Here is a 56,637-nt window from a genome sequence, read left to right as displayed (position 1 = left end):
GTCTGGAGTATCTGCCTCGTGCAGCGCGGACTTGACAGGGTCATAGTGGTGTTACCCTCCGGGACACCCAGGCGCTGCTAGAAAGGGTTTCTGTGACCACTCCCACGACGAAGGAAACTGCCGTTCAGGCCGAGTTGACTGACGAGGAGAAGAAGAAGGCTCGCGCCGCCAAGGCTGCTGCCACGCGCGCCGCAAACAAGGCCAAGAAGGAAGCCGAGGCCGCCGGACAAGGCGAGGACTCTGCGACGCCGCGCGCTGCTGCGAAGAAGGGCGCCGAAGCCGGCGCCAAGACGCGGGGGCGGAAGGCTGCCGCGAACAAGGCCGAAGAACTGAACGACGACGCCCGGGACGATGCGGCCTCTGAGGATGCCGAGCCGAATCTCGCCGAGGCGGCGGAAGCCGAAACCGAAGGGGCCGAGACGAAGCCGGCGCCGACCGGCAGTGGCTTCGTATACTCGGATGCCGATGATGACGACGCGCCCGTGCAGCAGGTCATGTCTGCCGGGGCCACCGCAGACCCGGTCAAGGACTACCTGAAGCAGATCGGCAAGGTCGCTCTGCTGAACGCCGAGCAGGAAGTCGATCTCGCACTGCGGATCGAAGCCGGGCTCTTCGCCGAGGAGAAGATCGCTGCCGAGGGGGATGCCATGGATCCCAAGTACCGGCGCGAACTCGACTTCATCATCCATGATGGCAAGCGGGCCAAGAACCACCTGCTTGAGGCCAACCTCCGGCTCGTGGTCTCCTTGGCCAAGCGCTACACAGGCCGCGGCATGCTGTTCCTGGATCTCATCCAGGAAGGCAACCTCGGTCTGATCAGGGCCGTGGAGAAGTTCGATTACACCAAGGGCTTCAAGTTCTCCACCTACGCGACGTGGTGGATCCGTCAGGCGATCACCCGGGCCATGGCCGACCAGGCCCGTACCATCCGTATCCCGGTCCACATGGTGGAAGTCATCAACAAGCTGGCTCGTGTTCAGCGTCAGATGCTCCAGGATCTCGGCCGTGAACCCACGCCTGAAGAACTGGCCAAGGAACTGGACATGACGCCGGAGAAGGTCGTCGAGGTCCAGAAGTACGGCCGCGAGCCGATTTCGCTGCACACCCCCTTGGGTGAGGACGGCGATTCGGAGTTCGGTGACCTCATCGAGGACTCCGAGGCCGTGGTCCCGGCCGACGCCGTGAGCTTCACCTTGCTGCAGGAGCAGCTTCACTCCGTTCTCGACACGCTTTCCGAGCGTGAGGCCGGTGTGGTGGCGATGCGCTTCGGCCTGACGGACGGCCAGCCGAAGACTTTAGACGAAATCGGCAAGGTCTACGGCGTGACACGTGAACGTATCCGCCAGATCGAATCCAAGACGATGTCCAAGCTGCGCCATCCTTCGCGCTCCCAGGTCCTGCGGGACTACCTGGACTGAGGTCCCTGGGAATGCCCGGCCCCTTCTGGGGCCGGGCATTCCCTTTCCGTGCTCGCCGTGGCCGAACCCCGGGTTCCGGCTGCGGCGGCACTCATCTCATGACGGCGCGACCGAAGGGCCGGGCCCCTTCTCTCGTAGGTGACGAGGACAGAGTTCTGCAGGAGGCATCCGGTGATCGGACAGGCGGTTCCACTGCCCAAGACGTACAACTTCAGGGACCTCGGCGCCCTGCCGGCTGGAAGCGGCCTCACACTGAGTGGCGTTCTCTATCGATCCGATGCCCTCCACCTCCTCACGGATGAGGGCCGGGAGCGGCTGCGTGAACTCAAGGTCGCCACAGTGCTCGATCTTCGGGACGACGACGAGGTGCAGAGGTCTCCCAGCGCCTTGGCCGGTCTCGAACTGGAGGTGCTGAGAGGCAATGTCCTGGCGGGGGCGCTCGGTTCCTCGCTCCGGCAGCTCCCCACTCTTCAGGGGCTGTACCGTCTGATCCTCGCCCAGGGCGGGGATGTCGCCGTGCAGCTCGCGCGGCGCGTTCTGCACAACGCCGCGCTGGGACAGGGGACGCTTGTCCATTGCACCGCGGGCAAGGATCGGACAGGAGTCATGATCGCTCTGCTCCTGGATGCGGTGGGCGTCGACCGGGAGGCCGTCGTCCTGGATTATTCGGGCACCGCGGCCAATCTGTCGGGGGAGTGGCTCGACGGCGTCGTCGTTCTGATGGAGTCGATGGGTTTCCCCATCACGGAACAGGTCCTCACGCTGGCCGGGGGAAGTCCTGCGGAGGTCATGCGGGAGACGCTGGGATACCTCGACGACTCCTTCGGGGGGTCCTCGGGTTACCTGCAGCACCATGGTCTGACACTCGACGAGGTCACGGCTCTCCAGAAAGCCCTGCTCGGCGAGCGTTTGTGAGTCGTGGTGAATTCAGTGAACTTTGTGAATATGGAAGCGGTTCTGCCGACGCTCAGGCGGTGGCCGGACGTCGAAGCGGAGAATCTGCAGGCGTTCGACGGCGCTGACAGGCTCCTGTTGGAGCATGCCCGGGATCATCTGAGCGCGGAACCATCGGACCGGGATGGGCTGGTCGTCATCGGAGACCGGTACGGAGCCCTGACGCTGTCCTTGCTGGCGGCCTTGCCGGACGGGTCGCGGACACCGCCGCCAGTCCGGAGCTGGCAGGATCTCGCCACCGGGCAGACTGCGCTGCGGACGAATGCCGAACGGCTGAGCCTCACCGGCGTCCGTTCGTTCCCTGAGGGCGAGCCCGGCGGACACCTTTACGATGAAGAACTCCTGAAGGGTGCCAGGCTCGTGCTGCTGAGGCTCCCCAAGAATCTCGCCGAGCTGGCTGAGATCTCTCAGGCGATCGCCCGGTATGCGGACCCGGGGGTGACAGTCCTCGCCTCCGGAATGGTCAAGCACATGAGCCGTTCCATGAATGACGTCCTGGGGGAGTTCTTCTCTTCCGTCACGGCCAGCCTGGCTCGAGGCAAGGCCCGCGTACTGCGCGCGAGCGGCGCCAGAGAGGTCCTTCCGGGAACGGAGCTCTGGCCGCGTGTGGAACACCACCCGGAACTCAGCCTCGATGTCGTGGCGCACGGTGCGGTGTTCGCCGGCTCCAAGATCGATATCGGAACCCGCTTCCTGGCCACCTTCATCGGCAGGATGCCGCAGGTGAAGAGCATCGTCGATCTCGGCTGCGGCTCCGGGATCCTGACCGCACTGGCTGCCCGGGCCCAGCCTCAGGCCCGAGTGCTGGCCACCGATGTCTCGGCTGCGGCCGTCGCCAGTGCCCGGCTGACAGCGGAGGCGAACGGCGTCGGCCGGCAGGTCGATGTGCTGCATGCCGACGCATTGGAAGGTGTGGAGCCGGGATCGGTGGATCTCGTCCTGTTGAATCCGCCCTTCCACCTCGGGCACAGCGTCCATGCCGGGGCGGCTCTCAAACTCTTCAAGGCCACGGCGCCGGTTCTGTCCCCGGAAGGGGAGGTGTGGACGGTCTGGAACAGTCATCTGGGTTATCTGAGTGGGTTGCGGGAACACCTGGGTCCGACGGAAGTCGTGGGCCGGAACAGCAAGTTCACGGTCACGCGCAGCAGACCCCGCGTCTCAATCAGGTGACGAGCAAGGGGACACAGCGAACCTGCGGTGTCCAGACTGGTAACGCTGGTAGCCTACGAGCAATGGCCAGCTGCCCTGCAGTTATTAAGGAGAATGAGTGACCGAGCTCCGCACGCCCGCCTCGCGGCGCGGAACAAACTTGCCCAAAATGGGTGACTTCAATCTGACGGTTATCCTCGACACCATCCGGCGCTCTCCGGCCGGTCTGAGCAGGGTTGAGCTGGCCGGAATGGTGGGTCTCTCGCCGCAGACCATCTCCAATATCTCGCGACGTCTTCTGGATCAGGGACTCATCGTCGAAGCGGGCAAGACGGGGGTCGGCCCCGGCAAGCCGCGGACCATCCTTCAACTGAATCCCGTCGGAATGTACGCCCTCGGCGTCCATGTCGACCCTGCGGTCATCAGTTTCGCCCTCCTTGATCTGGTGGGCCAGGTGGTCCTGGACTCCAAGATCGACACGCCGGAGGCCGGCGAACCGACCGCGGTCATGGCCTCAATCGTGTTCGAGGTGCAGCGGCTGTTGGAGGAGTCCGGAATAGATCAGGACAAACTCGCGGGCCTGGGTGTCGCGGCTCCCGGGCCGATCGACCTCGAAGCGGGCACCGTGGTCAACCCGCCTCTGCTCCAGGGCTGGAGCCGTGTCCACTTGCGCGATTCGCTGTCCAAGGCCACCGGCCTCGCCGTGGTTCTGGACAAGGACGTCACGGCTGCGGCGGTAGCGGAGACCTGGGTTTCCAAGACGGCGGCGACCGGCAACTTCGCAGTCTTCTACATGGGCACCGGCATCGGCTGTGGCCTGGTCCTCGGCGACGAGGTGTTCCGGGGTTCCAGCGGCAACGCCGGCGAGATGGGGCACATCGTCGTCGACCCTGACGGTCCACCGTGCGACTGCGGACTGAACGGCTGCGTGAAGTCGACAGTCATCCCGCGTGTGCTGGTGGAGTCGGCGGCCGCCGTCGGCCTCGTCGAACCCCTGGCGGACGGCGACTCGAGCGTCGTCGTGCAAGAACGCTTCAAGCAGCTGTGCGATGCGGCCGACGACGGCAGCGAGGCCGCCGTCGCGATCCTCGAGCGTTCGGCGCTGCATCTGTCGCGAGCGGTCTCGGTGATCGCCAATGTGATGGACCTGGACCGCGTGGTCTTCGGCGGACCCTTCTGGACCCGCCTCGCTCCGTACTACCTCAAGCGCATCCCGGAACTGGTGGCTCATGGCGCGGACGCGCGGGCCATTCACGTGCCTTCGGTGGTCAGCAGCACGGTAGGAGCGGACGTCGGCGCCATCGGGGCTGCCTGCCTGGTCCTCGAGCACACGCTGGCCCCCCGCTCTGAACGGCTTCTGCTGGGTTCCTGACACCGTTCCGGCTCTGAGGCGAAGGATCTTCGGAGCCGGCGGGGTCGTCCCCGTAAGATTGCGTCTTAATTCGGTCCGGCGTTTGCCCGACCCTTTCTAGGCCCCTAGGCTTGAGGTCATCAGTTACCGAGGTAACGTGTCAGCGACCCTCCTCAGAGAGGGTGTGGGTGCCCCCATGTGGGCCTGACATTTGCACACGGCGATGGATCCCGGCGTTTTCGCATGCGCGCCGGTCCGCCGTGCCCATCCATAACGTCGCACGTCGAGGATTGCAGATGTCCCCACCCAGCCTTATCGACCATCCGACGCAGCCGAGCACCGCTCCCGTGGCACTGTCCTACGAGCTGTTCCCGCCGCGTTCACAAGCCGCAGAGGAAGTCCTCTGGGCCACCATCAAGGAACTCGAAAGCACCGCGCCGGACTACGTGTCCGTGACCTACGGCGCCAGTGGTTCCAATCACGACACCGCTCTGGATCTGGTGGCCAGATTGCAGGAGGAGACCCTCCTGCGGCCTCTCGCCCACCTGACCTGCGTCGGCAACACGGCCGCCGAACTGGCGGAGATCGTCGCAGAACTCCTGGATCACGGTGTGCGGGGCATCCTCGCCTTGCGCGGTGATCTGCCCAAGGACGGATCGACTCTGCCAGAGGGCTCGCTGCACTATGCACAGGACCTCGTGGAGCTCATCCGCCGCGTCGAGCAGAGCCGCACCGCCCTGCTGTGCGCCGGGAAGGTCGCGATCGGGGTCGCCGCCTATCCGACCCGTCACCCGGAGTCACCGAGTGAGGCACACGATGTCGAGGTGCTGCTGGCCAAACAGCGGTCAGGCGCCGACTTCGCGATCACTCAGGTGTTCTTCCACCCCGGTCAGTATGAGGATCTGCTGTTCCGTGCCCGCCGGGCCGGCGTGACCATCCCGATCATCCCGGGGGTCATGCCCCTGACGAGCCTGCGGAGGGTGACGCGCCTCGCCGAACTCAGCGGGGTCACCCCGGACCGGGGACTGCTGCACGCCCTGGAAACGGCATCCTCGGACGCGGAGGCCCAGCGGATCGGCGTCGATGCGACGGTCGCCCTGGCAACCGCCGCCCTGAACTCCGGCGCTCCCGGTCTGCACCTCTACACCTTCAACGAACACCGCCACGCCCTGGACGTCCTGGACCGCTTGCAGCTGTCCCGTCCCAGTCGTCCGCTGCACGAACGCGCCGCGCTGGCTTCCTGAAAGCAAACTCCCGGACCGGACCCGGAGGACGTGTCATCGTTCCCGGCCGGCCCGCTGAAGACCTGTACCCAGAAAAGGATTCATCATGACCACACAGACCCCTTTCCCCTCCGCCAGTCTCCTCGGCTACCCGCGCATCGGACGTCGCCGCGAGCTCAAGAAGGCCGTGGAGGCCTACTGGGCCGGGAAGATCGACGCCGCCGCCCTTGACGTCGCCGCCAAGGAGATACAGCTGAGCAGCGCCAAGCGCCTCGTGGAACTCGGCCTCGACGAAGCAGCCGCCGTTCCGGGCACCTTCTCCTACTACGATCAGGTGCTCGACGCCGCGGCCCACCTCGGCGCGATCCCGGCCCGTTTCGGCCGTCTCCTCAATGCCGAGGGACAGCTGGACATCGACGGGTACTTCACGCTCGCCCGTGGCTCCAAGGAGCAGCAGCCGCTTGAGATGACCAAGTGGTTCGACACCAATTACCATTACCTGGTCCCGGAGATCGGCCCGGAGACGGACTTCCGTCTGACCTCGGAGCGCGTGGTCGAGGAGTTCCAGTACGCCCTGGCCAATGGCATCGAGACCCGTCCGTACCTGGTCGGCCCGGTGACCTTCCTTCTGCTCTCCAAGGCCTCCGATGATGCTCCGGCCGGCTTCGAGCCGCTCTCCCGCCTGGAGGACATCCTGCCGGTCTACGCCGAACTGCTCGGCAAGCTGGCTGCGGCCGGTGCGAGCTGGGTTCAGCTGGACGAGCCGGCCCTGGTGGTCGACCAGGACATCCCTGCAGAGAAGCTCGATGCTGCGGTCACCCGCGCTTACGAGGTGCTCACCGCCGTCGCCGATCGCCCCCAGATCCTCGTCTCCACGCCGTACGGCGCGCTGGACGGCCAGCTGGGCGCCCTCGCGGCCAGCAACATCGATGCCCTGCACCTGGACGTGTTCAAGGGTGCGGCACCGTCCGAGGCGGCCTTGGCAGGTCTCGGCTCCAAGACCCTCGTGGCCGGTGTCGTGGACGGCCACAACATCTGGCGCAATGATCTCGCGGCCTCGGCTGCCACGCTGGACGCTCTCCAGGCCGCGGCTGCGCGTGTGGCCGTCTCCACCTCCACCTCCACCCAGCACGTCCCGCACGACGTGGCCGAGGAGGGCAAGCTCTCGGACCAGCTGAAGTCCTGGCTCGCTTTCGCTGATCAGAAGGCCGTGGAGGTCAAGACCCTGGCGTCCTACCTGGCGGACCCGGCGTCAGCACGGGCTGCGATCGATGAGGCTTCGGCCGTCATCGCCTCCCGTGCCGCCGCGGAGGGTGTTCGTCGTGAGGAGGTCCGGGCCCGCACGGCGGCCCTGAGCGAAGCCGACTTCGCCCGCTCCGAATACTCCGTCCGTGAGGCGGCCCAGGAAGCGGCCCTGCAGCTTCCTCCGCTGCCGACCACGACCATCGGATCCTTCCCGCAGACGTCCGAGATCCGCTCCGCCCGTGCCCGTAACATCAAGGGCGAGCTGAACGCGGCCCAGTATGAGCAGCTCATGAAGGACGAGATCAAGCGCGTCGTCGACCTTCAGGAGGAGCTCGGCTACGACGTCCTGGTGCACGGTGAACCAGAGCGCAACGACATGGTCCAGTACTTCGCGGAGAACCTCGAGGGCTTCGACGTGACGGTGCACGGCTGGGTCCAGTCCTATGGCTCCCGCTGCACCCGTCCGTCCATTCTCTGGGGCGACGTCACCCGTTCGGCCCCCATCACGGTCGCCTGGGCCGAGTACGCCCAGTCGCTGACCGAGAAGCCGATGAAGGGCATGCTGACCGGTCCGGTGACGATCCTCGCGTGGTCTTTCGTCCGCGACGATCAGTCGCTGGGGGAGACCGCCAATCAGGTGGCCCTCGCCCTGCGTGACGAGATCACCGATCTGGAAGCAGCGGGCATCAAGGTCGTTCAGGTGGACGAGCCTGCCCTGCGTGAGCTTCTGCCGCTGCGCAAGGCCGATCAGCAGGCCTACCTGAAGTGGAGTGTGGACTCCTTCCGCCTCGCCACGGCCGGTGCGCAGGACGCCACGCAGATCCACACCCACCTCTGCTACTCGGAGTTCGGCGTCATCATCGACGCCATCGATGGTCTCGACGCTGATGTGACCTCCATTGAGGCTGCCCGCTCCCGTATGGAGGTCGTCCACGATCTGGAGTCCCACGGCTTCGGGCGCGGCGTCGGACCGGGCGTGTACGACATCCACTCGCCGCGCGTCCCGGGCGAGGCCGAGGTCACCGAGCTGCTCGCCACCGCGGTGAAGCACGTTCCCAGCCGCCAGCTCTGGGTCAATCCGGACTGCGGTCTGAAGACCCGGGGCTACGCCGAGACCGAGGAGTCGCTGCGCAATCTCGTCACCGCCGCCAAGACGGTCCGTGAGGAACTCGGCGCGCGCGTCTGAGTTTGAGCCGCATGACGACGGCGGCGGGTCACCCTGGCTGGGTGGCCCGCCGCCGTCGTACTGTCTCCGTGCTCAGGACCAGATGATCTCGTCGTCCACCACGCCGTCGGCGTCGGCGGTGGCGACCAGCACTTCGTCGCTGAAGTGTTCACCGAGGCTGAAGTCGAGGACGAAGTACCGTTCAGGCTGGTCGGGGAAGATCCCGACGTGACCCAGCTTGAGCGCCTGGGTGAAGGCCGTGGTGTCCACGTCGCCACTGACGCCGAACGTCTCCCATTGCTTCTCCGGGTCCAGACCTTTGCAGTGGAAGTGCCGGAACTCCTGGACCTGGCTGCCGTCCTGGTCGAGCTCATTCGCGATCAGTTCCCGGACCTGATCCACCAGTTCGGGGAGGTAGTGCAGCCGGTAGTCGGCTTTGTGGACGGAGGCTTGATCGGGCCGCTCGTGGGCGGCGAAGTTGAGCTCGATCTCCACGGGGATCCCATGCACCGTGTGCCTCGCCGCGAAGCAATGCGCCACCCCGTGATTGAGTTCGAGCTGTCCGAAATGCTCGCTGATGACCGTGCTCATGCCATCAACATAGACCCCTGGGCTGTTCCATTTCCAGACTTGCCGGTCCGGCGTTTCGGGGCTACGCGGGCGCACCCGTGAGGCACGAGGCGGTGAAGGGACTGGGATCCGCCCGTCCGAGGGGGCTCAGTGTGAAAGGGCCTCGGTGAGACCGTCTCCGAGCAGCTCGAGGAACAGATCCACCCGGGCGCTGCCCGAGCCGGACGGCAGGAGGGCGAAGACGTTGCGGGCCAGACGGATATCGGGGACGTTGAGCACGACGACGCCGGCCGGCTTCTTTTCGAGGGTGAGCTCGGGGACCAGCGCGGCGCCGAGCCCGGCTGCGGTCATCTCGACGCTGGCCGTGAAGTCGTCGCTGTGCGCCACGACGCGGGGGTGAAGCCCGCAGGCTGCGAAAAGGCGTTCGATCACCACGGCGTCCGGAGTGCCTGGGTGATGGATGATCCAGGGCATGTCGGAAAGCTGGCCGGCCGAGACGGTGGCCTCGGGGGAGAACCCCCAGGACGCCGGGACGATGACCCGGAAGTCATCGTCGCCGATCCACTGCCGGCGCATGGTGTGCGGCCAGGCCAGGCCGCTCTGGCCCACCTGGTAGACCAGAGCGAGGTCCAGTTCGCCGCCATCCCGCAGCCCTTGGATGGTCTGGGCGGGCTCTGCGACGGAGACTTTGAGCTCGATGCCGAGCCTGGTCCACCGTGGATGCCGCATGATCCGGGGGAGGACGTAGGTCGCGAGGCTGGGGAAGATTCCGAGTCGGAGTTCCTGGCGTGAGTCGTCCTGTGCCCGTGATGCGGCGGCCATGAGGGCCTCGATGTCGGTGAGCACCTTGCTTGCGTGGCGAGCCATGGCCTGTGCGGCGTCGGTGGGCACGATGCTGCGGGCGTTCCGGTGGAAAAGTTCCACTCCCGCGTCCCGTTCCAGTGCTGCGATCTGCTGGCTGACGGCCGACGCCGTGTAGCCCAGGTGTTGTGCCGCGGACGCGAAGGAGCCGTGCCGGATCACCGCGAGAAGGGTGCGCAGATGGACGGGGTTGATCACAGAGGGCCTTTCCAGCAGAGCCGGTTCCCGATGGAACGGTCCTTGACAGTTTAGGCGGACGGACGGCTCCGTGGGGGCGTGGGCCGCGGGGGTGGGACCCCTTCGTGCGTGGTGTTCCGTGGCTGGGATCACCACTAGACGCGACACGCCGCGAAGCGTCGACACGCCGGTCATTTAATTGTGGCCAAGTCATGCACAGCATGTGGATGCAGACCCCCGGAACACCGGAAATCCGGGCAAGATCAACCCCTCGGACTGTGGACAAACGGTGGATAGAATGACATGCTTGTAATACAGCATCTTGGGGTGCGAGACGGGGCGTTGCACTACATGTAGTATCGACATACGCAATCGGGCCGCAGGGCCCACACCGCGGATTCCCGCCGATCGGCAGTTGGAACCGCAAGGCCGGGAGCCTTGTGAAAGCGGTGCGGGTGACGCGGTGAAAGCAAGGACTGAAGGGGAGAGGGACATGACCGTTACGGTGTACACCAAGCCTGCCTGCGTGCAGTGCAACGCGACCTACCGCGCTCTGGACAAGAAGGGCGTCGTCTACCAGACCGTGGACGTCTCTCAGGATGCCGATGCCCTGGAGAAGCTGAAGGACATGGGTTACATGCAGGCTCCCGTCGTGGTGACGGATGACGATCACTGGTCAGGCTTCCGCCCGGACAAGATCGCCGGTCTGGACGCTGCAGCGACCGCCGTCGCCTGAAACGCTGAGGACGAAGATCGCTGAGGACGGAGACCGCCGCACTGATGCGCTGAATGCGCAGGGTGATGGCGGCGCCGTCGTTCTGCAGGGATCACCGGCTACTCCGGCAGGCGGCCGCGGCGGGGTTCCGGCTCCGCCGGACTCGTCGGCGACGTGAACTGACACAGAGAATCGACCTGGCAACAGACTTGATGGGGTGACTTCGAATGGCAACGCTCACGCGTGACTCTCACGGAGCGCGGGACGCGAGCAATGGGCAGGACGCGGAGAGGGGAAGCTTCCGCGTCGCGTCCAGTCACCTCATCTATTTCTCCTCGGCCTCCGGGAACACCCGGCGGTTCGTGGAAAAACTCGGGAGGGACTCCAGCCGGATTCCTCTCTTCCCCACCGAAGTTCCCCTGCTGGCCACCGAACCGTATGTTCTGGTCCTGCCCACCTATGGCGGGACCGGGGGAGACGGTTCGGTTCCCAAGCAGGTCATCAAATTCCTGAATGTCGAACAGAACCGCAAGCTGATCAGGGGCGTGATCGGTGCGGGGAACACCAACTTCGGGGACAACTACTGCATGGCTGGCGACATCATCGCCGTGAAGTGCCATGTCCCGCACCTGTATAGATTCGAATTGATGGGCACGCCGGACGACGTGCGCCGCGTCAACGAGGGATTGGACACGTTTTGGACACGACTGTCGCAGAACCAGAACTGAACGAGGCATCCGTGAAGGCTGACAAGGTCCCGCTGCCGGAGAGCTTCAAGGGCCTGGGTTATCACGAGCTGAACGCCATGCTGAACCTTTACGGTCCGGACGGCAAGATCCAGTTCGAGGCGGACCGTGAGGCCGCTCATCAGTACTTCCTGCAGCACGTTAACAACAACACCGTGTTCTTCCACGACCTGGAAGAGAAGCTCGACTACCTCATCAAGAATCAGTACTACGAGCGGGAGACCCTCGATCAGTACACGATGAACTTCATCCGCGAACTGTACAACCGGGCCTACAAGAAGAAGTTCCGCTTCGAGACCTTCCTGGGCGCCTTCAAGTTCTACACCTCGTACACGCTGAAGACTTTCGACGGCAAGCGTTTCCTGGAGCGCTATGAAGACCGCGTGTGCATGGTGGCCCTCCACCTCGCCCGCGGCGACGAGGAGATGGCGTCCCGTCTGGTCGATGAGATCATCGACGGCCGCTTCCAGCCGGCCACCCCGACGTTCCTCAATGCCGGCAAGGCTCAGCGCGGTGAGCTGGTCTCCTGCTTCCTGCTGCGCATCGAGGACAACATGGAGTCGATCGCCCGTGGCATCAACTCCGCCCTGCAGCTCTCCAAGCGGGGCGGCGGCGTCGCCCTGTCCCTGACCAACATCCGTGAGCACGGTGCGCCGATCAAGCAGATCGAGAACCAGTCCTCCGGTGTCATCCCCGTGATGAAGCTCCTCGAAGACAGCTTCTCCTACGCCAACCAGCTGGGTGCCCGTCAGGGTGCCGGTGCCGTGTACCTGCACGCCCACCACCCGGACATCTACCGCTTCCTCGACACCAAGCGCGAGAACGCCGACGAGAAGATCCGCATCAAGACGCTGTCCCTCGGCGTCGTCGTGCCGGACATCACCTTCGAGCTGGCCAAGAGGAACGAGGACATGTACCTGTTCTCGCCGTACGACGTCGAGCGCGTCTACGGGATCCCCTTCTCCGACGTCTCGGTCACCGAGAAGTACTACGAGATGGTGGACGACTCGCGGATCAAGAAGACCAAGATCAGCGCGCGTGAGTTCTTCCAGACCCTCGCCGAGATCCAGTTCGAATCCGGCTACCCCTACATCATGTTCGAGGACACGGTGAACCGTGCGAACCCGGTCGCGGGCAAGGTCATCATGAGCAACCTCTGCTCGGAGATCCTGCAGGTCTCCACCCCCAGCATCTACAACGATGACCTGTCCTACGAGACCGTGGGCAAGGACATCTCCTGCAACCTGGGCTCCATGAACATCGCCAAGACGATGGACTCCCCGGACTTCGGGGCCTCCATCGAGACCGCGATCCGGGCACTGTCCGCAGTGTCCGACATGTCCTACATCAACTCCGTGCCGTCCGTCGCCGAGGGCAACGCCCAGAGCCACGCGATCGGTCTGGGGCAGATGAACCTGCACGGTTACCTGGCCCGTGAGCGCGTCCACTACGGCTCCGAAGAGGGCCTGGACTTCACGAACATCTACTTCTACACGGTGCTGTTCCACGCCCTGCGTGCCTCGAACAAGCTCTCCATGGAGACCGGTCAGAAGTTCGGCGGCTTCGAGAACTCGAAGTACGCCTCCGGTGAGTTCTTCGACAAGTACACCGAGCAGGAATGGGCGCCGGCCACGGAGCGGGTGCGGGAGCTCTTCGGCGAGCACCACATCCCCACGCAGGCGGACTGGCTGGAGCTGAAGGCCTCCGTGATGGAGCACGGCATCTACAACCAGAACCTGCAGGCGGTGCCGCCCACCGGTTCCATCAGCTACATCAACAACTCGACCTCGTCCATCCACCCGGTGGCGGCCAAGATCGAGATCCGCAAGGAAGGCAAGATCGGCCGCGTCTACTACCCGGCCCCGTACCTGAGCAATGACAACCTGGAGTACTACCAGGACGCGTACGAGATCGGCTACGAGAAGATCATCGACACCTATGCGGCAGCCACGCAGCACGTGGACCAGGGCCTGTCCCTGACCCTGTTCTTCAAGGACACGGCCACCACGCGTGACATCAACAAGGCGCAGATCTACGCGTGGCGGAAGGGCATCAAGACCCTCTACTACATCCGCCTGCGCCAGCTCGCGCTGGAAGGCACCGAAGTCGAGGGCTGCGTCAGCTGTGCCCTGTGATGGTGTTGATGGGGACAGCTAGGTAGCACGATGACGACGGCGACCGGCGGCTTGATCTATGGAATCCGACTAAAGCGGGAATTTGAGTATCGCTATGTCGGCCTCACGACTAAGCCGTCTGGTCGTCGTCTGTCGCAGCACCTGAAAGCTGCGCGAGACGGGCGTAAGACACCGTTCTACGATTGGTTGCGCAATCAAGACCCTGATGCCGTCGTCCTCGATGAGCTTGATTGGGTGGAAGGGCTTGAGGCGCTCGGACAAGCTGAAATCGCCTGGATCGCCTATCTGCGGGAGGAAGGCGATCGATTGCTGAACATCTCAGCGGGTGGAGTGGGTCCCACTGCAGTCGAATGGACACCCGAACAACGTGAAGCTGCCAGGCTGCGATCTCTGGGACGGCCAGGACTGAGCCGGCCGGGACGACTCAACCCGTTCTTTGGAAAGAGTCATTCGGATGCGCAGAAGGCCGAGTGGAGCAGGATTCGAAGAGGCCGAAACCAGGGTGAGAAGAATCCGAATTTCGGGAAGTTCGGAGCCGACCATCCGGGATTCGGACGGACGATGAGTGACGAGGCCAAGGTTAAGTTGAGCAGGGACCGATCCGGGCCAGGCAACCCGAACTTTGGCAAAATTGCCAGTGCCGAGACACGGGCCAAGATGTCTGCGGTCAGGAAAGGCCAACCTCGTCCGGCCAGTCGAAGGAGTGCGCACACGAGGCACCATACGAACAAGGGCGTTCGTAAGGACTCATGTCAGTACTGTGTGGAAGACTTAGAACAACAGAAATATTCGGATGGAGACGACTCATGACCGAGAAGGTCAAGCTGCTGGGCCACGTTGAGGCCATCAACTGGAACCGCATCCAGGACGACAAGGACGTCGAGGTGTGGAACCGCCTCGTGAACAACTTCTGGCTGCCTGAGAAGGTGCCGCTGTCCAACGACGTCCAGTCCTGGAACACCCTGACCCCGGCCGAGCAGCAGCTCACCATGCGGGTGTTCACGGGTCTGACCCTGCTGGACACCATTCAGGGCACCGTCGGCGCCGTGTCGCTCATCCCGGATGCACTGACCCCGCATGAGGAGGCCGTGTACACCAACATCGCCTTCATGGAGAGCGTGCACGCCAAGAGCTACAGCTCCATCTTCTCCACGCTGTGCTCCACCAAGGAGATCGACGACGCTTTCCGCTGGTCGCTGGAGAACGAGCACCTTCAGAAGAAGGCGCAGATCGTCATGGACTACTACCAGGGCGAGGATCCGCTGAAGCGCAAGGTGGCTTCCACACTGCTGGAGAGCTTCCTGTTCTACTCGGGCTTCTACCTGCCGATGTACTGGTCCAGCCACGCCAAGCTGACCAACACGGCCGACCTGATCCGCCTCATCATCCGTGACGAGGCCGTGCACGGCTACTACATCGGTTACAAGTTCCAGAAGGGCCTGGAGCTGGTGTCCGAGGAGAGGCGCCAGGAGATCAAGGACTACACCTTCGAACTGCTCTTCGAGCTGTACGAGAACGAGGTGGCCTACACGCACAGCCTGTACGACACGGTGGGGCTGAGCGAGGATGTCAAGAAGTTCCTGCACTACAACGCCAACAAGGCGCTCATGAACCTGGGCTACGAGGCGATGTTCCCGTCCTCCGTGACGGACGTGAACCCTGCCATCCTGTCTGCGCTGTCCCCGAACGCGGATGAGAACCACGACTTCTTCTCCGGGTCCGGTTCCTCGTATGTCATCGGCAAGGCCGTGAATACTGAGGACGAGGACTGGGACTTCTAATCCCTCACGTCTGATGCACGGCGGCCGGTCACGCGAAGTGACCGGCCGCGGGCATATTTCCAGCAAGGAGCGGCTTAGGCCCGTTCTTGGCGCACCTGAATTAGTCTGGCACGTCGTTGCGGCCAGCCGGAATGCGATTGGAGCCATCGGGCGGCCGTGAGCTGGTAGACAGCTGGCGGCGGCCGCGGGGCCAATGATGTACGGAGCTAGAATGTTTTTGCGCGAGTATCTCTACGTTGACCTTGATAAAGTTTCAGGATTAGCGAGTCAATTATACGACGGCGTTCCCGAGAAAGCTTCAAATGTTGCTGCTCGACAGAGGAAGATTGAGGCAGATTTAAAGATCCTGCGCGGGGGTTCAGGATCGTCTTCTCAAGAATCCATAGAACGAAACTTGGGCGATTCGCTGTTTAAAGACCTGGAGGCAGATCTTGAATCGATGGGGCTGCTTCGGGATGTTTCGGATGAGCTAATGCAAATTGAAACTTGGGCCTCGATTGAGGAATTAGCTGCGCCGGGTCGGATACTTAGAATCACTGCCGCAGGAACGTTATTTCAACCAGCGCAGATGTCCGACGCGATTGTTGGAATCTCTACTGCGGCGCACGGCCTTTCAGAAATGGGAGTAGGGCGGCAGCAAGGGGCGACCATCGTTCCTCCGAAGGCGAAGACAGACGTGCAGAAGCGCTCCGAGCGGGCAGCGCGTGAGTCGGCTGCCGGGCCTCTTTTTCCTGAAGATCTCCTGCCGAGCGGCGAAATTGTTCCAATTATGAACGTTCCGCGCGCGCAATTGTCGGGGATGATCCGAACGGCGCGGGGTGTGTTTGGTGAAGGGGTTCACCTCCACCTCCGTCCTGCAGGACATGATGGCCCGGTGGTATCTGCGAGGCTTGAGGAGGGAAGACGTTTTCTCGATTCGTCTCCCGAGGTGTTGATCTCACGGTATGGGTTGGCGGAACAAGAATGGACTGTGGTCGGAGTCGTGGGGCAGCTTGGGAGTCGGATCGTTCCGAACGAAGTGGACGATGTAACGAACCTCGACGGAAGCCTGAATCGGGCTAAATTTGTCGACTTGGTTGGAAACTTTCTTGGACAAACGGCCGGTCTCGTTGATCTGCCCAGGAGTCCTGGATTTTCGATCATCCCTCTCGCGCTCTATCGGGCTATCGGCGAATCTATCAGCATCGATTAATGCAAAGCGGGCAGTATGCGCATTTTTGATTATTTGGTGTTTGTAGGTTTGGCTACTGCAATGCATCAGGTTTGCGCTAAGCGTGGGTCTTCTGAGCACTATGAACGGGTAGGTGAAGCTGATTCGTTTGTTTTGTTCGGAGGCGCCTTTGAGGAGATTCGAGACGCCTCGGAAGCCTCCTGCCCAACAGCGCGCCGTACATCGGTCTTCGATTCTCTGCTCTCCTGGGCCGAAAAGACCGGTCGGGTCGACCGATTCCGCATGAGTTTGTTCATCTTCGATGAGCTGGCGGCGTGAGTGAGCGGCGTCCGTGACGCTTTGAGGGTTGCCTGGCCTCTGGCCAACGATGAGTACCCCGAGATTTGGGGGTCACCTGCGGTCCAGTGGCTGATCGGCCAGAACCTCCGGCTCTCCATCTCAGGGCCTTGTCTGTTTCCAGTCGTTGCCTAGAGAGCCCGCCGGAAACTCGATGGCGTCCGGCGAGGTGGCATTGCCGATTGTGAATATTCTCCAGCCGAGGTCTGGCAAGAAGATCAGAGTCATCACCTCTCCGGCGATCTCGACAAGCTCTGCCTTATGAGACCTCTTCGCAATCGACTGCTCGTCAACGAATCGAAGATACGCTACCTGAGGGGCAGGGTAGTGAACATGTGATGCGAACCCTAGCCCTCCGATCCTGCCGAGAATCTTGCTGCACTGTTCCTGGTCGATATCGCTCCAGGCTGGAATTGGAGCTAGAAATTCCAGAACTTCTGACACGTCTCCTGTGGCCACTGCGTCACGCAACGCGGCGACGAACGTTATCCCGATGCTGGTTGGATTGGCCACGGAGATGTTGCGCCCGAGCTGCTGCATTCCATCTTCGGTGGACAATTCTGTGAAAAGCGGAGAATCGGCGGTGTCGTCTGAGCAAAGAACTCCGTCTGATCCCCTATGCCACCTAGAGCCGTAGCTGTCACTGAAGTGAACATCAGTGCGAATGTCATCGATGTACGAGAAGTGCTCGTCTGACCATGCCAGCAGCGCAAGTGTTAGATCCCAAGTGCGATGAGTCCGCGGCGCTAACGTCGGAACAACCGGCGGGACTGAAAGCGGTCCCATACGTACCCTCGACTCTGCCCCTGTGTTAGGGCATGTAAATCCCACAGCCACGTTGTGAACCGGAAGATTACCCTCGTTGGCTAGGTGTGCTGACAGTTGGCGAATGTAGTGCGTACCATCATGGGAAGGCAGATAATGGTCTTCGATCCATGCCGAAACCAGATTGGCTTCCCTTCGCTGTCGATCAAGCTCTAGTTTTTCTTCGGTTGCTCTTAGCCGAGTGTCCGCCTTCTTACTCTTTAGCCAGCTTGAAAGTGCAAGGAGCAACGAGACAACTACTGCTGCTGCCGTTCCGATTGCGCTGACCGCGTCGGACCAATCGACGCCCAGTAGCTTTAGCGCGGTATCCGGTCCATCAATCACGGGAGGTTGGCTAGACGCCATCTGGCCCAGCGTGGTCACCTCCCCACCCCCGCATACCGTCCCGCCATCGTCGCCATCATCAACATGATGGCGCCCTGCTGCCTGTCCGGCGGATAACCGTTCTCGACCAGGAGTCGTTTGATGGACGTGCGGAGCTTGGTGCGGACATCCTCCCGGTCCGTCCAGTCTGTCTTGATGTCCTGGCGCATCAGTAGCTCATCGTCCGGATCCAGCTCATCAGTAAGATCAAGGAGTTCCGTGGAGGAGAGGGCACCTAGCGGTTGACCGGCGAGAGCCCTGAGGGCAAGCATCGCGGTCAGGGTGCCGGTGTCCTCCGGGAGGAGAACGCGGGCCGCCGTGTCCAGGGCGGCCTGCGGATTGTTCCCCTTGCCGGTGGCGCTGAACCAGGCGGCCACATCATCCGCGGAGAAATGCTCGGTGCCGTTGATAGTCGCGGCCGGCGCCGGGAACGGGTTGCTTGTGTCGGCGTGGCGCTTGCGCCACATGGAGACGACAGGTCGCTGCACTTGCGCGACGGACGCAACATCAGACAGGGACATCAGCGCGTCCGATGTGCGTAGCACCAGGTCTCCTTCCCGAGTGTTGGTTCGATATGCTCAGAGTGCCATGCAAAAAATGGGTTCAAATGGTCCGATTTGCTGATAAGGGAGCATATCAAGCTCAATTAGATCAAACATCGGGAATCGGGTCTGGCTTACGGTATTTGGAAGAACGATCCGCCACCGAGCACATAGTCGCCATCAGACGGAGACGCCTCAGGATAGATTTCGGTTGGATGGTCCGGATCTGGAAGAAAGTGAGTCTCAAGTGGCGAAGAAGAAGCGCAACGCGGTGCGTACCGGGGCGGCCGCACAGGCCGAGCAGGCGTTGCGCGCCAAGGTGCGCCGTGCTGTCGACGTCGTGATGCCGGCCTTCGTGGAGTGGTTCGAAACGAATGAGGAGCCCGTCGGGCTCTGGAATGCTGCCGCGGTCCTCGACGTGGTTCAGGACCTCGTGTTCACCTCTGCCGAGGCCACCGGGCAGGTCTCGGTGACGGCGTTCGTTCCGGAATCGTTCGTCGCGGCCTACGATGTGCTGGCCACGAGCGTCGACGGCAAACAGGAGCTCACCGACTTCCTGGGCGCCGCCATGCACTGCTATCTGGACTTCCTCGAAAACACCGGGACCTGGGACGGAGATCCGGCCGATCTGGCGGTCCTCCAGGGCTGATGCCGAGCAGTTCCTGACCGTCCCCTGCCACGGAAATTATTGTCAGACCCCCGGAGAAAAATGGGGTCATGGAGGACAGAACGCGGCCCCGGGACATGTCCGCCGCTGATCATGCGGCGGATCCTTTGGATGCACTCGGAGCGCTGACCGACGCGATCGTCGCGACGGACCGGACCATCGCCCAGATGCAGGCAAGCCGCGAGGTCCTCCTTGCCCTGGCCGCAGAGCTGGCTCCGATGCTGATGGACGACGACGGCGCGCCTGCGGGATTCGACGCCGTGCAGTGGGACTCTCGTGCGGCTGAGCTCGCACAGCGCTCGGTGGCAGCCGAGATCGGGGCCGCGACGCGGACGAGCGACCGTTCCGTTCAGCGTCAGATGGGTCAGGCGTGGGATTTGGTGACGCGGTTTCCATCCACGATGAAGGCGTTGGGTGACGGCCGGATCGGCCTGGCCCATGCCCGAGTGATCCGGGAAGCCGGTATCGACCTGGACGAATCAGCGGCGCGGGATGCGTACGAAGCCGTGGTCGTGGCCCGTGCGGAGTACGAGACACCCAATCGGCTGCGGCGGTTCGCGGAGCGGGAAGCCGAGAAATCGCGGCCAGAGCCGCTCGAAGGCCGTTTCGACAAGGCTCGGTGTGAGCGGAGGGTCTGGGTGACGCCGCTGCTCGACGGCATGGCGGAACTGACGGCGCTCCTTCCGATCGCAGTTGCCTACGGAGTCCACCGCCGCCTGAGCGATATGGCCGAGGCTCACGCAGAGAACAGGCCTCGCGGTGGCGATAAGAGTCCTGCGAAGCTGAACGCGCTGGGCAAGCCTGGAGTGGCAGCCCAGCCCAGGATGCCGGCCCAGCCCAGAACGCTGGCCCCGCCCAGAACACCAGCCCAGAACACCAGCCCAGCTCCGCGCCGATCTTCTGGCGGAGCTCTTGCTGCAGGGGACGCCTCACGGCCTGGATGATCCGGACGGCCAATTGGCCGCCATCAAGGCCCGCGTAGACGTGACGATTCCGGCGGGGACACTTCTGCCTGTCCAACCTGCCTTCGGCGGCGGCGAATCTCACGCTCTGCGAGTGGCTCCCGAACTCAACGGTCACCACGTCCTGGATCCGGAATCGGCGCGGCTCCTGGCCGGAGCCGCAAGCGGCTGGAACCGGGTCTTGACCGACCCGGTCTCGGGGGACGTGCTGGCGGTGGACAGATACCGTCCGAGTGCGGCACTCCGCCGTTACCTGTCGGCCAGGGACGGCCGATGCCGTTTCCCTGGATGCTGCATTGGGGCCGCTTGGCTGGATGTCGATCACACCGAGGATGCGATGCATGGTGGCGCGACGACGGTCGGCAACCTCGCCGGGCTCTGCCGACGGCATCATCTGCTGAAACATCACTCGCAATGGACCGTTCAGCAGGTCGGCGGGGGAACCTTGGAATGGAGGAGCCCCACGGGAAAGGCCTACAGTGACAGGCCGCCGGTCCCGGCGACCTGGACCGCCTTGCTGCGTGAGCAGGACGATGGCCCGCTGAGTCTTGGACAGCTTGGAGCTCCGGGACATCGGGCCTGCCACGCCCCAGATCCACCGCCGTTCTGACCCTCGCCTCGCACCCCCTGGACCCGAACGGGCAGCTCACCGAGGCCGCCGTCGACTCCGCAGTGGACGCCGCGCGCTTCATGGCCGAACACCTGGCGCCGTCGTCGGGCGTGGAAATCTAGACGTAAGCGGTCAATCGTCGGCCAGCTGATCACCCCGGCCGTATTCCTCTTTCACCGTGCGCAGATTGATCCAGGTGTGGATTCCGGCGATTTCGGGGCTCGAACGCAGGCGTTCGGTGAGTTCGAGGAGTTCCTCGGCCGTGGCGGCCGTGAGCGTGGCGATCAGCTCATAGGTGCCGATGGTGACTGCCAGGAACTCCGGTTCCAGCTTGCGGACCTCCTCCAGAGCGGCCTTCAACTCACCGCGTACGCGGATGCCGACGCCCAGGGTCAGCAGATCCGGACTGTCACGCCGGACGGGGATTCCGACGACCTTGACGGCGTTGTGCCCCACCAGACGTCCCAGGCGGAGCCGAGCACCGCCCGCCGAAATGCCGGCGGCATCACCCAGCTCACGGTAGGACGCCCGCCCGTTGATCTGAAGCTGACGCACGATGGCCCGGTCGGTGGCGTCGAGCGAAAAGCCGGTGTGGCCCGTGATGAGTGGGGAGTAGAGATTGATCTCGATGCTCTCGTACAGGTGCGTCTGCATGTCCCGCACGCCGGGGAGGCTCCTGATCCGGTCCATGGTCTGCTGCAGATGCGGATCCGCGCCCACCCTGATCTCGGCGTCGATCGGAGACTCGCCGCTGATGTCCGCGACGAAAGTCGTCTCCGGCATCGCGATGAGGGCGCCTCGGACCGGCGCAACCGGCCCATCGAGCCGGAGCTGAAGATACCCGAAACGCTGCAAGGCGAGCAGATCGGGGCTGACAGAGACCGTGAAGATGACCTCCTCGCGGTCCACAGCCCGTTGAACGATCTGGGTCACCCGCTTCCTGGTGACGCCGAGCGAGTCCGCGATTCCCGTGTAGCTGGCGCGCCCATCCTCTCGCAGTGCCCTGAGGACCTGCGGGGTCAACGGGTCGCGCTGGTCCATGGAAGACCTCCAAACTGCTTCAAGGACCTTGGACGATTTGCAAGGAAATCCAGTCCAAATAGACCTTTATCATCATGTTTTGCTCAACTATAGGGCGAATGGGCATTCATCATCAGACTGGCCTCATTTTCTGCTTCTCACCGGCGACTTTTGCTCATAACGTCGTTGTCCAACGGCACGGGTACCCCAGCGGATCCACAGGAACGCACAGTCCCCGGCCGTCGGTTCACCCCTCAACGACGAAAGGGAATCGATATGAGCAAGCCATCACCGTCGCCGGTGGCCGCGCCCCCGGCCGACGAAGACGAACTCGCCGGCTACGGCTACCAGCAGGAGCTGAAACGCTCGCTTTCACTCTGGTCGGTGTTCGCCCTCGGCTTCGCCACCATCTCTCCCGTCGTCGGCATCTACGCGGTGGTCCAGCTCGGTTTCGTCTTCACCGGACCACAGTGGATCTGGGCTGTCCTGGTGGCCTTCATCGGTCAGTTCTTCGTGGCCATCGTCTACGCCCAGCTCTCCTCGCAGTTCCCCATGACGGGTGGCGTATACCAGTGGGTTCGCAGGCTGGCCGGACCGAGGCTCGGCTGGCTGACGGGCTGGGTGTATCTCGTCGCCGCGATCGCCTCCCTCTCGACGGTCGCTTACCTCGGGGGAGGCTGGATGAAGGCTTTGCTGGGAGACGCGTCCGACGGCGCCTGGAGTCTCGTGCTGTACGGTGCGGTGTTCCTGGTGGTCGCCCTGGGCATCAATCTTCTCGGCGTGAACCCGGTCAAACATTTCTTGAGCGCGGGCATCATCGCCGAGGGCGTCGCCTCGATCGCCGTCAGCGTGCTGCTGCTCGTCTTCTTCCTCCACAACGACCTGGGCACCCTGTTCCAGACGCTCGGCGCGCAGGAGAATTCCGGAAGCTCGATGTTCGCAGGGTTCCTGACGTGTCTTGCCGTCGCAGGCTGGGCGTTCCTGGGCTTCGACGCCACCACCCAGGTGGCCGAGGAAGCCCACGAGCCGCGGCGCACCGTACCCCGGGCGATGCTGCGGTCGTTCCTCTTCGTCGGCGTCACCGTCCTCCTGAGCGGAACGGCCGTCACCCTCTCGCTGCACGATCCGGCCCGCGCCGTCACGGGCGAAGTGGCCGACCCGGTGCTGGCCTCCGTCACCGAAGCGTTCGGTTCCTGGAGCGAAAGGCCGTTCATCGCCGTCGTCCTCATCGCCTTCTTCGCGTGCGCCGTCTCGATCCAGACCTACATCGGCCGGATGGTGTTCAGCTTCGCCCGCGACCGTCAGATTCCGTTCTCCGGAGCCTTGTCCAGGATCGGAAAGAAGGAGATCCCGCATGTCTCCCTCGTAGTCACGGCGCTCCTGGCAGCTGCGGGTCTGCTGCTCGGTCTGAACGGCAACGCCGCGGCGACGCTGATCTCTTTCGGATCCGGCGGCTTCTACATCGTCTTCCTGATCGTGGCCGCCGTGGCACTCTGGGCTCGTCTGACCCGGCGCTGGGACCCGCGCCGAGGGTCCTTCGCCCCAGGACGTTTCGGTCTGCTCGTCAACGTGCTGGCCGTGCTCTGGCTGACGTTCGAAGTGATCAACGTGGCCTGGCCGCGCGCCGAACTGGCCCCGGCCGACGGCACCTGGGTCCAGGTGTGGGCCGTCATCCTGGTCTTCAGCGCTCTCATCGTGATCGGCTTGGTCTACCTGGCCATCAGAAAACCTCATCTCAAGACTGCAACGCCGACCCTCCAGAAGGAGACCGAACGATGAACGCCACGACCCCCGCCGTCGTCTTCGAACCGGGGGAGGGGCTGACCCTCCGCGAGGTTTCGGTGCGCGAACCCCGCACCGGGGAACTGGCCGTCGAGATCCGTGCAGCAGGCGTCTGCCATTCGGATCTGCACATCCTCAACGGCGACTGGCCCGAGGACCGTCCGCTCGTGCTCGGCCACGAGGCGGCGGGCATCGTGACGGCGGTCGGCGACGGCGTCGACCTCGAACCGGGCGACCACGTGGTCCTGTCCTGGTTCGCTCCCTGCGGCCGTTGTGACCGCTGCGCCTCCGGCAAGGCGTGGCTGTGCACCGGCACCCGGGCGGTGGAGAACGTCCTGCCCGACGGCGGCACGGCGTTCCGCTCCGACGGCGAGGAACTCTGGCCGTTCCTGGGCCTCGGAGCGTTCACAGGATCGGTGATCGTGCCGCGTTCCGCGGCGGTCAAGGTGGCCTCCGAATTGCCGTTCGAGGTCGGTGCGCTGCTCGGCTGTGCCGTCACCACCGGAGTGGGCGCCGCAGTGAACACCGCGCAGGTGCGGCCGGGGGAGACCGCCGTCGTCATCGGTTGCGGCGGCGTGGGACTGGCGACGGTCATGGGCCTCAGACTCGCCGGGGCGGGCACGGTCGTCGCCGTGGACCTCTCCGCGGAGCGTCGGGCGGCGGCCGAGCGCTTCGGCGCGACCGTCACGCTCGATGGCGCCACGGTGGACGTGCCCGCCTGGTGCCAGGAGCATCTCGGGGGAGCCGACTACGCCTTCGAAGCGGTGGGCAGCCCGCGGCTCATCGAACAGTTGCCGTCCATGATCCGCTCGGGCGGGGCCGCCGTCGTCGTCGGCATGCCGCCCATCGGAGCGAAAGTGCAGCTCGACGCCTTCGAGCTGGCGGACCAAGGCAAAAGGATTCTCGGGTGCAACTACGGCTCCAGCGTCGCTGCGATCGACATCCCACGTCTTGCCGATCTGTTTCTCGCAGGGCGTCTGCCGTTGGACGAACTGGTCGGCACCACGCGCCCACTGGCTGAAGCGCAGCTGGCCTTCGATGAACTCAAGGCGGGCATCGGACTGCGCGGGATCCTCGTGCCGTGAAAGCTACACCTCCAGCAGCACCTTGATGGCGCGCCGCTCATCCATGGCGCGGTAGCCCTCGGCAGCCTCGCTCAGGGGCAGGCTCAGATCGAAGACCTTGCCGGGGTTGATCTTCCGGTCCCAGATGAGGCGGATGAGTTCCGGCAGGAAGCGGCGCACGGGTGCGGGGCCGCCGTGTAGGTGGATGCCGGAGAAGAACAGTTCGCGTCCCGGGAGCGCGACGTCGTGAGAGACGCCGACATAGCCGAGATGGCCGCCCGGCCGGGTGGCCCGGACCGCCTGCATCATCGACTCCTGGGTGCCGACGGCGCCGTCCCCGACCACCGCCACCGTCTTACCTGGTCCTGCCTCGGCGCAGACTTCATTGTTCTCGTGATGCTCTGAGAACGCGCTATGTGGTTCGTCGGCGTTGTGACAAGGGATGCCCTTGAGCCGAGGAGTTCAGTGCTCCTGCTAAAGTCCGGGTATGGATTCGTTGCTTCAGGCACCTCGTCGCAGAGCTGTCGCAGAGATGAAACGGGAACTCGGTGCCATCGAGGTGGGGGATACTTTGCGGGTTCTCTTCGCCAACGAACGACACGGTGTTTTCATGGTCTCGGGGCTGGTGCACATGACTGGGCTCGGCGACTTCGTCATTGGTGGCCAGATGTTGGCAGGACCAAAGGTCGAGACCACTGACAAGTCAGGGGAGCTGGTCGCCCGTAACCCCGACAATGACGTGAAGAAGCTCCATTCAGATAGTGATGTGGTACCCGATGGAAGCGTCTTCGATGCCGTCGCCGTGTCTCATGGAGACCTGGTTTCCGTAGAGTTTGAGCAAGAACCGTACGGGTTGTTCTCAGTATTCGGAGTAGCCACGCGGTCTCGGACAGGTGACCAAGTTGTTGTCGGCGCGTGGATCATTGCCCACGACGGAGTCGTAAACCATCGACTTGTTAGCTGCCGTCTCGTTGCCAAGGCGGGTGGCCACCCGGTTCCGATTCCACAGGAGCGCGCGCCCTTTGATTCAGATGTTGTCAACGACTAAGGGTTACAACACTATCCTCGTCCCCACTCTCGCAATCGAAGATCGCGCGAACCCGATTCAGAGGAGTTGATCGTCGGCCAGCTGGTCGCCATTCGGGCTCGTGTGGATGTGACGAGTTCGGCTGGGACGCTTCTGCCTGTCCGGTATACCTTCGACGGTGGGCAACCGGCGGTCTCTGCCGACGGTCCTGCCTGCGCCTGATCGATCGCCTTTGTGATGGGAGACAGGCCGGTGAAGATGTTTTTCAGAGGTCGTATCGCTGTATTGCCATGCCGGCGTGGCAAGGGGACGGCTCCGTGTCCCGACGGTCCGTATACAATCCGCCGGCGAGCCGGCCCCTCACCCCACCAGGGGGCCGCCGAGCCGCCAGTACCCGAGAAAGGCGATCTGTTCCTTCGGCAGCGCCAGGGTGGTGCTGAGGTGGCGCCGGATTTGCGTCGTCGTCTTCGCTTCTCCGGCGATCCACGCGTAGGTGCCGGGAACCTCGACGAGAGTTCCGCCGTGCCGCGCTCCCCACTCCCGCACCGCCTGATCGAGACCCGCGCCGGGAGGCCCTGCGCGGTCGATGAGATGGAGCCGGGCCGCCGGGGACAGGGGCGGGAGCGTGTTGTCCCTCGGGTCCGCGAGCTCCAGAAAGACCTCGGCAGGCACCGTGTCCGGAGTCCGGGCAAGGATGTTGCTGATCGCCGGAAGAGCCGTCTCGTCACCGATGAGCAGCACCCGGGTGGGTGGGGCCGGTGGCGCATAGTGAATCCCGTAGCCGGTATGGCCGACGCGGATGTCCGGCCCGGTGATCACGAGTTCCTCGCCGATCGGGCAGCTCTCCGCCCAGAGGGATGCCGGTCCGGCAGGCTGATGAATGAACAGGTCCACGTCGATCTCGCAGTCCTCCGGCCGTACCGCCGCGGGGGTGTAGGTCCGCAGGACGTTCCGGCACTGTTCGGGCAGCGTTTTCCAACGGGCGTACCACTGCTGAGGATGCGGCGTCGGCTCCTCCAGCAGGCCGAAGTCGGGACGTGTGCCGTCCGGCATGGGAAGCACGAGCTTGATGCGCTGATCCAGCCCCCAGGGGGCGAAATGCCGGAGGGACGCTCCGGAGAAGGTGATCCGGATGAAACCCGGCGACAGACGCGTCTTCCGCGCGACGACCACCGGAAAGGCGCTGTACGCCCAGGGCCGGCCTGGACTCCCTGAACGGGTCACCGTCCTGCCTCCTCCGGAAGCGGGAGGGGCATCGGCCGGGGGACCACGAGTGGTCCACCCGTGAAGGGGTCGGGGATCACGGTGTTGGGCAGATCGTAGATCTCCTCGACACGGGCACTGGTGACCACCTCGGAAGGGGGCCCGGCGGCGACGATCCGGCCGTCGCGCATGGCGATGATGTGGCCGGCGTAGCGTGCAGCGTGGTTGAGGTCATGCAGGACGGCGACGATCGTTCGGCCCTGACGGTTCAAATGAGCGAACAGCTCCATGAGTTCCACCTGGTGCGCGACGTCGAGGAACGTGGTCGGCTCGTCGAGCAGCACGAGGTCGGTCTGCTGGGCGAGGACCATCGACACCCAGACGCGCTGGCGCTGGCCGCCGGAGAGCTCGTCGACCCGTCGCGGCGCCAGATCGAGGGTGCCGGTCGCTTCGAGGGCCTCCTGCACGGCCGCCTCGTCCGCCGCGGACCATTGCCGCAGCAGGCCCTGGTGCGGATAGCGCCCCCGGGCGACGAGATCGGCCACCGTGATGCCGTCCGGCGCGACAGCGGTCTGGGGCAGCAGGCCGAGCCGGCGGGCCACGTCCTTGGCCGGCAGAGCGGCGATCGACTTGCCGTCGAGGACCACCTGCCCACGCAGCGGGCTGAGCAGACGTGACAGCCCGCGCAGGAGGGTGGACTTGCCACAGGCATTGGGGCCGATGATCACGGTGAATGAGCCGTCCGGAATCGTCGTGCTCAGTTCGGTGATGATGGGTGGGCCGTCATAGCCGAGGGTCACGTCCTCCGCGTGAAGGCGGGCTGAGCCGGTGGGGGTGGGGTGACTGTCAGGCACGGCGGCGGATCTCCTGGATGATCATGACGACGAGGTAGAGGCCTCCGACCGAGACCGTCACAACGCCTACCGGCAGGGTGACGGGAAGGACGTGCTGGGCGACCAGATCGGAGGCGAGCAGCAGGAACGCCCCCACCAGAGCGGAGAGCGTCAAGGACAGATGCGGCGTGGCGGCGAGCCGGCGGGCGATCTGCGGTGCGGCGAGTGCGACGAATGCCACCGGGCCCGCCACGGCGGTGGCTGTCGAGACGAGACCGACGGCGGTCAGCAGGGCGAGCGTCCGGAGGGCTCCTGGCCTGGCACCCGTGGCGGTGGCCACGTCGTCGCCGAGTTCCAGCTGCCGCAGGCGCGGAGACAGACCGGAAACGAGGAGCAGCAACGGCAGGGCGCAGAGCAGGGCTCCGGCCAGAGGTGCCGCCGTGACCCCGTTGAGGGAACCGGTTCCCCACGCTGAAGCGAACATGGCGGTGTCCAGCTCGACCTCGAGGAGCATCCAGGTGTTCGCCGAGGCGAGCAGCGCGGCGATCCCGATGCCGATCACGATGAGCCGGAACCCCTGCGTTCCGTTCCGCCGGGCCAATGCCCAGATGAGGACGGCCGTGGCGACGCCTCCAAGGACAGCCCCGGCCGTCATGAGGGGCCATCCGGCGGAGAACAGCACGACGGTCAGCAGCATGCCGGTGAAGGCGCCGTTCGACAAGCCGAGGACGTCCGGGCTGGCGAGCGGATTGCGGGTCACGGTCTGGAAGAGCGCGCCCGCGATAGCGAAGAGCCCGCCCAGCGTGATCGCCGCCAGGGTACGGGGGAGACGCCACTCGAAGACGACCGTGTGGTCCAGAGCTCCGCCTCCGCCCAGCAGTGTCCGCATGACGGCGTCCGGGGCGAGTGGATAGGTGCCTAGGCCGAGGGCCGAGAGGCTCAGGCCGGCCAGCGCGAGAAGCAAGGTGCCCGCCACCAGGATGCTGCGTACGCGCAGCGTCAGGGTGTACCGGCCAGCGCGCAGCACCCGGCGACGATACCCGGTCGGGAGTGCTTCCAGGCTTCTGGGGGGCGTCATGAGAGGGTGCTCGCCTTCCGTCGCCGGGCCAGGGCGATCAGGACGGGTGCCCCGACGAAGGCGGACATGATCCCGACCGGGATCTCGGCCGGGGAGATCAGGACCCGCCCCAGAACATCGGAGAGGAGCACGATCACCGGTGCCAGCACGAGTGAGACGGCGACGATCCGGCGCTGGTCGGGACCCGACATCCAGCGGGCCACATGCGGCACCATCAAGCCGATGAAGGAGATGGGACCGGCCAGTGCGGTGGCGGCGCCGGCGAGGACGGTCACCGCCACGATCACCCCCACCCGGATTCCCGCCACGTTCGCGCCCTGTGCCCGGGCGACATCCTCCCCGAGGGCCAGGGCGTTCAGGCCCGGGGCGAGGGCGAGCGCCGCGATGACCGCCAGTCCGGCGAAGGGCAGGACCGGAACGATCACGCTGAAGCCGCGTCCCAGCAGGGAGCCGGCATTCCAGGAGCGCATCTGATCGAACGCATCCGGATTGCTCAGCGCCATTCCCGTGGTCATTCCGGAGAACACCGCTCCGAGCGCCACACCCGCCAGGGTCAGACGGAGAGGATCGGCCGCACCCCGTCCGGAGGAGCCGATCAGGTAGACGGAGACCGTGACCGCGAAGGCGCCCAGGAAGGCCAGCCACACGAAGCCGGAGACCTCCCGCACTCCGAAGAGGGCGATCCCCACTGCCACTGTGAAGGCCGCGCCGGCGTTCACCCCGAGGATCCCGGGGTCCGCGAGGGGGTTCCTGGTGAAGGCCTGGATCAGGGTGCCGGCCGCCCCCAGGGCGGTGCCGACGATGACCCCGGTGACGGTCCGGGGGACCCGCAATTCCTGTACCACGTACCGGCTTTCGGGGGAACCGCCGCCCTGCAGTGCCTCCAGAGTGGCGTGGAGCGGAAGCGGATTGGATCCGATCATGAGGGAGAGCGTCACCGCGCCCAGGAGGGCAACGGACAGGATGAGGAGGCTGATGGGAAAGCGAGCGGCACGAAGCCGGGGATGCGGCCGCGGACCATCGAGAGCCTGTGTCCGGGTTCCGCTCACCGCCGTGCTGAGAGGAAGTCTTCGATGTCGTGCAGGACCAGCTCTCCGCCTTTCGGCCCCACGCCCGAGATCCAGTAACTGGTGTCCACCGGCGTGACCGAGGTGAACAGGGAACTGTTCTGCCGGACCGAGGAGGGAATCGTGGACGGGTCGTGCACATCGGAGGTGGTCACGAACACGTAGTCCGCCTTGGCCTTGGCGATGTTCTCCGGGGAGATGTCGGCTTGCAGGCCGTCCTCCCATTTCTGCTCGGGAATGGTGAGCCCGGCGCACGTCAGGGCTCCACCGGCGAACGAGGTGGGTCCGTAGAGACTCAGGGTGGTCTCATCCCGGGGCCGGATGAGGTTCGTCGTCTTCCCCTTGACGTCGAACCGTTGCCTGATCTTCTCGCATCGGTCGTTGAAGCCGTCAAGCAGCCCCTGAGCCTTCTCCCGCTGCCCCAGTGCCTCGCCGATCAGAAGCACGTTCTTCTGCCAGGGGTCCGCCTGCGTTTTCATGAAGACGGTGGGCGCGATCGCCGCCAGCTGCTCGTACAGTTTCGAGTGCCGTGATTCGGTCCCCAGAATCAGATCCGGTTTGAGGGCCGCGACCGCCTCCAGGTCCGGCTCCGGGACCGTCCCCACAGGGCTCACCCCGCTGACTCCCAGATACTTCGGAATGCCGGCCACATTGCTGGCGACGGCGGCGCCCACCGGGGTCACCCCCAGGGCGACCGCGGTGTCCAGCTCGACGGGCTCGAGGACCACCACGCGGCGCGGAGCGTCCGGCACGGTGGTGGTGCCGCGGGCGTGCTCCACCTGGTGCGTCCCGGACGAGGCACCCGCCGCCGGATCCGCAGCGGGAGGCGAGCAGGCGGCGAGCGCGGAGGTGGTGATGACCGAGGCTGAGGCGAGGGCGAAAGCTCGGCCGAGCGCAGAAAGACGCACGGGATGATCCTCCAAAGGTAGGACAGCTGGGTGGGTGACCGGGTGGACATTTGCACACGGTAAGGACAGCCTACCCTCAACGGAGGTGGGACGTCGTCCGGATGTCATGTGAAGACGCTTCAGGGTTTGTCGGGTCGCCAGCCACGCCACACCGTCTGACGCAGCAACCCCTCCGATGTCCTGCCCTTGGAGGTGACCTCACAGGACAGGCGGGGCTTCACCCATCGGGCATCGCGGCGGACTGGAGCGGGGACTTCCACGGCCGCTTCCTCACAGGCGAGGGACTCCAGCCGCTGCCGGATCTCCCGCCTGTCCCGGGAGGAGAAGCCGGTGCCCACGCGCCCCACGTAACGCAGGGGACCGTCGCGCCGGTCCGCCAGAAGCAGCGAAGCAAAACCCCGGGGATCCGCTTCGCTGTGACGCCACCCGATCACCACCGCCTCCTCGGTGTGGATCAGGGGGAACTTGAGCCAGTCCGAAGTGCGGGCACCCACGCGATACCGGGCCTCCCAGCGCTTGGCGACCACACCCTCCAGGTGCAGATTCCTGCTCTCTTGCAGGGCTTCGTCCCCCGGGCCGTCGAAGAGGTCGGGCACGGCCACCGGCGCTCCGGGTGGGAGATCCAGCAGCGGTCCGAGAAGTTCGCGACGACGCCGGTACGGCAGGACCGTGCAGTCCGTGCCGTTGACGCTCAGCACGTCGAACACGAAATACGCGGCGGGCACTGACCGCCGGAGCTGTGCCACCACCCGTGGATCGCTCTGCCCGAAACGCCGCTGAAGCCGGCTGAAACTGGGGGCGCCGTGGTCTCCGAGAGTCACGATCTCGCCGTCGAGCACCACCTGCTCCGCGTTCACCAGGGGGACGAGCGCTTCAAGCTCCGGGTACGAGGACGTGAGCTCATGCCCAGAGCGGCTCAGGTACCTGACGCGTTCGTCCTCCACGACGGCGAGCGCCCGGATACCGTCCCACTTCATCTCGAAGGCCCATTCGCCGCCGTCGAGCGATCCGGGGGAGGCGAGAGGAGTGGCCTCGGCCAGCATCGGGGAGAAGCGTGCGTTCGGCGGAACGCCGGAACCGGACTGGCCCTGACCGATCTGGCGCCATCGGCGAGGGCCTGAACCGCAGGGCGACGGCCTCGGGCCTCCCCGTGACGCGAGGCACACTCCCACCGGAGGACGGGTTCCGCGGTGCGGTGGGCACTATCATGGAAGCTTCCCCGGAGGGCCCGTGTGAGTACGCCCGTGCCCGGACGCCCGTGGGAGAGCCGCACAGGATCGACAACGGAGGACCATGAGCCGGAACCGGAAGAAGCCGCGTCAGTCGGAGAAGAAGCAGTCGGCTGCCGTCAGGCAGAGCGGAGCATTGTACAAGAAGGCGGATTTCGCCGTCGACGCGCAGGCACTGCCCTTCGTGAAGTGGTACGAGGAATCGGATGGCAACACCGGTGCCGAGGCCCTGCAGACCCTTCAGTCCGTCAAGCAATTCCTCTGGCTCCACGGTGCCGGTGGCGCCCCGGTCCTGGCGACCGAGTTCGACGCCGCGGCGTTCCTGCGCACCATGAGTCAGCTCGAGGAGCTCGGCGGTGAGGAGGAGAGCCGGATCTTCCGGGTCATGATGGATGACCTCCAGCTCTACATCGCGTTCCTGGACGCCACCGGCACCTGGACCGGAAGTGAGGACGATCTTCAGGTCATCCTGGAGAACTTCGAGCTCTCCGAAATGGTCCCGACTGAAGACGTGGCGGCCGGTGAAGGCTCCGAGGAGTCCACGGTCTCCACGGAGCGTGCCGGCTGGGCGCGTGAACTGCTGCTCTGGATCGGAGAGGGCAAGGAGCTGACCGCCACCGGTTCGCTCCGTCTGGCCGACATCGAAGGTGCGGCCTCCGCCGTCGGCATTCGCGCCGTCGGCTCCCAGAAGCGTCTGTCCGGAGAAGCTCTCGCCGCCTTGGCGGACCCGGAGGGCAACACCCCACAGGTGGCGCGCTCCATGGCCGAGGTGGAACGCCTGGCCGTACTCTGGGACGCCCTGCGCGCGAGTGGACTGATCGAGGTGGCGGCGAAGAAGGCCGTGCCGACGGCCGAAGGCCTGCGACTGAGCGCACCAGGCCAGGATGCGGCGCTGCTTCGTGCACTCGACGGCACGGAGGCTCCGGTTACCGCCTGAGAAGGCGCCGGGCTCAGGGACCGCGGTCCGGGAGATGAGAGACGTATGAATGCAGGCTTCGCCGTGGTCGATGTGGAGACCACGGGGCTGTTTCCCGGCGCACGGGACCGCATCGCGGAGATCGCCGTGGTCCACGTCGATCCGGACGGCCGGATGACGGACCGGTGGGAGACGCTGGTCAACCCACAGCGCGACCTGGGACCGCAGCACATCCACGGTATCCGCGCCGAGGAGATCCTGGACGCCCCCCTGTTCGGCGAGATCGTCCCGGAGCTGGTGGGCCGGCTGCGGGGCCGCACCCTCGTGGCGCACAACGTCCGTTTCGACCACGGCTTCCTGCGCGCCGAGTTCGGCCGCGCAGGCCTTGAACTGCCGCTGGCCGTGGAGGATTGTCTCTGCACCATGCAGCTGGCCAAGAGTTATCTTCCGGGGGCGGGCCGCTCGCTCCAGGACTGCTGTGATTCCTTCGGCCTGGTGCTGGATGGAGCTCACAGTGCCGGCGGTGACGCGGAGGCCACGGCGCATGTCCTGAGCGGTTACCTGAGCATCGATCCGGAGAACCCGCTCTGGAACGCCGCTCTGGACCGTGGCCGCTTTGCGGCCTGGCCTGAGGTGGGGAACACCGGGGCGAAGGTCAGACACCGCAGCGCGGCCGGCGCCGGACCGCACTTCCTGACCCGGATCGTCGACCGCCTGCCGGAGATCTCCGGACCCGAAGAGCACCAGGCTTACCTCTCCATGCTGGACCGCGCGCTGGTGGACCGGCACGTCTCCGCCGCCGAGGCGGCGCAACTGGTCGGGCTGGCGGGCGAGCTGGGGATCGGCCGGGCCCGGGCCGGGGAGCTGCACCGCGTCTACCTCAGCCAATTGCTGGCACTGGCCTGGCAGGACGGGATCGTCTCCCCGGAGGAGGTGGAGGACCTGTACGCCGTGGCCGGGCTGCTCGCGCTGGACGAAGAGCACGTGGACCGGCTGCTCAGCGAACCCCGGGCACCGGTCGTCCCGGACGTCGCGGTGACCAGGGACTCGGCATCCATGATCAGGCCGGGCGAGAAACTCGTCCTGACCGGGGCCATGTCCTCGCCACGGGACGTTCTGATCACGCGTCTGAGTGGGGCGGGTTACCTCGTCCACCCTGCGGTGACCAAGGCGGTCAAAGTGGTGGTCGCCGCGGATCCGGACACGTTGTCCGGCAAGGCGCGCAAGGCCCATTCCTACGGCATCCCTGTGGTGGGCGAGAGCTTCCTGGCCAGGCTCCTGCGGGGTACCTGAGCACCGCCGGGGAACGTCTGCCCAGCTTGACCCGGTATCCTCTGGCACTATGGCACCTTCCGGCACCGCGACGACGTCCGCCCGCAGGTCACGGACCCCCTTCCTGGCCGCGGGCCTGACCCTGGCGATGCTGGGTGTCGGGTTCGTCCCCGCAGCCCACGCCGCCGATGACGCCCCGCCCGGCGGATACCCCTCCTGGGCGGATGTCCAGGAGGCCAGGAAGAGCGAAAGCGCCAAGTCCGCGGAGATCACCAGGATCAATCAGCTCCTCGGCGGGCTGCAGGCCGAAGCGGAGAAGCGCGGCAGTGCCGCCGTCGTCGCCTCCGGTGAATACGCCGTGGCCGATTCCGCACTGACCCTGGCCAAAGCGAAAGTGGACGGGCTGTCCGCACAGCTGAAACAGGCCACCGCGGAAGCCGGCCGCTTCCGGAAGGAATACGGGGCCCTGGCGGTCCAGGCTTACAAGAACGGCACCATGGATCTCCCGGGGATCCCCGACCTGCAGTCGATCCAGCCGGACCGCCTCCAGGGACTCAGCGTGCTGGAGGTCGTGACGGACCGGGCCTCCGAACTGCTCGCGAAGTCCTCCGCCGCGGAGAACACCGCCCAGTCCCTGAGGTCACAGGAGCAGAACGCGGAAGCCGAGCGGCAGCGTCTGGCGGACGACGCGAAGCAGAAGCTCGACGCCGCACAGGCCGCGAAGGCCGCCATGGACACGCAGCTCGCCCAGCAGAAGCAGCACGGGCAGGAGCTCACCGCTCAGCTGGCCTCGCTGAAGGGGACGACGGCGACGGTGGAGGCCCGGTACCAGCAGGGTAAGGAGGCCCTGGCCGCCTACGAAGCAGCCCAGGCGGCCAAGCGCGCCGCCGCAGAAGAACGGGCCCGTCAGCAAGCGGCGGCGGAGGCTGCGGCGGCCGCTGCCGCAGCGGCTGATTCAGCGGGCACCACCGCGTCCGGCGGCTCCGGTGGGCAGCCGGCGCCCACGGCTCCCGATCCGGCACCTCAGCCGCCCGTCGTGGTGCCTCCCGACACCGGGGGAGCGGTGAACGATCCGGCCGGGGCTCAGTCCTACGCCGCAGGCCGTCTGGGATCCTACAGCTGGGGGCAAGACCAGTTCCAGTGTCTGCAACTGCTGTGGACGCAGGAATCGAGCTGGCTCACGACGGCGACGAACGCGTCCTCCGGCGCCTACGGGATCGCCCAGGCCCTCCCGGCCGGCAAGTACGCCAGCGCCGGCGGCGACTGGCTCACCAACTACCACACCCAGATCGAATGGGGCCTCGGCTACATCCGTGACCGTTACGGCTCACCGTGCGGTGCCTGGGACCACGAGGTCTCCGACAACTGGTACTGAACCCCATGCTGCTAATATGGCGTTCTGGCCGACTGCGAATACGTCGGCATTCGGGATTGAAATGAGTCGAGATGGGCTAGCAGGCGATAGTGTGCAACATCGAAACGGGCAACACTAAATTTGGGGGAGGAATGAAGTTCGACGCAGTACAGAGGGCAATGGGTGAAGTTATACTCGCGGGTGAACATATCGTCCCTAGATACCAGCGACCCTACGCTTGGGACGATGAGAATGCAACCGATCTTTGGCGCGACTTAAAGGGACGAACGGTTGAATCCCATTTTCTCGGCAACATGGTGGTCCACCAGTCAGGTCCTGACCAATGGGATGTCGTTGACGGACAACAGCGCTTAACTACCATCCTAATTGCGTTGCGCGCGGTCAAGGATGTCTACGAAGAAGTAGGACAGTCCGGAAGGGCGAGCGGACTCTCGGTGTATATTCAGCGGGTTGATCTTTCAGGAGAGCAAACGTTCCGGCTTCAGTATAGAACTGAATCGGGATACTTACATTTGAGTCTTTTTACTGAACCCGGAGACGTAATTCGAGAGAAGTCGCCTTCGAGCGAAGCTGAGCGTGCCCAGTATTCGGCATACTCTATATTTCGGCAAAAGATCACTGAAGAAATGGCGGAACGTGATGATGAGCCGCTGGCGACACTTGACGAGATCAGGGATCGCTTTCTGAAAGCCACGGTTGTCTATGTCAGGGTGGGCGACCGTCAAAGCGCATTTAGGATCTTTGAGACTCTAAACGATCGAGGGAAGAGTCTTAACCAGGTCGACTTGGTGAAGAACCAGGTAATCTCAGCTATCCCGCCAAGCGCAGGTGGTGAAGAAGAGTCCCTATGGGCTGAGATCGTCAGGAATATTGAGTCGAGCTCATGGTCCAAAGTCGGCGCTGAGGACTTTCTTGGGTATTTTTGGAACTCAACTTGCCGCCAAGCCGACAATGAGATTGTTGCAGTCAGTAGAATCAGGCGGTCGGTCGACGGGTACATGGCGACACACCTCTCGCCGGAAGAGCCTGCTCGAGATTTCATTCGGATATTTAGTCAAACCGCCGAGATATTTCAGCACTTTGATGAGTGCCTCGCCTCGCCCAATGGCAAACATTGGAAGGATGTCGTTCCCGAATCAAATTGGAGGCCGGACAAGTTTGAGGAGATTGATAAGGTTCTATACGGCTGCCTAGTTGCATCTTCAAATCTTCCGCTGCCGCTTCTTTTCTCCTTGCTTCGGAACTATATCTTTGGGCCAGATTCGGTGGTCTCGAAGTTGAATTTGATAGATTTCCTTAGGTCGATTGAGAATTTGCAGTTCCGCTGGTCGATTTCTCAAAAGGCATCAACGTCTACTATTCGCAAGGCCTATCGTAAGGCCGCCTATGCGGTTGATTGCGCTAAAACAAAGGAGGATGTTATTCGAGCGCTGCGTTCATTTAAGAGGGACGCGAATTCCCTCATGCCTACTGATCCGCAATTTCGCGCGGGCCTCGAAAAGCTTGCGTACTTTAACCAGCGGCCGCAGGATGTCTATCGCATTAGATGGATTCTCGAGCGAATCGAGGACTATTGGGGTGGAAGTAGACTCCCGCGTGATCGTTCAATGACACTTGAGCATATCGAGCCACAAGGTGCCAGATCAATCCATACCCGTCAGAACTTTTGGGTGGGGCGCTTGGGAAACTTGACTCTCCTGCCTTCGGATGTTAATAGCATGTTGCCCAACGACTTCCAAGGGAAGTCAGCGGTCTTGGTTAAATGGGTGAACGATAAAGATTCTGTCCTAGTCGATCAGATGGGGGAATCGAGCTGGGGGAATAAGGCGGCAGGGCGCAGGATGAAGGAGCTTCTCGACGTCGCCGTTCGTGTGTGGCCGAAGGCGATGAGGATTTAGTTTCCGAACTTCTCGTTGAGGCTATTTAGCGCGGAGTTGACCTGCAGTCCACCTCACCACTTCAGCCCGCGTCCCACGATCGCACGGATCAGGGCATCGATGACCTCGCCGTTGGCCAGCGGGTTCCGGATCAGGGTGAAGTCCACATCGCCGACCGACGGCAGCTCGAACCGCCGGGTGATCACGGTCAGATCCTCGGGGACCAAGGTGGAGGGCATGACCGCGACGCCCAGGCCGGCGCGCACGGCCGCGAGAACGCCGGCGATCTGCCGGGTGGAGCACGTGACCTTCCACCGCCGTCCGTGCGATTCCAGCGCGTCGATGGCCAGCCGCCGGCTCAGGCTCGGCGCCGGGTACGCCACGAGAGGTACGGGCGCGTCACGGGGCAGCGTGGTCTGCTCCAGCCCCACCCAGGCGAAGGTGTCGTGGCGGGCCACCTCGCCCTCGGCCGTCCCGGCCACCCACTTCACGAAGATCAGGTCCAGCTGCCCCGCTTTCAGCCGCCGGTGCAGCTGATCGCTCTGTCCCACGGTCAGTTCCAGGTTGATCTCGGGATAGAGCTGACGGAACTCGCGCAGGATCTTCGGCAGGCTGGTGTTGGCCAGGTCGTCGGCCGCCCCGAAGCGGAGCCGCCCCCGCATCGCCGAACCCGCGAAGTAGCGCCCCGCCGCATCGTGCTCGGCGAGGATGCTCCGGGCGAAACCGGCCATCGCGTCACCGTTGTCGGTCAGGCGGACTTCGCGGGTGTCCCGCATGATCAGCGAGCGCCCGGCTTCCGTCTCGAGTTTCTGGACGTGCTGGCTCACGGTGGGCTGTGCCAGCCCGAGCCGTTCGGCGGCCTTCGTGAAGCTGAGGGTCTCCGCTACGGCCAGGAAGGACCTCAGGTGAACAGGATCGAACATTCCAGGCCCTTCCCGGGGTGGTGCGTGGTGACGGAAACCGCGTGTTCGCAGGCTTCGGGAGTCATTGCGAAACGCAATGGCACTTATAGCCGCAATTCTCTTCTGTAATGAATTCACACCAGCCTACGGTGGATGTCAAGCCCCAGAGCACCTGAACCGAGGACTCCCCGTGACGCCCCCACCGGCCGCAGCATCACCCGCAACCCAGCCCCTCACCATCGTCACCGAGAAGCTGCCCTGGCGGCAGACCTTCAATTCCCTTTCCGTTCCGAACTTCCGGATCTTCACCGCCGGGCACTTCGTGGCGGTCATCGCGGTCTGGATGCAGCGCATCGCCCAGGACTGGCTGGTGCTCCAGCTGTCGGGCTCGGTGACCGCCGTCGGTGTCACCGCAGCGCTTCAGTTCCTGCCCTCCCTTCTCCTCGGCCCGTGGGGCGGTGCCCTCACGGACCGGCTGCCCAAGCGCAGGATTCTCATGGTGACCCAGAGCATGGCGGCCTTGCTGGCCGCGACCCTGGCGATCCTCGCCCTGAGCGGCCGGATCGAGGTGTGGCACTGCTATCTGATCGCCCTGATCCTGGGCCTCGTGACCGTCATGGATCAGCCGGCCCGGCAGGTGTTCGTCAACGAACTCGTGGGGCCGGAGCATTTGCGCAATGCGATCAGTGTGAACTCGACCGTGTTTCAGCTCGGTGGCCTGATCGGCCCCTTCCTGGCCGGCGTGCTCCTCAACGCCGTCGGGGCCGGCTGGGCCTTCGCGCTCAACGCCCTGGCCTGCTGCTGCACGGTGCTGAGCCTGACGGCCATGAACCGGGACCGCCTGCATCTGAGCGCCCCTGCACCGCGGCAGAAGGGCATGGTCCGGCAGGCCGTGGACTATGCCCTCCGCAAGCCCACCATCCGCTGGCCCTGGCTCATGGCGGCCTTCGTCTCGCTCTTCGCGCTGAGTCTTCCGGTCCAGCTCGCGGCTTTCGCGGACCGGGTGTACGACGTCGGCGCCGGAGGCTATGGCCTGCTGAACGCCATGCTGGCGCTGGGTGCGCTGCTGGGGGCGGTGACGTCGACGCGACGCCGCCGGCTTCAGTTGCGGTCCGCCGTCTTCGCCGCGGGCGCCTACGGGGTCATGCTGTGCACGGCCTCGCTGGTCCCCGGGCTGCCCGCTTTCTGCGTGATGATGGTGTGCTCGGGATTCTGTTCGCTGCTTTTCCTGACGGCGGCCAATCAACTGGTGCAGACGAGTTCCAACACCGCCATCCGCGGCAGGGTCATGAGTCTGTACCTGGTGGTGCTCATGGGCGGGCAGGCGCTGGGCGGTCCGATGATGGGCTCCCTGGCCGAGCACCTCGGCCCTCATGTGTCACTGTTCATCTCCGGTGCGATGCCCGCCGCCGCGGCCGCGGTCGTCTCGGTCATCCTGGCGAGACAGGGCAGGCTCCGGCTCCAGGTGCGGCTGCGAGGGTACCGCCCGTCCTTCCGTATCGCCGACCGGGGGACCCGGCCCGCGGAAGGGTGAGAGCGGACTCCCGGCTAGGCTGTAAAGGTCCCTGAAACCGAGCTGAAGGCGGGTCGATGAACGAGTCTCCCAACCCACTCATTCCCAGCGGCTGGGAAGCAGGCGTCGCGATCATCGGGATCATCTTCGTCGTCCTGGCCATCCTGGCGTGGGTGCTCCTGCTGGTCCGCAAGCCAGTCACCCCCGCTTACCGGCTGTTGCTGGCGCTGGCCGTCCTGGCGTTCCCGGTGCTGGGTCCCGTGGCGGCCATCCTGATCTCATGGCGCGCCCCGCATCCGCCCCCGGCCCGCGACGGCGACCCGGAGCAGGGGTAGACGCCGCGGGGCGGCGTTGAAACCGCCCCGCGCCGTGCGCGCTGCTCAGGACGAGGCGGATCCGATGCGCCACCCCGCGGCGTCCTCCTGCTGCCGCCAGAACTCCGCGAACCGGCCGCCGGCGGCCAGCAGCTCCTGGACCGTGCCGTCTTCCGAGACGCGTCCGTCTTCCAGGAAGATCACCCGCTCCGCCTCCCGGATGCTCGCCAGGCGATGGGCGACGATGATCCGGGTCCGTGGGACGGCATCGCCCCCCAGGGCCTGGACCACGGCTCGTTCGTTCTCGTTGTCGAGGGCGCTGGTCGCCTCGTCGATGAGCAGGATCGGGGCCGGCTTGATCAAGGCACGGGCGATGGCCACCCTCTGGCGCTCCCCTCCAGACAGTGACGACCCGGCCTCGTCGACCCGGGTGGACGCCCCGTCTGCGAGATGCTCCGTGATGGCGTTCACCCGGGCGAGGGCCATGGCCCGTTCCAACTCGTCCCCATTTGCCCCGGGATGCCCCGCCAGCACATTGTCGCGAACCGTGCCGGGGAACAGGTAGGAGTGCTGGAACACCATGCTGACCAGTGAACGCCGGTCCTCCGGGGAGAACCGGGACGCTTCCACCCCGTTGAAGGTGAGCTGCCCCGACGCCGGTTCCCGCAGGCCGGCCAGCAATGCCAGAACGGTGCTCTTCCCGGAACCTGAGGGCCCCACGATCGCAGTGGTGCTCCCGGCTGCGAAGTCCAGGCTGAGGTTCTCCAGCGTGGGGACTTCGTCGCCCGGGTAGGCGAACGTGACGCTCCTCAGGCTGATCGCCACCGGATCGGCGGAGGCTGGTCCGGTGACCGGAGCCGCGCGGTCCTCCTGCGGAGCCGTCGGCGCTTCTCCCGCGGACGGGGCATCCAGCACGGTGCGGAGGCGGCGCAGTGTCGTTGCCGTCGTCTCGATCCCGGGTGCGAGTTCGCTCAGAGTGGTGAAAGGTTCCAGATAACGCACGGTGACCACGATCAGCGCGATGGCTTCGGGAGCGCTCAGCGTTCCTTGCACACCCAGCCACACCACGGTGCCCGCCAGCAGGACCAGGGCGAGCTGACTGGCCAGGCTGAACAGAAGCTGGCCGGGGACCTGCAGGAGCAGAAGGCGCAGCGTGGCGCCGTGCTGCGCTTCGAGTGCGGCACCGGCGTGACTACGGGCCGGAGCGACACGGCGCGCTGCCCGCAGAGCCTGCTGCGTGCGTGCGAACTCGACGATCCGTTCCGTCAGGGCGCTGTGGGCCCGGGCGGCTTCGTCATCGGCCAGGCGGGTGATGCGTCCCGAGAGCCGGAAGGCACCGAAAAGCACGGGGATGCCGGCCAGCGCCGCGACGGCGAGGGGCCAGGACACCGGGATCAGTGCCAGGGCGATGGCCAGGGGGAGCAGCACGGCGTTCAGCAGCGGCGTGATCAGGTAGATCACGAGGCCCACCAGGTCCGGTCCCGTGGCGGCGATGGCCTGTCGAGCCGCTGCGGTGTTCTCCGTGCCGAACCAGTCCAGCCGGATTCCTGCGACCCGTTCGGCCATGTTCCGCTGGGTGTGGTCGAGGAGGGCGAAGCCCAGCCCGAAGCCGAGACGGGCCACGACGGCGTCGCAGGCCCAGGAGGCGACGGTCACCCCGGACAGAAGAGCGAGCCAGGGCCACGCGAGGCCGGGATCAGCTCCGAACAGGGCGGCGACGAAGGGCACCAGGATCACGATGCCGGCGGCGCGCAGCATGACTCCCAGCACCGCCAGGACGAGGTAGGTGGTCAGCGCAGGACGTTTCTCCTGAGGGAGCAGGAGCAGGAAGGTACGGATCATCGCAGGGCCTCACTGGTCTGTTCCGGCGCCGCCGACGGCGTTCCCGGGGGTTGGGAGCCGCTGGCGTGCCACAGCCTGGCGTATCGGCCGTCCCTGCCGAGAAGCTCCTCGTGCGTGCCGCTTTCGGCGACTCGTCCCTGGTCCAGGACCACGATCCGGTCAGCTCCGGTGATGGTGTGCAGACGGTGGGCGATGACCAGGACGGTCCGTCCCGCCGTGAGACGGTTCAGCGCCCGCTGAACCAGGTACTCGGACTCCGGGTCCGCGAAGGCGGTCGCTTCGTCCAGGACCAGCACCGGGGTGTCCGCCAGAATCGCACGGGCGATGGTCAGGCGCTGGCGTTCACCACCGGAGAGGGCCGCGTCCGGGCCGAGCAGGGTGTCGTAGCCCTGTGGCATGCGGAGGATGCGATCGTGGATCTGCGCGGCCCGGGCGGCCTGCTCAACCCGATCCTGATCCGCGTCGGGCCTGGCCAGGGCGATGTTCTCGCGAACCGTGCCGTGGATCAGCTGGGTGTCCTGGAAGACGAATCCGATACGCGCATACAGCTCATCCTGCTCCAGTTCCCGGATGTCCCGTCCGGAGAGTCGGACCGCGCCCTCGTCGACGTCGTGGAAGCGCGCCAGGAGCGCGGCGAGGGTCGACTTGCCGGAGCCGGAGGGGCCGACCAGGGCGGTGAGTGTCCCTGGCTCCAGCGTGAGGGACAGCTCGCGGATGACGGGCACCCCCGGCCGGTAGGAGAAGCCGGCCCCGTCGAATTCGACGGCCGGGACCGCCCGGGGCGACGGATCGGTGCCCCTGGCCTGGCCGCCGCCCGGCACCGTGGTCTCCAGGGCCGGTTCATCCAGCACCACCTGGATCCGTCGTGCGGCGAGCAGCCCGTCCCTGAGCCCCGAGAGACCGTAGCCGATGCCCAGCAGCCGGGCGCCGAACGTGGTGCCCAGCAGCAGGAACGGCAGGAGCGCCAGCGGGTCGAGTGAACCGCTCGTCACCAGCAGGGTGCCGGACACGGCGATCAGCAGGAGGAAGGTGGCGGGGCGCGTGGCCAGGTCCATGACGGTCTTCTTCGCGGTGAACGGCTGCTGCCATTCCTTGAGGAAGTGGATGTACTCGTCCAGCCGGCCGAGGAAGGTCGAAGCGGCTGCCCCGCCGAACACGCGGATCACCGACTGACCCTCCAGATAGGCGCCGGCTTCGCCATTGAGCCGTTCCGCCCATCGCACGGCCTGCGCGGTCCGCTGGCCGGACTGGATCAGCATGACGGCCATCGTCACCACGTACACCAGGATCGGCAGGAAGAGGAGCAGAGCCAGCCGCCAGTCCACCGCGAAGAGATAGACCAGGACCAGAACCGGGGCGACGGCCGCGCCGACGGCGTCGGGCACCGCATGCGTCACCAGGTAGTGCAGGGCGAGCGTGTCGTCCTGCACCAGATGCTTGACCGAGCCGGAACCTCGCCGGGAGAACCAGCCCAGGGGCAGACGGGACAGTTTGTCCAGCAGCCGCTGCCGCAGGCCCCGTTCGAAGCGGGCATCCACCAGGTGCAGCCAGAACATCAGGGCCGCACCGGCCAGCGCCCCTGCCCCCAGCAGGACGAGAGCCCAGATTCCGAGGGACCAGAGCGCTGCGGCATCCGCGGAGTGCAGCAGGAGGCGGGACAGTTCGACCAGAAGCAGGAAGGGCGCCAGCTGGAGCAGGGTGACGAGCGCTTCGAAGATCCCCGACAGGATCAGCACCGGCTTGAGCGGACGGAGCAGCCGGCCGGCCGCCTGCGCGTTCCAGGAGCCGGCGGGCCGTGCGTCCTCTGCTGAGCCGTCGGACCCCCGGGGGTGCGCTGTTTCCGCATCCGGTGTGGGCGGGGTGGCGTTGTCAGGGGCGGGCGCCTGGCTCTCCGGTTCTCCGCTGCTGCGCAGGGTGCCCATGGCGCGTCCGTGGTACCAATAGGCCTGGGCATGGGTTTCCGACTTGGGGAAGCCGAAGCCGTCGCGCAGGCGGGTCCGAAGGTGCTTGAGGGAGCCGGACTCGCAGGCCACCCAGACGTACCAATTGGACCAGTCCCGGGCCTCCAGGGCGGCGGCCAGGGACGGGGTGCCCACGCGGGGGACCCAATGCGTCCGCAGGCGGGGATGCGTCTCCAACGGGATGAGACGGTCCTCCTCCTGATGCAGCTCCAGGTACAGCTCGAGGGGAACCTCCGCCGGGACGGTCCGGAGGATGCCGTTGATACCGGGGATCGATGCGGAGTCGCCCACCAGGAGGTATCCCGCGGGAAGCTCCTCCGGCAGGTCGAAGCGCGAGGACCCGAGGGAGGTCACCATCACGGTGCTCCCGGGCCCGGCGCTCTGGGCCCAGCTGGAGGCGGGCCCGGCCGGGGTGTGAAGGACGAAGTCCACGGCGAAGGTGCCCTCGTCGGGGTCGGCTTCGGAGAGCGTGTAGGCGCGCTGGAACTCGGTCGGCCCGCCGTCCGGATCCGGGAACCAGAACCGGAGCCAAGCGGTGGGATCCGCGGTCGCGTCCTGGAAAAGGGTCGGCGACATCATCCGGACCCGGAGGAAATGGGGGGCCAGGGATTCGGTGCCGGTCACGGTGGCCCGGTGATCGCGGGCGCCGAAGCCTCGCATGACGGCGCCCTGGAAACCTCGTTTAGCCATCGATGGGCTCCTTCTCGGGTGGTGTCACGGCAGTGGTGCCGGAAGGGGAGTGCAGGCCGGAGATCACGTCCGGGACGGATCTGCCGGGCGGGGCGGCCTCGACGAGCCCGCGGATGGAAACCGTCAGCAGCAGACGGACGTAGTCGGGACGGGGGACCGCGGGAAGCGTGGCATGAGCCTCGCCCCAGCCGGTGTCCCGGGACAGTCTGGCCAGGGTCGCCTGGCGTTCGCGGTCCAGTCCTCGCAGGTCGGCGCTTTCGGCTTTCATGCTCTGCTCTTCGGAGCAGGTGAGCGCCATGGACAGGGAGGCGACGGCGCCGCTGACCACCAGAGCGGCCTCGGGGCTGTAGCCGCGGCGGATGAGGGCTTGCACCTCGGCGGAGAGGAGCCGGTGCCCGGAGTCTCCCCGGGGGAAGAGTATCTGGAGATATCCGGCCAAGCCGGGGTTGGCGAGCGTGAAGACGCGCAGCTGCCAGGCGAAGGAGAGCAGATGGTCTTCGAGGCTCTGGACGGGGTCGTCCACGAGCTCCAGTTCGGCCAGAAGGCTCTCTCCCACGGCGCGTTCCAGACCCCAGCGCCCCTCGACATGCCGGTACAGGGCCGTGGGGGTCACTCCCAGTTGCGTGGCCACGGCTTTCACGCTCAGACGGTGGAGGCCGAGGTCGCGTCCCGCGCGGACGATGTCCTCGCGGGAGATCTGCGGGGCCCGGCCGCCGGTGCGCGGGGAACGTTCTGGGGGCATGCCACTCCTGCCGGAAAGTTATACTAGGAAACTAAGGCTATCCTAAGTCATGCCGGCGGTGTGGAGAAGCGGTGAGTCAGTGGTGAGCGGTGGTGTCCTCTGCGATCCTCTTCGTCACGGCCGCGGGCATGGTGGAGCAGGAATCGCCCGAGTCCCGCTCGGCGGCATGATCGCCGGCCGTGTCCGTGATGCCCACCGTCGCCACCGTGGCCTGCCAGCCGCCCATGCCCTCGATCTGGCGCGGTACCCATACATTGGCTGCCCCGTTGATCAGGTCCCAGGCGAGAGGATCGACTCCTTCGCCGAGGTAGATGCCGCCCTCCGGTGCTCTCTTGACCCGTTCGGGCAGAGGCAGCACGCCCATGAGCTGTCCTGCCTGGTGTTCGGTCATGGCCCACGGGGGCGTGTCGAAGTAGTACCAGCTCGCCGCGCAGATGCCGTAGAGCTTGGGAGCGAACTGGGCATAGTTCAGGTACAGCTCCAGGACCCGCTTCGCCGGGACCGTGAGGCTGAGCTCGGTGGACAGGCCGGCCTCGAGGCCCTTGCGGACCGGGTCCTGGTTAGGCCACAGGTAGATGTTCTTCACCAGTTGCTGAGGGATCGTGGACCCGCTGGGATCCTTCTCGCCCTTACTCCAGGCCTCGGCCCGCTGAGTGAGTTCATCCCAGGTGAAGGCACCCACCCGGGTGCCCAGCTGCTCATCCTCGTGAGCGATCGTGGCTGCCAGGGTGAAACGGCTGATGTGGTCGATCGACACGTACTGGTACACGATCGGCTCGCCGCTCTGCAGCATGAAGGAGGTGCGCGGGGGAGTGAACCAGTTGAAACTCACCACGGAGAGGAACTGGACCACCAGCACCACGCAGACGCCCACGCCGAATCGCTTCCAGCCGCGACGGCGGCGCTGCCGCTTGCTCAACGGCGTGCGGTCGCGCCCGGCAGGAGCCGGCACTGCGGAAACACTCTTCCGCCGTTCGCGGCGTGAGGGACGTGGGGTCCGGGGCGGACGCTCTTGCAGGGGCTGTTTCGGAAGGGCTTGCTTCGGAAGGGCGTGCGGAGACCGCGGGACCGGTCGTTCCGGCGGGGCCTGAGTCTCGAAGACCGTGGTGTCTTCCGGCAGTGAACGCTGTGCCTCGATACGGCCGGTCTTCACGGACTGCCAGGAGTTCGTCGGTCGTTCGGAGCGCATGGCAGGAGTGTAGGGGAGCTTTCTTGGAGCCTTCTGACAGGCTGGTCCTGCTCTGCCCATGAGAAGCCGAATGCATGAGAAGCCGAACGCATGGGCAGTCCCAAGGCGCGAGCAGACGACGGCGGCCGGGCACCCTCATGGTGTCCGGCCGCCGTTTCGTGCGAGCCTCAGACGCTGAGGCGTTCCTTCACCTCGGCTGCACTGGGGTTGGTGGCGGAGGACCCGTCCGGGAACAGGATCGTCGGGACCGTACGGTTACCGCCGTTGATCTGCTCCACGAGTTCGGCCGTGCCGGCCACCTCTTCGATGTTGATCTCCTGGTATCCGATGCCCTGGGCGTCGAGCTGCTTCTTCAGCCGCTTGCAGTACCCGCACCATTCGGTGGAGAACATCGTGATGGTGCCGGACGCGGGGGTGAAGTCCATGGGTTCCTCTCGGGACGTGTCGTGCTCTGTTTCTGACAACACTAGGCGGAGCGCATTTCTTCCTCCATTCCGGGATTCCTCCCGGCCGGCAGGTGACAGGGCCTGTCCGGAGCGGTAGACAGGATGCATGACCAGTTATGCCGTCTCGGCCGATGGAACCCGGATCGCCTACGAAGCCGAGGGGACAGCCAAGCCTCTCATCGTGATCGGAGGCGCGCTCAACGATCGCAACTCGCCTGCGGCCTACGTTCCTCTGCTGCAGGATGCCTTCACCGTGGTCCGCTACGACCGCCGCGGCAGGGGGGATTCGGACGCGGGTACTCCGTGGGCCGCCGAGCGTGAGGTGGAGGATCTCCGGGCCTTGGTGGATGCCTGCGGTGGCGAGGCATACCTGTACGGGCATTCCTCGGGCGCGGTGCTCGGCCTGCGAGCTTTGGCTGAGGGGCTTCCCGCGCTCGGGATGGTCAGCTACGAACCTCCGTTCCTCACCGGGGGCGGAGAGGACTGGCAGGCGTTCGCGGAGGAGCAGCGACGGCTCGCCGCGTCGGGACGGCCCGGAGACGCCGTGGAGAACTTCATCCGTCACGCGGGAGCGCCGTGGAACCCGCAGATGCGGCAGATGCCGTTCTGGCCCGCGATGGAGGCTCTCGGCCACACGGTCTACTACGACCTGACGATCGTGGGAGACGGCAGTGTGCCCACCGAAGCGCTCGCCGGCGTGGCGGTCCCGGTGCTCTCGCTCTACGGCGGGGCCAGTCCCGCGTGGGCGGAAGCCTCGGCCCACGCGGTGGCGGACGCCCTTCCTGATGCCCGGAGCGAGGCGGTGCCGGGGCAGACCCACAACGTCGCCGCCGATAAGGTGGCGCCGATCCTGCGGGAGTTCCTTCTCGGCTGATGCCTCCGACCCGGAGCGCCTTTTGGTGACACTTTGTCACCAGGGCATTCCTTGCGGATGCGTCAAAATGGAAGGGATGGACTTCCTCCTGAACCTTCCCTTCCACGTGGCGTTCCCGGCACTGTTCGTGATCGTCATGTGTCGCGCCAACGCCACCTACTGGCTCGGCAGGGGAACGGTGAGCGGCCTGGAGAAGACGCGTCTGGCCGAACGGCTGACGAACTCCGACGCGGGCACCGCCAAACGGTGGATCGCCAAGTGGGGGCCGGGCGCCGTCGTCGTCTCCTTCCTCACCATCGGTGTGCAGACCGCTGTGAACTTCACCGCCGGTGCGGGTCGGATGCCCCTCAAGCGCTACCTGCCGGCCGTGACGCTCGGCTCCATCATCTGGGCGTTCCTCTACGCCACGGCCATCCTCGCGCTGATCGACACCTGGGTGGGTTTGCTGGCCGGATCGCCGTGGGCCTGGGTCGTGGTCGGGCTGGTGGTCCTGGGCGTTGTAGCGTTGGTTCTTGTACGACGACGGCTGCGCGCCAGACGCCCGGCCGTCACCCCGGTGGACGCCGACGTCAGCCCTAGGGACCTCTAGCACTGGAGGCCTCGTCGCCCACCCGTCCGCGTGCTGCACGGCAGCAAGGAAGGAACCGGCGTGAATCTGCCTGAACTGGCCGAGGCGAACTCTTACTACGTCGCCCTCGGCGACGGCCGCTACCAATCCACGGTTCACGCCCAGGGCGCCTGGAATCCTCATGAGCAGCACATGGCCCCGGCCAGCGGTCTCATGGTGCACGAACTCGCCCGTCACGAGCCCCGGCCGGATCTGCGCATGGCGCGGCTCTCCTTCGAGATTCTCGGGCTCATCCCCGGCGGCGAGTTCTCGATCCGGTGCAGCACGCTCCGGCCCGGGAAGACCATCGAACTGGTTCAGGCCGAGCTGTTGGCCCCGGACGCCAAAGGCATCGAACGGGTGGCCATCCGAGCCGCAGCGTGGCGTCTGATCACCACCGACACCACCGCGATCGCCGCGGCTGAGGATGACCCCATTCCGGCCCTCGAGGACTGCGAGTCCTTCGACGTGGCGTCCCTGTGGCCCGGCGGATACATCTCGTCCCTGGACGTGCGGGTGGCTCCTCATCATCGCCCGGGCAAGGGCTGTGTGTGGGTCGGGACGTCTCATCCGCTCACCGACCTGGCCGACTCCGAGGACTGGGTCCGCCTGATGGGGCTGGTGGACACCACCAACGGCATCGCGGCCCGGGAAAAGCCCGGACCCGGTGGCTACGCCTGGCCCAACACGGATCTGCAGATCCACATGTACCGGCAGCCGGTGGGGGAATGGCTCGGTCTGGACAATTCGGTGTCCTTCGGCACCGACGGCATCGGCCTGACCTCCACCGTGCTGCACGATCTCCACGGTCCGTTCGGCAGGGCCGAGCAGATCCTGACGATCCGGGCCGTGGAGTGAACGCCGGAGCCGGCGACGAACGGGACGAGGAAACGCTTCCGCTCACGGTCGTCCATCAAGAGGTCTCTCTCGGTGCGGCCGAAGATCTGGACTTCGCGATCGAACTGCTCCGGAAGGCGCAGAACGGACGGCTCGGCCCCACCCTGCGCCTCTACCGGCCCGAACCCACCGTGGCGTTCGGCCAGCGTGATGCGAAGCTGCCCGGTTTCCCCGCTGCGGAGCAGGCCTGCCGGGACCTCGGGTTCAAGCCTCTCGTGCGCAAGGCCGGCGGCCGCGCCGCGGCCTACCATCCGGGATGCCTGGTGGTGGATCACATCGAGCCCCGTACCGACGCGATCGCGGGAGCGAAGGCCCGCTTCTCGCACTACGGCGAACTGTTGGCGGCGGCACTGCGTTCCGTCGGTGTGCTGGCGGCCGTGGGGGAGATCCCGGGAGAATACTGCCCCGGGGAATTCAGCGTCCACGGCAACGACCCCGTGTTCCCCTCGCATCAGGTGAAACTGGTGGGGACGGCGCAGCGCGTGGTCGCAGGCGCCTGGCTCTTCAGCTCGGTGATCGTGGTCGAGGACTCGGCCCCGATCCGGCACGTCCTCACGGGAGCATATGAAGCACTCGGCCTCGAATGGGACCCCGCGACGGCCGGCGGAGTCCAGGACCTCGCACCGCACCTTTCGGTGACCGATGTGATGGCCGCCGTCGTCGCCCGCTACTCCATCGAGACGCCCTTGGCGCATGCCCCGTTCCGCTCGCTGCTGGAGGCCTGAGTCCTCCTGCCGGGGCTTGAACCTTTTGAACAGGGCGGATGCTCGTCACGGCCCTGACCGGCACGTTAGGCTCGAAGCATGACGCAGTCGATCGGGGAATACACTGTCAGTTCGTTCGAAGCCGCGACGCTTCCCGAGGAGGAGACCTCACGCTTCGCCGAATGGTTCAAAGCGGTCCGGCTGGGATTCCACGACGGAACGCCCAGCGATGAGATGCAGGCGAAGGCCTTGCGGAATCTGCGGCATGACCGCCGCATCCTGACGGGCGTGTACCAGGGCTCCGTCCCGGCACAGGCACTCCCGGCGGACATGCCGGTGGCGACTTTCGGCACCTTCGTCAAGGATCTCAACGTCGGTCGCGGGCAGATGCTGCCCGCACACCTGATCACGGCCGTGACGGTGCGGCCGACCCATCGCCGCCGGGGCATCCTGAAGGGTCTCATGACCCAGGACCTCCGGGCCGCGCAGGAGAAGGGCCTGGCGATCGCCGCGCTCACCGCGTCGGAGGGCGGAATCTACGGACGCTTCGGCTTCGGGGTGGCCACCCGCGAACGTTCCGTGACGGTCGACGTCTCCGCGCGATTCGCGCTGCGCCACGAACCGGCCGGAACGGTGGAACTCATCGATCCGCGGAATCTCCTGGAGCTGGCCGAGGGGATCTTCGAACAGGCGCATCAGCAGACACCGGGCTCGATCGGCCGGGCGCGCTTCTACACCATGCTCGTCTCCGGGCTCGTGGACCACAAGGGCGAGGAGTCCAAGGACCTCCGTGCCGCTCTGCACTATGACGAATCCGGCACGCCGGACGGGTATGTCGCCTACAAGTTCAAGGGTTGGGACTCGGAGCCCTACGCCATGGAGGTCGTGGACCTGGTGGCGGCAACGCCCGATGCGCACCTCGGCCTGTGGCGCTTCCTGGCGAGTCTTGATCTCGTGGAGCGCATCGAGATGGAGGACGCCCCCGTGGAGGACCCGCTTGAGTGGGCCCTGGTGGATCCCCGGTGCCTGAAGGGCCGGGATCCACGCGACATGCTGTGGCTCCGCATCCTCGATGTCAAGGCGGCGCTGGAGGCGAAACGCTATCCGCTGGACGGGAGTCTCGTCTTCCGTGTGGAGGACCCTCTGGGCCTGGTGGACGGCAGTTACCGACTGGTGGTCGTGGGCGGCACCGCCACGGTCACGGAGATGCTCGACGACGCCGACGACGCGACCCTCGAACTCTCCTTGGGCGCAGCCGAGCTGGCGTCCGTGTACTTGGGCGGGGTGCCCGTCGCGGCACTCGCGGAGGCGGGCCGGATCGAGGAGCATGTGCCCGGTGCGGTGGAGCGTCTGGGCCTCTTCCTGACGCCGGAACGCCCGGTTCACTGCCGTTCGCATTTCTGAGAGGTCCGGACTCTACAATGAGGCGGTGAATCCTCCGCATCCGCCTCACGCGGATCCTCCCTCCGTGGCCGGGATCCCCGCACCCGTGAGCCGCCGCGCCTTGCTGCATGGGCTCGGAACCGCCGCAGCCGGAGTCGGCCTGGTCTCCTGCGGCGTGCCCGCCGGAACGTCCGGACCGGCATCGACGCCAGGGCCGGGACCGAACGCCGGCGGGGGACGCGCCAGACCACGGGCTGCCACCGAGTCCGTGGTTCCCCGGCGCCGGTTGCCTTCCAAGGCATCGATCCTGCGGGAATTCGGTGGACGTGTCCCGAAGCAGTGGGGACTGGATGTCACCGGGGTCGCCGGTGGCAGTAAGACCCCTTTCGTGGTGCTGAGTTTCGATCTCTGCGGCGGGCCCGGCGGTTCGCGTCATGACGGTGTTCTGTTCGGAACCCTCCGGCGCCTTGCTGTTCCTGCGACATTCTTCGTCAACGCCCGCTGGGCCAAGGCCAACCCCGGCCTGCTCCGGGATCTGGCACATGACCCGCTGTTCGAATTCCAGAACCATGGCTGGCGCCACAGGCCGCTCTCGGTGAACGGCTCCAGCGCCTACGGGATTCCGGGGACCGAGGACCTGTCCGCCGCCTACGACGAGGTGGCCCGCAGTCAGGAGATGCTTGGCGGTCTCCTGCCGAAACCTCCCCAGGCATTCCGGCCGGGCACGGCCTACTACGACGAGATCACCGCTGCCATGGTCCGGCGGCTGGGATTGCTGCCGGCGAACTTCTCGGTCAACGCCGACGCCGGAGCCACCTTCCCGGCCGACGTCGTGGCACGGGAACTCGCCGCTGTGAAGCCCGGTGACGTGGTCATCTCACATGCCAATCAGCCGGGTTCCGGCACCGCACCGGGCTACGCGGCCGCCCTACCGGGACTGCTCGCCCGAGGGGTGCGGTTCGCGCATCTGAGTACCGCATTTCATCTCTGAACGCGTCCTTTGACCGGGCTCGCCGCTGGACGATAGACTGGTAAGGCGTGCGTTACGCGCACGCGTGCTGTCTGTCGGCCCAGTGCCGGCTTCAGTGCAACACCATTCAATCCAACACTTCAGGATGGTCCTTCGTCGTCCACGCCCTGAGCGTGGCGGATCTGCCTGACCGACCAACTATCCACATCGGAGCCCCTACTACATGACCATCACCTCTACCGAGAAGTCCGGTACCCCTGTCGTCGCAGTCAACGACATCGGGTCCGAAGAGGATTTCCTCGCCGCCGTCGACGCCACCATCAAGTACTTCAATGATGGCGATCTCGTCGAGGGCACTGTCGTCAAGGTCGACCGCGATGAGGTCCTGCTTGACATCGGATACAAGACCGAAGGTGTCATCCCCTCCCGCGAGCTGTCCATCAAGCACGACGTCGACCCGAGCGACGTCGTTGCGGTCGGCGACGAGGTCGAAGCCCTCGTCCTGACCAAGGAGGACAAGGAAGGCCGCCTCATCCTGTCCAAGAAGCGTGCTCAGTACGAGCGCGCCTGGGGCGACATCGAGAAGATCAAGGAAGAGGACGGTGTCGTCACCGGTACCGTCATCGAGGTCGTCAAGGGTGGCCTCATCCTGGACATCGGCCTCCGTGGCTTCCTCCCGGCTTCCCTCGTGGAGATGCGTCGCGTCCGCGACCTCGCCCCGTACATCGGTCAGCAGATCGAAGCCAAGATCATCGAGCTGGACAAGAACCGCAACAACGTGGTCCTGTCCCGCCGTGCCTGGCTCGAGCAGACCCAGTCCGAGGTCCGCTCGACCTTCCTCAACAAGCTCGAGAAGGGCCAGGTCCGTACGGGCGTCGTGTCCTCCATCGTCAACTTCGGTGCCTTCGTGGACCTGGGCGGCGTGGACGGCCTCGTGCACGTCTCCGAGCTCTCCTGGAAGCACATCGACCACCCGTCCGAGGTTGTCGAGGTCGGCCAGGAAGTCACCGTCGAGGTTCTGCTCGTCGAGCTGGACCGCGAGCGTGTCTCCCTGTCGCTGAAGGCCACCCAGGAAGATCCGTGGCAGACCTTCGCCCGCACTCACGCGCTGGGCCAGGTTGTTCCGGGCAAGGTCACCAAGCTCGTTCCGTTCGGTGCGTTCGTGCGCGTCGAGGACGGCATTGAGGGCCTCGTTCACATCTCCGAGCTGGCTGTCCGCCACGTGGATCTGGCCGAGCAGGTCGTCTCCGTGGGCGACGAGCTGTTCGTCAAGGTCATCGACATCGATCTCGAGCGTCGCCGCATCTCCCTCTCCCTCAAGCAGGCGAACGAGGGCGTGGATCCGGAAGGCACCGAGTTCGACCCGGCGCTCTACGGTATGGCTGCCGAGTACGACGAAGAGGGCAACTACAAGTACCCGGAGGGCTTCGATCCGGAGTCCAACGAGTGGCTTGAGGGCTTCGAGACCCAGCGTGCCGCTTGGGAGCAGCAGTACGCTGACGCCCAGGCTCGCTGGGAGGCTCACAAGAAGCAGGTTGCACAGCACGTGGCCGACGACGCCGCTGCCGCCACCTCCGGTTCGGCCGATTCCGCTCCGACCAGCTACTCCTCTGAGGCTCCGGCTGCCGAGTCCGGCACCCTGGCCTCCGACGAGGCTCTCGCCGCTCTGCGCGAGAAGCTGACCGGCAACTGATCACAGCGCTGATCTGAAACGCCAGGAAGGCCGTCACGGGAAACCGTGGCGGCCTTCCGCTTTAACGATGAGAGGGTGTTTTCATGATTCCTGAGAACTGGTTCCCGGCACTGCGTCCGGACGACGGTGAGACCGTCGGGTACCTGGACATGGTCGGGGAGGACTTCCAGCCCTACGACCTGCTCGGCCGCCCCTGCGGGGAGCCTGCCGAGTACACCGAGGCCGAGGAGCGTCTGGGAGAGATGGGATTGTCCTACCTGGCCCGCCGCTGGACATTCGCGGTGCAGGATCATCCGCAGCCGATCGCCGTCGTGATCTCCGAACTGAACCGTGAAGCGGTGGTGGTCATCAGTGACGACGCCGACTATCACCGGGATTTCGGGACACCGTTCAGCCTCCCGCTACCGATCGACCCGGCGGTGCTGTGGGAGAACCCTGACGGCTCAGGGCCGCGCTTCACTCAGGGCGTGCCGAACGGCTGAAAGCGGCTCAACCGGGGATCGCCGCGACCGCGCTCACCTCGACGAGCGCGCCGGGCACCCCGAGACCCGCGACACGTGCGGCGGTGACCAGTGGAGGAGCGCCCTCGCGCGCGAGCAGCGGGGCGATGGCACCGTAGGCCGCACGGAGATCGGCGTCGATGTGGAGGAGCACCGTCCATTGGACGACGTCCTCCAGGCCGGCCCCGGCCGCGGCGAGTGCCACCCGGGCGTTCTCCACTGCTCGGAGGGATTGCTCGGCCACATCCGCAGAGATGACCGCTCCGGAGGCGTCGACGCCGTTCTGGCCGCCCAGGTAGACCGTGGCGGCTCCGGCCGGGACAATCGCCGCATGGCTGAAGGCAGGGCTGTGAACCAAGCCCTCGGGCTGCAGGAAGGTGATCTCCATGGCCAACATCCTGCCACGGGGCACCGGCCGCCGCCATGGGTGCGCGGCTGCCGGGACGAGGACGAAGAAGGGCCCGGACCGTCGGGATGACCGACGGTCCGGGCCCTTCCTTCTCAGCGAGGGGTCACTGAACGGCCTTGAGGGCGTTCACGATTCCGTAGCCGTAGTAGCTGTTCAGCTCCGGCGTGCCGACGCAGGCGGCGCCGACGCCGGCCTGCGGGGCTGAACACGGGGTGGGAGTGGCGTCCGCACGCAGTTTGGCCACCATCTGGGCGGGCGTCATACCCGGGTGGGCGGACTTCATGAGTGCGAGCACTCCGGCGACGTGCGGGGACGCCATGGAGGTTCCGCTCTTGAGACCGTACTTCCCGTTGGGAATGGTCGAGAGGATGCTTGAACCGGGAGCGGCGACGTCGATCTCACCAAGGCCGCGGTTGGAGAAGTAGGACAGCTGCCCGGTGCGCATCACGGAGGAGACCGCCACAACGCCGGGGATCTGCGTCGGGATGTCCTTGCAGCCCTGGTTGATGGTCCGCGGAGTCGGCGCTGCGGCGTCGTTCGGGCTGCCGTCGTCCTTGGTGTTGATCGTGAAGTCGACGCTGGAGTTGCCTGCGGCGGCCGCGCTGACCACGCCCTTCGCATTGGACCAATTGACGGCGCGGGCCACGGCTTCGCGCACGGCTGCCTGGTCCGGCTGATCATCGCACCAGAACTCGAACGGGTCGATGTAGTAGCTGTTGTTGGTGACGTCCATACCGCGCTGGGCGGCCCACATGAAGCCGCAGATCGCGTATTCGGGGTAGATGAAGCCGTTGTCGTTGACCACCTTCACCGAGGCGAGACGGACGTTCGGTGCCACGCCGACGATGCCCACGCCATTGCGGGCTGCTGCGATCGTGCCTGCCACATGCGTTCCATGGTCGGACGTGGTCGGGTACCAGCCGCCGGCGCGCTGGTCGGGGCGCCCGCCGGCGGTGCAGTTCACCGAGTCGGCGACCGAGATGTTCGCCTTGAGGTCGGGATGGTTCGGGTCGATGCCGGAGTCCAGCACACCGACGAGCACCTTCCGGCTGCCGTCGGTGACCTTATTGGCCAGGTCCGACTTGATCTGGGCCATGTCCCACTGCTGGGACTCCATGGAATCCGTCGACTCGGCCGGCACCAGGGTGGACGGCTCATCTCCGTTGATGGGCTTGTTCTTTCCCTTGTTCCAGCCGGAGGCGCCGGGGCCCCAGGGAACCTGCGGCCCCGTGACCTTGTCCGTGACTTCTGCAGTGCGGGTGGCACCGACGGACTCCACCGCGTTCTTCCCGGTGGCCTTGAGCCGGTCGCGGAAGGCGGCCCGGTCCGACTGAGCGATCACGACGCCGATCTCGGGCCAGCTCTGGACCACGACGCCCCCAGC

51 protein-coding genes and 2 pseudogenes (1 of these 53 running past the window's edge) are annotated in these 56,637 nt (G+C 65.6%); 33 read left to right on the top strand and 20 right to left on the bottom strand.

Features of this window, described 5'->3' with window-relative positions; all coding sequences use genetic code 11:
- Positions 1-92 precede the first annotated feature (92 nt).
- The 6 genes from ACIPXZ_RS10155 (at position 93) to metE (ending at position 8,526) form a co-directional block, all read left to right on the top strand.
- Entirely contained in the window at positions 93-1,418 is a 1,326-nt protein-coding gene (locus tag ACIPXZ_RS10155; protein WP_400593289.1) for an RNA polymerase sigma factor, read from the top strand.
- A 171-nt stretch (positions 1,419-1,589) separates the two neighbouring features.
- A complete protein-coding gene (locus ACIPXZ_RS10150) occupies positions 1,590-2,333 on the top strand; it encodes a tyrosine-protein phosphatase (RefSeq protein ID WP_400593286.1) in 744 nt (247 codons plus the stop codon).
- 15 nt (positions 2,334-2,348) lie between these two features.
- Positions 2,349-3,542 (top strand): class I SAM-dependent methyltransferase, encoded by a 1,194-nt coding sequence (locus ACIPXZ_RS10145; protein WP_400593283.1) that lies wholly within the window; start codon positions 2,349-2,351, stop codon positions 3,540-3,542.
- 148 nt (positions 3,543-3,690) lie between these two features.
- Complete coding sequence (locus ACIPXZ_RS10140; RefSeq protein ID WP_400593280.1) at positions 3,691-4,893, top strand: ROK family transcriptional regulator; 1,203 nt, start codon at positions 3,691-3,693, stop codon at positions 4,891-4,893.
- Positions 4,894-5,168: 275 nt separating this feature from the next.
- The gene (locus ACIPXZ_RS10135) at positions 5,169-6,116 is read left to right on the top strand and encodes a methylenetetrahydrofolate reductase (protein WP_400593277.1); all 948 of its coding nucleotides are present in this window, start codon (positions 5,169-5,171) and stop codon (positions 6,114-6,116) included.
- 85 nt (positions 6,117-6,201) lie between these two features.
- Positions 6,202-8,526 (top strand): 5-methyltetrahydropteroyltriglutamate--homocysteine S-methyltransferase, encoded by a 2,325-nt coding sequence (gene metE, locus ACIPXZ_RS10130; RefSeq protein ID WP_400593274.1) that lies wholly within the window; start codon positions 6,202-6,204, stop codon positions 8,524-8,526.
- A 72-nt stretch (positions 8,527-8,598) separates the two neighbouring features.
- Here metE and ACIPXZ_RS10125 read toward each other — a convergent pair whose 3' ends face one another.
- Positions 8,599-9,096 carry a DUF2004 domain-containing protein gene (locus ACIPXZ_RS10125; protein ID WP_400593271.1) on the bottom strand — a complete coding sequence of 166 codons (498 nt, stop codon included), beginning with the start codon at positions 9,094-9,096 and terminating at the stop codon, positions 8,599-8,601.
- Between the two features lie 126 nt (positions 9,097-9,222).
- Positions 9,223-10,134: a LysR family transcriptional regulator gene (locus tag ACIPXZ_RS10120; RefSeq protein WP_400593268.1), complete on the bottom strand. Its 912-nt coding sequence runs from the start codon at positions 10,132-10,134 to the stop codon at positions 9,223-9,225.
- Between the two features lie 472 nt (positions 10,135-10,606).
- Between ACIPXZ_RS10120 and nrdH the strand changes: the two genes are divergently transcribed.
- The 7 genes from nrdH to ACIPXZ_RS10085 all read left to right on the top strand — a co-directional run bounded on the left by nrdH (position 10,607) and on the right by ACIPXZ_RS10085 (position 16,979).
- A complete protein-coding gene (gene nrdH, locus ACIPXZ_RS10115) occupies positions 10,607-10,849 on the top strand; it encodes a glutaredoxin-like protein NrdH (protein ID WP_400593265.1) in 243 nt (80 codons plus the stop codon).
- A gap of 206 nt (positions 10,850-11,055) precedes the next feature.
- A complete protein-coding gene (gene nrdI, locus ACIPXZ_RS10110; RefSeq protein ID WP_400593262.1) occupies positions 11,056-11,556 on the top strand; it encodes a class Ib ribonucleoside-diphosphate reductase assembly flavoprotein NrdI in 501 nt (166 codons plus the stop codon).
- An 11-nt stretch (positions 11,557-11,567) separates the two neighbouring features.
- Positions 11,568-13,709: a class 1b ribonucleoside-diphosphate reductase subunit alpha gene (gene nrdE / locus ACIPXZ_RS10105; protein ID WP_400593259.1), complete on the top strand. Its 2,142-nt coding sequence runs from the start codon at positions 11,568-11,570 to the stop codon at positions 13,707-13,709.
- A gap of 30 nt (positions 13,710-13,739) precedes the next feature.
- A complete protein-coding gene (locus tag ACIPXZ_RS10100) occupies positions 13,740-14,519 on the top strand; it encodes an NUMOD3 domain-containing DNA-binding protein (RefSeq protein ID WP_400593256.1) in 780 nt (259 codons plus the stop codon).
- A complete protein-coding gene (gene nrdF / locus ACIPXZ_RS10095) occupies positions 14,516-15,490 on the top strand; it encodes a class 1b ribonucleoside-diphosphate reductase subunit beta (RefSeq protein ID WP_400593253.1) in 975 nt (324 codons plus the stop codon). Before ACIPXZ_RS10100 ends, nrdF begins: the two co-directional genes overlap by 4 nt.
- A 211-nt stretch (positions 15,491-15,701) precedes the next feature.
- Positions 15,702-16,682, top strand: a complete 981-nt coding sequence (locus tag ACIPXZ_RS10090) for a hypothetical protein (protein ID WP_400593250.1) — start codon at positions 15,702-15,704, stop codon at positions 16,680-16,682.
- Between the two features lie 15 nt (positions 16,683-16,697).
- On the top strand, positions 16,698-16,979 hold the full coding sequence (locus ACIPXZ_RS10085) for a hypothetical protein (RefSeq protein WP_400593247.1): 282 nt from the start codon (positions 16,698-16,700) through the stop codon (positions 16,977-16,979).
- A 120-nt stretch (positions 16,980-17,099) separates the two neighbouring features.
- Here ACIPXZ_RS10085 and ACIPXZ_RS10080 read toward each other — a convergent pair whose 3' ends face one another.
- A complete protein-coding gene (locus ACIPXZ_RS10080; protein WP_400593244.1) occupies positions 17,100-18,185 on the bottom strand; it encodes a hypothetical protein in 1,086 nt (361 codons plus the stop codon).
- Positions 18,182-18,358: pseudogene (locus ACIPXZ_RS10075) on the bottom strand (type I restriction enzyme endonuclease domain-containing protein); the annotation flags it as partial. The gene ACIPXZ_RS10080 and the pseudogene ACIPXZ_RS10075, both read right to left, overlap by 4 nt.
- A gap of 616 nt (positions 18,359-18,974) precedes the next feature.
- Between ACIPXZ_RS10075 and ACIPXZ_RS10070 the strand changes: the two are divergent.
- The 3 genes from ACIPXZ_RS10070 (at position 18,975) to ACIPXZ_RS10060 (ending at position 20,966) form a co-directional block, all read left to right on the top strand.
- Positions 18,975-19,376, top strand: coding sequence for a hypothetical protein (locus ACIPXZ_RS10070; RefSeq protein ID WP_400593241.1), 402 nt, complete (start codon positions 18,975-18,977; stop codon positions 19,374-19,376).
- Positions 19,377-19,444: 68 nt separating this feature from the next.
- Positions 19,445-20,338: a DUF222 domain-containing protein gene (locus ACIPXZ_RS10065; protein WP_400593238.1), complete on the top strand. Its 894-nt coding sequence runs from the start codon at positions 19,445-19,447 to the stop codon at positions 20,336-20,338.
- 112 nt (positions 20,339-20,450) lie between these two features.
- Complete coding sequence (locus ACIPXZ_RS10060) at positions 20,451-20,966, top strand: HNH endonuclease signature motif containing protein (RefSeq protein ID WP_400593235.1); 516 nt, start codon at positions 20,451-20,453, stop codon at positions 20,964-20,966.
- Between the two features lie 132 nt (positions 20,967-21,098).
- Here ACIPXZ_RS10060 and ACIPXZ_RS10055 read toward each other — a convergent pair whose 3' ends face one another.
- Positions 21,099-22,007: an Lrp/AsnC family transcriptional regulator gene (locus tag ACIPXZ_RS10055; RefSeq protein ID WP_400593232.1), complete on the bottom strand. Its 909-nt coding sequence runs from the start codon at positions 22,005-22,007 to the stop codon at positions 21,099-21,101.
- 255 nt (positions 22,008-22,262) lie between these two features.
- Between ACIPXZ_RS10055 and ACIPXZ_RS10050 the strand changes: the two genes are divergently transcribed.
- Positions 22,263-23,765, top strand: a complete 1,503-nt coding sequence (locus ACIPXZ_RS10050; RefSeq protein ID WP_400593229.1) for an APC family permease — start codon at positions 22,263-22,265, stop codon at positions 23,763-23,765.
- On the top strand, positions 23,762-24,853 hold the full coding sequence (locus tag ACIPXZ_RS10045) for a zinc-binding dehydrogenase (RefSeq protein WP_400593226.1): 1,092 nt from the start codon (positions 23,762-23,764) through the stop codon (positions 24,851-24,853). Before ACIPXZ_RS10050 ends, ACIPXZ_RS10045 begins: the two co-directional genes overlap by 4 nt.
- A 3-nt stretch (positions 24,854-24,856) precedes the next feature.
- On the opposite strand, the pseudogene ACIPXZ_RS10040 reads toward ACIPXZ_RS10045, so the two are convergent.
- A pseudogene (locus ACIPXZ_RS10040) lies at positions 24,857-25,213 on the bottom strand (hypothetical protein); the annotation flags it as partial.
- Positions 25,214-25,319: 106 nt separating this feature from the next.
- Here ACIPXZ_RS10040 and ACIPXZ_RS10035 point away from each other — a divergent pair.
- Complete coding sequence (locus ACIPXZ_RS10035) at positions 25,320-25,880, top strand: hypothetical protein (protein ID WP_400593223.1); 561 nt, start codon at positions 25,320-25,322, stop codon at positions 25,878-25,880.
- Positions 25,881-26,219: 339 nt separating this feature from the next.
- Here ACIPXZ_RS10035 and ACIPXZ_RS10030 read toward each other — a convergent pair whose 3' ends face one another.
- The 6 genes from ACIPXZ_RS10030 to ligD all read right to left on the bottom strand — a co-directional run bounded on the left by ACIPXZ_RS10030 (position 26,220) and on the right by ligD (position 31,991).
- Entirely contained in the window at positions 26,220-27,083 is an 864-nt protein-coding gene (locus ACIPXZ_RS10030; RefSeq protein WP_400593220.1) for a siderophore-interacting protein, read from the bottom strand.
- Complete coding sequence (locus ACIPXZ_RS10025) at positions 27,080-27,916, bottom strand: ABC transporter ATP-binding protein (protein ID WP_400593217.1); 837 nt, start codon at positions 27,914-27,916, stop codon at positions 27,080-27,082. Before ACIPXZ_RS10025 ends, ACIPXZ_RS10030 begins: the two co-directional genes overlap by 4 nt.
- Entirely contained in the window at positions 27,909-28,973 is a 1,065-nt protein-coding gene (locus tag ACIPXZ_RS10020) for a FecCD family ABC transporter permease (RefSeq protein WP_400593214.1), read from the bottom strand. The genes ACIPXZ_RS10025 and ACIPXZ_RS10020 overlap by 8 nt, the downstream gene beginning before the upstream one ends.
- The gene (locus ACIPXZ_RS10015) at positions 28,970-30,022 is read right to left on the bottom strand and encodes an iron chelate uptake ABC transporter family permease subunit (protein WP_400593211.1); all 1,053 of its coding nucleotides are present in this window, start codon (positions 30,020-30,022) and stop codon (positions 28,970-28,972) included. The genes ACIPXZ_RS10020 and ACIPXZ_RS10015 overlap by 4 nt, the downstream gene beginning before the upstream one ends.
- The gene (locus tag ACIPXZ_RS10010; RefSeq protein WP_400593208.1) at positions 30,019-30,948 is read right to left on the bottom strand and encodes an ABC transporter substrate-binding protein; all 930 of its coding nucleotides are present in this window, start codon (positions 30,946-30,948) and stop codon (positions 30,019-30,021) included. The genes ACIPXZ_RS10015 and ACIPXZ_RS10010 overlap by 4 nt, the downstream gene beginning before the upstream one ends.
- A 119-nt stretch (positions 30,949-31,067) precedes the next feature.
- Complete coding sequence (ligD, locus tag ACIPXZ_RS10005) at positions 31,068-31,991, bottom strand: non-homologous end-joining DNA ligase (protein WP_400593205.1); 924 nt, start codon at positions 31,989-31,991, stop codon at positions 31,068-31,070.
- A gap of 250 nt (positions 31,992-32,241) precedes the next feature.
- Between ligD and ACIPXZ_RS10000 the strand changes: the two genes are divergently transcribed.
- The 4 genes from ACIPXZ_RS10000 (at position 32,242) to ACIPXZ_RS09985 (ending at position 37,638) form a co-directional block, all read left to right on the top strand.
- Positions 32,242-33,114 (top strand): hypothetical protein, encoded by an 873-nt coding sequence (locus ACIPXZ_RS10000; RefSeq protein WP_400593202.1) that lies wholly within the window; start codon positions 32,242-32,244, stop codon positions 33,112-33,114.
- A gap of 45 nt (positions 33,115-33,159) precedes the next feature.
- Positions 33,160-34,386 carry an exonuclease domain-containing protein gene (locus ACIPXZ_RS09995; RefSeq protein WP_400593199.1) on the top strand — a complete coding sequence of 409 codons (1,227 nt, stop codon included), beginning with the start codon at positions 33,160-33,162 and terminating at the stop codon, positions 34,384-34,386.
- 49 nt (positions 34,387-34,435) lie between these two features.
- Positions 34,436-35,740 (top strand): coiled-coil domain-containing protein, encoded by a 1,305-nt coding sequence (locus ACIPXZ_RS09990; protein WP_400593196.1) that lies wholly within the window; start codon positions 34,436-34,438, stop codon positions 35,738-35,740.
- A 131-nt stretch (positions 35,741-35,871) separates the two neighbouring features.
- Positions 35,872-37,638, top strand: a complete 1,767-nt coding sequence (locus ACIPXZ_RS09985) for a DUF262 domain-containing protein (protein ID WP_400593193.1) — start codon at positions 35,872-35,874, stop codon at positions 37,636-37,638.
- Between the two features lie 53 nt (positions 37,639-37,691).
- Here the strand turns inward: ACIPXZ_RS09985 and ACIPXZ_RS09980 are convergent, their stop codons facing one another.
- The gene (locus ACIPXZ_RS09980) at positions 37,692-38,540 is read right to left on the bottom strand and encodes a LysR family transcriptional regulator (protein WP_400593190.1); all 849 of its coding nucleotides are present in this window, start codon (positions 38,538-38,540) and stop codon (positions 37,692-37,694) included.
- A gap of 169 nt (positions 38,541-38,709) precedes the next feature.
- On the opposite strand from ACIPXZ_RS09980, the gene ACIPXZ_RS09975 reads away from it, so the two are divergent.
- Both ACIPXZ_RS09975 and ACIPXZ_RS09970 read left to right on the top strand, forming a co-directional pair.
- Positions 38,710-40,053, top strand: coding sequence for an MFS transporter (locus ACIPXZ_RS09975; RefSeq protein ID WP_400593187.1), 1,344 nt, complete (start codon positions 38,710-38,712; stop codon positions 40,051-40,053).
- A gap of 56 nt (positions 40,054-40,109) precedes the next feature.
- Positions 40,110-40,367 carry a hypothetical protein gene (locus ACIPXZ_RS09970; protein ID WP_400593184.1) on the top strand — a complete coding sequence of 86 codons (258 nt, stop codon included), beginning with the start codon at positions 40,110-40,112 and terminating at the stop codon, positions 40,365-40,367.
- Positions 40,368-40,412: 45 nt separating this feature from the next.
- Here ACIPXZ_RS09970 and ACIPXZ_RS09965 read toward each other — a convergent pair whose 3' ends face one another.
- The 5 genes from ACIPXZ_RS09965 to ACIPXZ_RS09945 all read right to left on the bottom strand — a co-directional run bounded on the left by ACIPXZ_RS09965 (position 40,413) and on the right by ACIPXZ_RS09945 (position 47,195).
- On the bottom strand, positions 40,413-42,188 hold the full coding sequence (locus ACIPXZ_RS09965) for an ABC transporter ATP-binding protein (RefSeq protein ID WP_400593181.1): 1,776 nt from the start codon (positions 42,186-42,188) through the stop codon (positions 40,413-40,415).
- Positions 42,185-44,839, bottom strand: a complete 2,655-nt coding sequence (locus tag ACIPXZ_RS09960) for an ABC transporter ATP-binding protein/permease (RefSeq protein ID WP_400593178.1) — start codon at positions 44,837-44,839, stop codon at positions 42,185-42,187. The genes ACIPXZ_RS09965 and ACIPXZ_RS09960 overlap by 4 nt, the downstream gene beginning before the upstream one ends.
- On the bottom strand, positions 44,832-45,581 hold the full coding sequence (locus ACIPXZ_RS09955) for a TetR/AcrR family transcriptional regulator (RefSeq protein ID WP_400593175.1): 750 nt from the start codon (positions 45,579-45,581) through the stop codon (positions 44,832-44,834). The genes ACIPXZ_RS09960 and ACIPXZ_RS09955 overlap by 8 nt, the downstream gene beginning before the upstream one ends.
- 76 nt (positions 45,582-45,657) lie before the next feature.
- Positions 45,658-46,770 carry a transglycosylase domain-containing protein gene (locus ACIPXZ_RS09950; protein ID WP_400593172.1) on the bottom strand — a complete coding sequence of 371 codons (1,113 nt, stop codon included), beginning with the start codon at positions 46,768-46,770 and terminating at the stop codon, positions 45,658-45,660.
- Positions 46,771-46,937: 167 nt separating this feature from the next.
- Entirely contained in the window at positions 46,938-47,195 is a 258-nt protein-coding gene (locus tag ACIPXZ_RS09945) for a mycoredoxin (RefSeq protein WP_400593169.1), read from the bottom strand.
- Positions 47,196-47,322: 127 nt separating this feature from the next.
- On the opposite strand from ACIPXZ_RS09945, the gene ACIPXZ_RS09940 reads away from it, so the two are divergent.
- From ACIPXZ_RS09940 to ACIPXZ_RS09905, 8 genes are all read left to right on the top strand, one after another.
- Positions 47,323-48,090 carry an alpha/beta fold hydrolase gene (locus ACIPXZ_RS09940; protein ID WP_400593166.1) on the top strand — a complete coding sequence of 256 codons (768 nt, stop codon included), beginning with the start codon at positions 47,323-47,325 and terminating at the stop codon, positions 48,088-48,090.
- 76 nt (positions 48,091-48,166) lie between these two features.
- Positions 48,167-48,679 carry a DedA family protein gene (locus tag ACIPXZ_RS09935; RefSeq protein WP_400593163.1) on the top strand — a complete coding sequence of 171 codons (513 nt, stop codon included), beginning with the start codon at positions 48,167-48,169 and terminating at the stop codon, positions 48,677-48,679.
- A gap of 60 nt (positions 48,680-48,739) precedes the next feature.
- Entirely contained in the window at positions 48,740-49,555 is an 816-nt protein-coding gene (locus ACIPXZ_RS09930) for a thioesterase family protein (RefSeq protein WP_400593160.1), read from the top strand.
- Positions 49,552-50,319, top strand: coding sequence for a biotin/lipoate A/B protein ligase family protein (locus ACIPXZ_RS09925; protein ID WP_400593157.1), 768 nt, complete (start codon positions 49,552-49,554; stop codon positions 50,317-50,319). Before ACIPXZ_RS09930 ends, ACIPXZ_RS09925 begins: the two co-directional genes overlap by 4 nt.
- A 78-nt stretch (positions 50,320-50,397) precedes the next feature.
- A complete protein-coding gene (locus tag ACIPXZ_RS09920) occupies positions 50,398-51,702 on the top strand; it encodes a GNAT family N-acetyltransferase (RefSeq protein ID WP_400593155.1) in 1,305 nt (434 codons plus the stop codon).
- Between the two features lie 64 nt (positions 51,703-51,766).
- Positions 51,767-52,672 carry a polysaccharide deacetylase family protein gene (locus tag ACIPXZ_RS09915; RefSeq protein ID WP_400593152.1) on the top strand — a complete coding sequence of 302 codons (906 nt, stop codon included), beginning with the start codon at positions 51,767-51,769 and terminating at the stop codon, positions 52,670-52,672.
- A 202-nt stretch (positions 52,673-52,874) separates the two neighbouring features.
- The gene (gene rpsA, locus ACIPXZ_RS09910) at positions 52,875-54,344 is read left to right on the top strand and encodes a 30S ribosomal protein S1 (RefSeq protein WP_400593149.1); all 1,470 of its coding nucleotides are present in this window, start codon (positions 52,875-52,877) and stop codon (positions 54,342-54,344) included.
- Positions 54,345-54,427: 83 nt separating this feature from the next.
- Complete coding sequence (locus ACIPXZ_RS09905; RefSeq protein ID WP_400593147.1) at positions 54,428-54,826, top strand: hypothetical protein; 399 nt, start codon at positions 54,428-54,430, stop codon at positions 54,824-54,826.
- 7 nt (positions 54,827-54,833) lie between these two features.
- Here the strand turns inward: ACIPXZ_RS09905 and ACIPXZ_RS09900 are convergent, their stop codons facing one another.
- Together ACIPXZ_RS09900 and ACIPXZ_RS09895 are read right to left on the bottom strand one after the other, a co-directional pair.
- A complete protein-coding gene (locus tag ACIPXZ_RS09900; RefSeq protein WP_400593144.1) occupies positions 54,834-55,232 on the bottom strand; it encodes a RidA family protein in 399 nt (132 codons plus the stop codon).
- Positions 55,233-55,356: 124 nt separating this feature from the next.
- On the bottom strand, positions 55,357-56,637 hold the 3' portion of the coding sequence (locus ACIPXZ_RS09895; protein ID WP_400593141.1) for a S8 family peptidase. It continues 225 nt past the right edge of the window; only the last 1,281 of its 1,506 coding nucleotides appear in the window; its start codon lies off the right edge, out of view — the gene reads right to left on this strand; the stop codon is at positions 55,357-55,359.

The organism is Arthrobacter sp. NPDC090010, assembly GCF_044748305.1.
Lineage (GTDB): Bacteria > Actinomycetota > Actinomycetes > Actinomycetales > Micrococcaceae > Arthrobacter_E.
The sequence above is the reverse complement of the archived record's forward strand: the minus strand, read 5'-3'. Positions and strand labels throughout refer to the sequence as shown.

Coding starts and splice junctions, on each gene's coding strand:
- ACIPXZ_RS09905 (WP_400593147.1), top strand. CDS start 54,428: ATGATTCCTGAGAACTGGTTCCCGGCACTGCGTCCGGACGACGGTGAG.
- ACIPXZ_RS09920 (WP_400593155.1), top strand. CDS start 50,398: ATGACGCAGTCGATCGGGGAATACACTGTCAGTTCGTTCGAAGCCGCG.
- nrdI (WP_400593262.1), top strand. CDS start 11,056: ATGGCAACGCTCACGCGTGACTCTCACGGAGCGCGGGACGCGAGCAAT.
- ACIPXZ_RS10045 (WP_400593226.1), top strand. CDS start 23,762: ATGAACGCCACGACCCCCGCCGTCGTCTTCGAACCGGGGGAGGGGCTG.
- ACIPXZ_RS10020 (WP_400593214.1), bottom strand. CDS start 28,973: ATGACGCCCCCCAGAAGCCTGGAAGCACTCCCGACCGGGTATCGTCGC.
- ACIPXZ_RS10085 (WP_400593247.1), top strand. CDS start 16,698: ATGCGCATTTTTGATTATTTGGTGTTTGTAGGTTTGGCTACTGCAATG.
- ACIPXZ_RS10050 (WP_400593229.1), top strand. CDS start 22,263: ATGAGCAAGCCATCACCGTCGCCGGTGGCCGCGCCCCCGGCCGACGAA.
- ACIPXZ_RS10065 (WP_400593238.1), top strand. CDS start 19,445: ATGGAGGACAGAACGCGGCCCCGGGACATGTCCGCCGCTGATCATGCG.
- ACIPXZ_RS09950 (WP_400593172.1), bottom strand. CDS start 46,770: ATGCGCTCCGAACGACCGACGAACTCCTGGCAGTCCGTGAAGACCGGC.
- ACIPXZ_RS10090 (WP_400593250.1), top strand. CDS start 15,702: ATGTTTTTGCGCGAGTATCTCTACGTTGACCTTGATAAAGTTTCAGGA.
- ACIPXZ_RS09955 (WP_400593175.1), bottom strand. CDS start 45,581: ATGCCCCCAGAACGTTCCCCGCGCACCGGCGGCCGGGCCCCGCAGATC.
- nrdH (WP_400593265.1), top strand. CDS start 10,607: ATGACCGTTACGGTGTACACCAAGCCTGCCTGCGTGCAGTGCAACGCG.
- ACIPXZ_RS10000 (WP_400593202.1), top strand. CDS start 32,242: ATGAGCCGGAACCGGAAGAAGCCGCGTCAGTCGGAGAAGAAGCAGTCG.
- ACIPXZ_RS09940 (WP_400593166.1), top strand. CDS start 47,323: ATGACCAGTTATGCCGTCTCGGCCGATGGAACCCGGATCGCCTACGAA.
- ACIPXZ_RS09935 (WP_400593163.1), top strand. CDS start 48,167: ATGGACTTCCTCCTGAACCTTCCCTTCCACGTGGCGTTCCCGGCACTG.
- ACIPXZ_RS09995 (WP_400593199.1), top strand. CDS start 33,160: ATGAATGCAGGCTTCGCCGTGGTCGATGTGGAGACCACGGGGCTGTTT.
- ACIPXZ_RS09980 (WP_400593190.1), bottom strand. CDS start 38,540: ATGTTCGATCCTGTTCACCTGAGGTCCTTCCTGGCCGTAGCGGAGACC.
- metE (WP_400593274.1), top strand. CDS start 6,202: ATGACCACACAGACCCCTTTCCCCTCCGCCAGTCTCCTCGGCTACCCG.
- ACIPXZ_RS09960 (WP_400593178.1), bottom strand. CDS start 44,839: ATGGCTAAACGAGGTTTCCAGGGCGCCGTCATGCGAGGCTTCGGCGCC.
- ligD (WP_400593205.1), bottom strand. CDS start 31,991: ATGCTGGCCGAGGCCACTCCTCTCGCCTCCCCCGGATCGCTCGACGGC.
- ACIPXZ_RS10135 (WP_400593277.1), top strand. CDS start 5,169: ATGTCCCCACCCAGCCTTATCGACCATCCGACGCAGCCGAGCACCGCT.
- ACIPXZ_RS10035 (WP_400593223.1), top strand. CDS start 25,320: ATGGATTCGTTGCTTCAGGCACCTCGTCGCAGAGCTGTCGCAGAGATG.
- ACIPXZ_RS09990 (WP_400593196.1), top strand. CDS start 34,436: ATGGCACCTTCCGGCACCGCGACGACGTCCGCCCGCAGGTCACGGACC.
- ACIPXZ_RS10100 (WP_400593256.1), top strand. CDS start 13,740: ATGACGACGGCGACCGGCGGCTTGATCTATGGAATCCGACTAAAGCGG.
- ACIPXZ_RS10055 (WP_400593232.1), bottom strand. CDS start 22,007: ATGGACCAGCGCGACCCGTTGACCCCGCAGGTCCTCAGGGCACTGCGA.
- ACIPXZ_RS10140 (WP_400593280.1), top strand. CDS start 3,691: ATGGGTGACTTCAATCTGACGGTTATCCTCGACACCATCCGGCGCTCT.
- ACIPXZ_RS09965 (WP_400593181.1), bottom strand. CDS start 42,188: ATGATCCGTACCTTCCTGCTCCTGCTCCCTCAGGAGAAACGTCCTGCG.
- nrdF (WP_400593253.1), top strand. CDS start 14,516: ATGACCGAGAAGGTCAAGCTGCTGGGCCACGTTGAGGCCATCAACTGG.
- ACIPXZ_RS09970 (WP_400593184.1), top strand. CDS start 40,110: ATGAACGAGTCTCCCAACCCACTCATTCCCAGCGGCTGGGAAGCAGGC.
- rpsA (WP_400593149.1), top strand. CDS start 52,875: ATGACCATCACCTCTACCGAGAAGTCCGGTACCCCTGTCGTCGCAGTC.
- ACIPXZ_RS09945 (WP_400593169.1), bottom strand. CDS start 47,195: ATGGACTTCACCCCCGCGTCCGGCACCATCACGATGTTCTCCACCGAA.
- ACIPXZ_RS10125 (WP_400593271.1), bottom strand. CDS start 9,096: ATGAGCACGGTCATCAGCGAGCATTTCGGACAGCTCGAACTCAATCAC.
- ACIPXZ_RS09985 (WP_400593193.1), top strand. CDS start 35,872: ATGAAGTTCGACGCAGTACAGAGGGCAATGGGTGAAGTTATACTCGCG.
- ACIPXZ_RS09900 (WP_400593144.1), bottom strand. CDS start 55,232: ATGGAGATCACCTTCCTGCAGCCCGAGGGCTTGGTTCACAGCCCTGCC.